The organism is Marinovum sp. J2-8, from assembly GCF_055808435.1.
In genome coordinates, this window is sequence record NZ_JBVVRZ010000010.1 from 1 (window position 1) to 57,671 (window position 57,671).

47 protein-coding genes and 2 pseudogenes (1 of these 49 running past the window's edge) are annotated in these 57,671 nt (G+C 60.8%); 15 read left to right on the forward strand and 34 right to left on the reverse strand.

The genetic code is table 11. The features are described 5' to 3' along the window. Positions 1–260: 260 nt before the first annotated feature. The 4 genes from AC0L4F_RS20680 to AC0L4F_RS20695 all read right to left on the reverse strand — a co-directional run bounded on the left by AC0L4F_RS20680 (position 261) and on the right by AC0L4F_RS20695 (position 6,795). A complete protein-coding gene (locus tag AC0L4F_RS20680) occupies positions 261–2,651 on the reverse strand; it encodes an Rne/Rng family ribonuclease (protein ID WP_473446954.1) in 2,391 nt (796 codons plus the stop codon). Positions 2,652–3,190: 539 nt separating this feature from the next. Next, the gene (locus AC0L4F_RS20685; protein ID WP_244691268.1) at positions 3,191–3,892 is read right to left on the reverse strand and encodes a DarT1-associated NADAR antitoxin family protein; all 702 of its coding nucleotides are present in this window, start codon (positions 3,890–3,892) and stop codon (positions 3,191–3,193) included. Further along, on the reverse strand, positions 3,893–5,740 hold the full coding sequence (locus tag AC0L4F_RS20690) for a DarT ssDNA thymidine ADP-ribosyltransferase family protein (RefSeq protein ID WP_244691269.1): 1,848 nt from the start codon (positions 5,738–5,740) through the stop codon (positions 3,893–3,895). Positions 5,741–5,922: 182 nt separating this feature from the next. Further along, complete coding sequence (locus tag AC0L4F_RS20695; RefSeq protein ID WP_244691270.1) at positions 5,923–6,795, reverse strand: NAD(P)-dependent oxidoreductase; 873 nt, start codon at positions 6,793–6,795, stop codon at positions 5,923–5,925. A gap of 105 nt (positions 6,796–6,900) precedes the next feature. Between AC0L4F_RS20695 and AC0L4F_RS20700 the strand changes: the two are divergent. Then, positions 6,901–9,384 (forward strand): annotated as a pseudogene (locus AC0L4F_RS20700) (penicillin acylase family protein). Here AC0L4F_RS20700 and AC0L4F_RS20705 read toward each other — a convergent pair. The 4 genes from AC0L4F_RS20705 to yajC all read right to left on the reverse strand — a co-directional run bounded on the left by AC0L4F_RS20705 (position 9,381) and on the right by yajC (position 13,124). After that, positions 9,381–10,136 carry a sulfite exporter TauE/SafE family protein gene (locus AC0L4F_RS20705; protein WP_244691271.1) on the reverse strand — a complete coding sequence of 252 codons (756 nt, stop codon included), beginning with the start codon at positions 10,134–10,136 and terminating at the stop codon, positions 9,381–9,383. The pseudogene AC0L4F_RS20700 and the gene AC0L4F_RS20705 overlap by 4 nt on opposite strands. After that, the gene (gene secF / locus AC0L4F_RS20710) at positions 10,129–11,100 is read right to left on the reverse strand and encodes a protein translocase subunit SecF (RefSeq protein WP_244691272.1); all 972 of its coding nucleotides are present in this window, start codon (positions 11,098–11,100) and stop codon (positions 10,129–10,131) included. The genes AC0L4F_RS20705 and secF overlap by 8 nt, the downstream gene beginning before the upstream one ends. A 4-nt stretch (positions 11,101–11,104) precedes the next feature. Further along, the gene (gene secD, locus AC0L4F_RS20715; RefSeq protein WP_244691273.1) at positions 11,105–12,766 is read right to left on the reverse strand and encodes a protein translocase subunit SecD; all 1,662 of its coding nucleotides are present in this window, start codon (positions 12,764–12,766) and stop codon (positions 11,105–11,107) included. Positions 12,767–12,836: 70 nt separating this feature from the next. Further along, positions 12,837–13,124 carry a preprotein translocase subunit YajC gene (gene yajC, locus AC0L4F_RS20720; RefSeq protein ID WP_244691274.1) on the reverse strand — a complete coding sequence of 96 codons (288 nt, stop codon included), beginning with the start codon at positions 13,122–13,124 and terminating at the stop codon, positions 12,837–12,839. Positions 13,125–13,322: 198 nt separating this feature from the next. Between yajC and AC0L4F_RS20725 the strand changes: the two genes are divergently transcribed. After that, positions 13,323–15,296 (forward strand): pentapeptide repeat-containing protein, encoded by a 1,974-nt coding sequence (locus tag AC0L4F_RS20725; RefSeq protein WP_244691275.1) that lies wholly within the window; start codon positions 13,323–13,325, stop codon positions 15,294–15,296. Positions 15,297–15,371: 75 nt separating this feature from the next. After that, positions 15,372–16,664: a serine--tRNA ligase gene (gene serS / locus AC0L4F_RS20730; protein WP_244691276.1), complete on the forward strand. Its 1,293-nt coding sequence runs from the start codon at positions 15,372–15,374 to the stop codon at positions 16,662–16,664. Positions 16,665–16,808: 144 nt separating this feature from the next. Here the strand turns inward: serS and AC0L4F_RS20735 are convergent, their stop codons facing one another. From AC0L4F_RS20735 to AC0L4F_RS20750, 4 genes are all read right to left on the reverse strand, one after another. Next, on the reverse strand, positions 16,809–17,045 hold the full coding sequence (locus AC0L4F_RS20735) for an EF-hand domain-containing protein (protein WP_244691277.1): 237 nt from the start codon (positions 17,043–17,045) through the stop codon (positions 16,809–16,811). Between the two features lie 594 nt (positions 17,046–17,639). Continuing rightward, the gene (gene der, locus AC0L4F_RS20740) at positions 17,640–19,106 is read right to left on the reverse strand and encodes a ribosome biogenesis GTPase Der (protein ID WP_244691278.1); all 1,467 of its coding nucleotides are present in this window, start codon (positions 19,104–19,106) and stop codon (positions 17,640–17,642) included. Positions 19,107–19,147: 41 nt separating this feature from the next. Beyond that, the gene (locus tag AC0L4F_RS20745) at positions 19,148–20,470 is read right to left on the reverse strand and encodes a PQQ-like beta-propeller repeat protein (RefSeq protein ID WP_244691279.1); all 1,323 of its coding nucleotides are present in this window, start codon (positions 20,468–20,470) and stop codon (positions 19,148–19,150) included. A 219-nt stretch (positions 20,471–20,689) separates the two neighbouring features. Next, on the reverse strand, positions 20,690–21,346 hold the full coding sequence (locus AC0L4F_RS20750; RefSeq protein WP_244691280.1) for a hypothetical protein: 657 nt from the start codon (positions 21,344–21,346) through the stop codon (positions 20,690–20,692). 300 nt (positions 21,347–21,646) lie between these two features. On the opposite strand from AC0L4F_RS20750, the gene AC0L4F_RS20755 reads away from it, so the two are divergent. The 4 genes from AC0L4F_RS20755 (at position 21,647) to rarD (ending at position 29,969) form a co-directional block, all read left to right on the forward strand. Beyond that, the gene (locus tag AC0L4F_RS20755; protein WP_244691281.1) at positions 21,647–22,978 is read left to right on the forward strand and encodes an efflux RND transporter periplasmic adaptor subunit; all 1,332 of its coding nucleotides are present in this window, start codon (positions 21,647–21,649) and stop codon (positions 22,976–22,978) included. Then, positions 22,975–26,721 (forward strand): efflux RND transporter permease subunit, encoded by a 3,747-nt coding sequence (locus tag AC0L4F_RS20760; RefSeq protein WP_244691282.1) that lies wholly within the window; start codon positions 22,975–22,977, stop codon positions 26,719–26,721. Before AC0L4F_RS20755 ends, AC0L4F_RS20760 begins: the two co-directional genes overlap by 4 nt. A 145-nt stretch (positions 26,722–26,866) precedes the next feature. Further along, positions 26,867–28,702: an ABCB family ABC transporter ATP-binding protein/permease gene (locus tag AC0L4F_RS20765; protein ID WP_244691283.1), complete on the forward strand. Its 1,836-nt coding sequence runs from the start codon at positions 26,867–26,869 to the stop codon at positions 28,700–28,702. Between the two features lie 196 nt (positions 28,703–28,898). Further along, positions 28,899–29,969: an EamA family transporter RarD gene (gene rarD / locus AC0L4F_RS20770; protein WP_244691284.1), complete on the forward strand. Its 1,071-nt coding sequence runs from the start codon at positions 28,899–28,901 to the stop codon at positions 29,967–29,969. On the opposite strand, the gene AC0L4F_RS20775 is transcribed toward rarD, so the two are convergent. Next, positions 29,876–30,427, reverse strand: a complete 552-nt coding sequence (locus AC0L4F_RS20775; RefSeq protein ID WP_244691285.1) for an LOG family protein — start codon at positions 30,425–30,427, stop codon at positions 29,876–29,878. The two genes, rarD and AC0L4F_RS20775, sit on opposite strands and share 94 nt — an antisense overlap. 294 nt (positions 30,428–30,721) lie before the next feature. Here AC0L4F_RS20775 and AC0L4F_RS20780 point away from each other — a divergent pair, with 294 nt between their 5' ends. Beyond that, positions 30,722–32,575, forward strand: coding sequence for a LysM peptidoglycan-binding domain-containing protein (locus tag AC0L4F_RS20780; RefSeq protein WP_244691286.1), 1,854 nt, complete (start codon positions 30,722–30,724; stop codon positions 32,573–32,575). A 19-nt stretch (positions 32,576–32,594) separates the two neighbouring features. Here the strand turns inward: AC0L4F_RS20780 and AC0L4F_RS20785 are convergent, their stop codons facing one another. The 8 genes from AC0L4F_RS20785 to AC0L4F_RS20820 form a co-directional block, all read right to left on the reverse strand. Continuing rightward, on the reverse strand, positions 32,595–33,083 hold the full coding sequence (locus AC0L4F_RS20785; RefSeq protein ID WP_244691287.1) for a lysozyme inhibitor LprI family protein: 489 nt from the start codon (positions 33,081–33,083) through the stop codon (positions 32,595–32,597). A 182-nt stretch (positions 33,084–33,265) separates the two neighbouring features. Beyond that, positions 33,266–33,709 carry an ester cyclase gene (locus AC0L4F_RS20790; RefSeq protein ID WP_244691288.1) on the reverse strand — a complete coding sequence of 148 codons (444 nt, stop codon included), beginning with the start codon at positions 33,707–33,709 and terminating at the stop codon, positions 33,266–33,268. A 186-nt stretch (positions 33,710–33,895) separates the two neighbouring features. Then, complete coding sequence (locus AC0L4F_RS20795) at positions 33,896–34,504, reverse strand: superoxide dismutase (RefSeq protein ID WP_244691289.1); 609 nt, start codon at positions 34,502–34,504, stop codon at positions 33,896–33,898. Between the two features lie 469 nt (positions 34,505–34,973). After that, positions 34,974–35,558: a sarcosine oxidase subunit gamma gene (locus tag AC0L4F_RS20800; protein WP_244691290.1), complete on the reverse strand. Its 585-nt coding sequence runs from the start codon at positions 35,556–35,558 to the stop codon at positions 34,974–34,976. Continuing rightward, on the reverse strand, positions 35,551–38,568 hold the full coding sequence (locus tag AC0L4F_RS20805; RefSeq protein ID WP_244691291.1) for a sarcosine oxidase subunit alpha family protein: 3,018 nt from the start codon (positions 38,566–38,568) through the stop codon (positions 35,551–35,553). The genes AC0L4F_RS20800 and AC0L4F_RS20805 overlap by 8 nt, the downstream gene beginning before the upstream one ends. 61 nt (positions 38,569–38,629) lie before the next feature. Next, positions 38,630–38,935 (reverse strand): sarcosine oxidase subunit delta, encoded by a 306-nt coding sequence (locus AC0L4F_RS20810; RefSeq protein ID WP_244691292.1) that lies wholly within the window; start codon positions 38,933–38,935, stop codon positions 38,630–38,632. Beyond that, positions 38,929–39,363: a hypothetical protein gene (locus AC0L4F_RS20815; protein ID WP_244691293.1), complete on the reverse strand. Its 435-nt coding sequence runs from the start codon at positions 39,361–39,363 to the stop codon at positions 38,929–38,931. Before AC0L4F_RS20815 ends, AC0L4F_RS20810 begins: the two co-directional genes overlap by 7 nt. After that, on the reverse strand, positions 39,363–40,607 hold the full coding sequence (locus tag AC0L4F_RS20820; protein WP_244691294.1) for a sarcosine oxidase subunit beta family protein: 1,245 nt from the start codon (positions 40,605–40,607) through the stop codon (positions 39,363–39,365). Before AC0L4F_RS20820 ends, AC0L4F_RS20815 begins: the two co-directional genes overlap by 1 nt. A gap of 149 nt (positions 40,608–40,756) precedes the next feature. Between AC0L4F_RS20820 and ruvX the strand changes: the two genes are divergently transcribed. Both ruvX and AC0L4F_RS20830 read left to right on the forward strand, forming a co-directional pair. Beyond that, positions 40,757–41,230 carry a Holliday junction resolvase RuvX gene (gene ruvX / locus AC0L4F_RS20825; protein ID WP_244691295.1) on the forward strand — a complete coding sequence of 158 codons (474 nt, stop codon included), beginning with the start codon at positions 40,757–40,759 and terminating at the stop codon, positions 41,228–41,230. 50 nt (positions 41,231–41,280) lie between these two features. Then, positions 41,281–41,520, forward strand: a complete 240-nt coding sequence (locus tag AC0L4F_RS20830; RefSeq protein WP_244691296.1) for a DUF1289 domain-containing protein — start codon at positions 41,281–41,283, stop codon at positions 41,518–41,520. Between the two features lie 447 nt (positions 41,521–41,967). Here AC0L4F_RS20830 and AC0L4F_RS20835 read toward each other — a convergent pair whose 3' ends face one another. The 4 genes and pseudogenes from AC0L4F_RS20835 to AC0L4F_RS20850 all read right to left on the reverse strand — a co-directional run bounded on the left by AC0L4F_RS20835 (position 41,968) and on the right by AC0L4F_RS20850 (position 46,093). After that, positions 41,968–42,576 (reverse strand): hypothetical protein, encoded by a 609-nt coding sequence (locus AC0L4F_RS20835; protein WP_244691297.1) that lies wholly within the window; start codon positions 42,574–42,576, stop codon positions 41,968–41,970. A 223-nt stretch (positions 42,577–42,799) separates the two neighbouring features. Further along, positions 42,800–43,623: pseudogene (locus tag AC0L4F_RS20840) on the reverse strand (sulfite exporter TauE/SafE family protein). A 77-nt stretch (positions 43,624–43,700) separates the two neighbouring features. Further along, entirely contained in the window at positions 43,701–44,711 is a 1,011-nt protein-coding gene (gene dusA / locus AC0L4F_RS20845; RefSeq protein WP_244691298.1) for a tRNA dihydrouridine(20/20a) synthase DusA, read from the reverse strand. A gap of 458 nt (positions 44,712–45,169) precedes the next feature. Further along, on the reverse strand, positions 45,170–46,093 hold the full coding sequence (locus AC0L4F_RS20850; RefSeq protein WP_244691299.1) for a LysR substrate-binding domain-containing protein: 924 nt from the start codon (positions 46,091–46,093) through the stop codon (positions 45,170–45,172). A 111-nt stretch (positions 46,094–46,204) separates the two neighbouring features. On the opposite strand from AC0L4F_RS20850, the gene AC0L4F_RS20855 reads away from it, so the two are divergent. The 4 genes from AC0L4F_RS20855 (at position 46,205) to AC0L4F_RS20870 (ending at position 49,353) form a co-directional block, all read left to right on the forward strand. Further along, positions 46,205–47,071 (forward strand): pirin family protein, encoded by an 867-nt coding sequence (locus AC0L4F_RS20855; RefSeq protein WP_244691300.1) that lies wholly within the window; start codon positions 46,205–46,207, stop codon positions 47,069–47,071. A gap of 37 nt (positions 47,072–47,108) precedes the next feature. Beyond that, entirely contained in the window at positions 47,109–47,723 is a 615-nt protein-coding gene (locus AC0L4F_RS20860; RefSeq protein WP_244691301.1) for an isochorismatase family protein, read from the forward strand. A 226-nt stretch (positions 47,724–47,949) separates the two neighbouring features. Continuing rightward, positions 47,950–48,777, forward strand: coding sequence for a Rossmann-fold NAD(P)-binding domain-containing protein (locus AC0L4F_RS20865; RefSeq protein WP_244691302.1), 828 nt, complete (start codon positions 47,950–47,952; stop codon positions 48,775–48,777). Between the two features lie 66 nt (positions 48,778–48,843). Further along, on the forward strand, positions 48,844–49,353 hold the full coding sequence (locus tag AC0L4F_RS20870; protein WP_244691303.1) for an anthrone oxygenase family protein: 510 nt from the start codon (positions 48,844–48,846) through the stop codon (positions 49,351–49,353). Between the two features lie 68 nt (positions 49,354–49,421). Here the strand turns inward: AC0L4F_RS20870 and AC0L4F_RS20875 are convergent, their stop codons facing one another. Genes AC0L4F_RS20875 through AC0L4F_RS20890 form a run of 4 tightly spaced genes read right to left on the reverse strand, consistent with a single transcriptional unit; the run spans position 49,422 to position 53,083 of the window. Beyond that, positions 49,422–50,918 (reverse strand): tripartite tricarboxylate transporter permease, encoded by a 1,497-nt coding sequence (locus AC0L4F_RS20875; protein ID WP_244691304.1) that lies wholly within the window; start codon positions 50,916–50,918, stop codon positions 49,422–49,424. Position 50,919: 1 nt separating this feature from the next. Further along, the gene (locus AC0L4F_RS20880) at positions 50,920–51,369 is read right to left on the reverse strand and encodes a tripartite tricarboxylate transporter TctB family protein (protein WP_244691305.1); all 450 of its coding nucleotides are present in this window, start codon (positions 51,367–51,369) and stop codon (positions 50,920–50,922) included. A gap of 3 nt (positions 51,370–51,372) precedes the next feature. Beyond that, a complete protein-coding gene (locus AC0L4F_RS20885) occupies positions 51,373–52,323 on the reverse strand; it encodes a tripartite tricarboxylate transporter substrate binding protein (protein WP_244691306.1) in 951 nt (316 codons plus the stop codon). 28 nt (positions 52,324–52,351) lie between these two features. Further along, complete coding sequence (locus AC0L4F_RS20890) at positions 52,352–53,083, reverse strand: GntR family transcriptional regulator (RefSeq protein WP_244691307.1); 732 nt, start codon at positions 53,081–53,083, stop codon at positions 52,352–52,354. Positions 53,084–53,167: 84 nt separating this feature from the next. Between AC0L4F_RS20890 and AC0L4F_RS20895 the strand changes: the two genes are divergently transcribed. Beyond that, positions 53,168–53,941 carry an amidohydrolase family protein gene (locus AC0L4F_RS20895; protein WP_244691308.1) on the forward strand — a complete coding sequence of 258 codons (774 nt, stop codon included), beginning with the start codon at positions 53,168–53,170 and terminating at the stop codon, positions 53,939–53,941. A 102-nt stretch (positions 53,942–54,043) separates the two neighbouring features. On the opposite strand, the gene purU is transcribed toward AC0L4F_RS20895, so the two are convergent. The 5 genes from purU to AC0L4F_RS20920 form a co-directional block, all read right to left on the reverse strand. Further along, a complete protein-coding gene (purU, locus tag AC0L4F_RS20900; protein ID WP_244691309.1) occupies positions 54,044–54,928 on the reverse strand; it encodes a formyltetrahydrofolate deformylase in 885 nt (294 codons plus the stop codon). Between the two features lie 181 nt (positions 54,929–55,109). After that, positions 55,110–56,225: an ABC transporter ATP-binding protein gene (locus AC0L4F_RS20905; RefSeq protein ID WP_244691310.1), complete on the reverse strand. Its 1,116-nt coding sequence runs from the start codon at positions 56,223–56,225 to the stop codon at positions 55,110–55,112. Next, positions 56,225–56,719 carry a carbohydrate ABC transporter permease gene (locus AC0L4F_RS20910; protein WP_244691381.1) on the reverse strand — a complete coding sequence of 165 codons (495 nt, stop codon included), beginning with the start codon at positions 56,717–56,719 and terminating at the stop codon, positions 56,225–56,227. The genes AC0L4F_RS20905 and AC0L4F_RS20910 overlap by 1 nt, the downstream gene beginning before the upstream one ends. 2 nt (positions 56,720–56,721) lie before the next feature. Beyond that, entirely contained in the window at positions 56,722–57,285 is a 564-nt protein-coding gene (locus tag AC0L4F_RS20915; RefSeq protein WP_244691311.1) for an ABC transporter permease family protein, read from the reverse strand. Next, on the reverse strand, positions 57,278–57,671 hold the 3' portion of the coding sequence (locus tag AC0L4F_RS20920; protein WP_244691312.1) for a carbohydrate ABC transporter permease. The gene runs 575 nt beyond the window's last position; 394 of the gene's 969 nt are visible here — the last part of the coding sequence; its start codon lies beyond the right edge, outside the window — the gene reads right to left on this strand; its stop codon occupies positions 57,278–57,280. Before AC0L4F_RS20920 ends, AC0L4F_RS20915 begins: the two co-directional genes overlap by 8 nt.

Genomic DNA, 57,671 nt, shown 5'->3' on the forward strand with positions numbered 1-57,671 from the left:
CCGCAGCTGCTGCGGGCGCTTCAGCGTCAACCTTGTCGTCAACCTTGTCGTCAGATTTGGCTTTTGACGATTTCCGGCGGCTGCTCGACGTGCTGCGGGTGCGCTTCGGCTTTGGCTTTTCTTCGGTGGCCTCCGGGGTCACATCCGCTGCATCCGTTGCGGCCACGACGGGCTCTGCCTTGTCGGTGTCGGAACCTGCGGGCGCGTCATCATCGTCATCATCGAACTCGCTGCTGCGGTCCTGATCCTGATCACCGTTTTCACCGGTCTTCGACTTGCGGCGACGCCGACGCCGACGGCGTTTCTTCGGCTTGGGTGTCTCTTCCTCGCCAGTGGTTTCGACCGCTTCGCTGACCTCGGTTTCGACCTCTGCCTCGTCCGGCACATCCTTCGACCGGATCGTCAACCATATCCATGATTGTGGTGTCGGCGGACACAACCGGCGCGGCGACCTCGGCCACCTTGCGTGTCGCGGTTTTCAACTTCTCGATGTTGAAATCCGGGCTGACCAACGTCGGGTCGCCCTCGACCCGCACGGCCACACCGTAACGCGCCTCGATCTGGGCGATATGTTCGCGCTTGGCGTTCATCAGATAGTTGGCAATGGACACCGGGCAACGCACCAGAAGCTCTTTGCAGCGGCGGCGTGTGCCCTCTTCCTCGATCTGGCGCAGCACTTGCAGGGCAAGGTTGTCGTCCGAACGGATCAAACCGGTGCCATGGCAATGCGGGCAAGGCGCGGTTGTCGCCTCGATCATGCCGGGGCGCAGACGCTGACGCGACATTTCCATCAGGCCAAAACCGGAAATCCGGCCAACCTGAATGCGCGCACGGTCGCTTTTCAGCTTGTCCTTGATGCGCTTTTCGACGGCGGTGTTGTTCTTGCGCTCGTCCATGTCGATGAAATCGATCACGATCAGACCGGCAAGGTCACGCAGACGCAGTTGGCGCGCCACCTCTTCGGCGGCCTCAAGGTTGGTCTTGAGCGCGGTTTCCTCGATCGAGCCTTCCTTGGTGGCCCGGCCAGAGTTGACGTCGATCGCCACCAGCGCCTCGGTCACGCCGATCACGATGTAGCCACCGGATTTCAGCTGGACCGTGGGATTGAACATCGCCCCCAGATAGCTTTCGACCTGATAGCGCGCGAACAACGGCAGAGATTCTGCGTAATGTTTCACGTTCTTGGCGTGGGACGGCATGATCATCTTCATGAAGTCCTTGGCGATGCGGTAGCCGCGTTCGCCTTCGACCAGAACCTCGTCTATGTCGCGGCTGTAGAGGTCGCGGATCGAGCGTTTGATCAGGTCGCCTTCTTCATAGATCTTCACCGGCACGATGGATTTCAGCGTCAGTTCGCGGATCTGCTCCCAAAGGCGTTGCAGGTATTCGTAATCGCGCTTGATCTCGGACTTGGTGCGCTTGGCGCCCGCGGTCCGGATGATCAGGCCCGCGCCCTGGGGCACGTCGATCTCGGCTGCGATTTCCTTGAGCTTCTTGCGATCGGGGGCGTTGGTGATTTTGCGGCTGATGCCACCGCCACGTGCGGTGTTGGGCATGAGGACGCAGTAACGACCGGCCAGCGACAGATATGTGGTCAGCGCAGCGCCTTTGTTGCCGCGTTCTTCCTTGACCACCTGCACAAGCAGGATCTGGCGAACTTTGACCACTTCCTGAATTTTATAGCGACGCGGGCGTGGTTTGCGCGGTGGGCGAATGTCGGCTTCGTCGTCTTCTTCGGCGACGGATTCGATATCGCTGTCTTTGGCGGCGGCGTCAGATTTATCTGTCGGCTCGTCGCTGTCATCCTCTGCGGCGTCATCCGCTTCGGTTTCGGCGCTGTCCTGCGCGGCATCTTCGTCTGCGACCGGGGCAGCCTCGGCCACAGGTGCGTCTGCGGCTTCGTCTGTGTCTGCTGCTTCGGCAGTGTCTGCAACCACCTCTGCGGCGGCTTCAACCGACGCAGGTTCCGGGGTTTCGCCGGTTTCTGCTGCGCCTTCATTCGGTGTCGCCTCGCCCGCGTCTGATGCGGTGGCGTCAACCGGATCGGCAGCAACGTCTTGCGCCGCAACCGTATCATCGCCCTGGGTCGCCTCAGCGACCGGAGCCTCGGAAACAGGGGTTTCTGCCACTGGCGTTTCGGCCACGGTCACCATGGGCGACAGACCTTCCAGCGTATCCTCGGGCCCATCCAGGTCGATGGTCTCCATGCCGGAAGCCTCAGCCGAGGTGTCAACCTTGACCTCGCGGCTTTCGACCGCATCCTTGCTGGTGGTTTTTGCCGCTTTCGACGTCGAAGACGACCGCCGCCGCTTCTTCGAGCGGGACGCCTCTGCCTCTTCGTCGCGCGCCTTCATTGCCTCGGCATAGGCGCGCTCTTCCTCCATCAGCGCCTGACGGTCGGCGACGGGGATTTGATAATAATCCGGGTGAATTTCCGAAAACGCCAGGAACCCGTGACGGTTTCCACCATAGTCGACAAAAGCCGCCTGCAGCGAGGGTTCGACCCGTGTTACCTTGGCGAGATAGATGTTGCCAGCAAGCTGGCGTTTGTTTTCGGATTCAAAGTCAAATTCCTCAACCTTGTTTCCGTCCACCACCACAACGCGGGTTTCTTCCGCGTGGGTGGCATCGATAAGCATTTTCTTGGCCATGTTACTTTCGTGCTTTCCGGCATCGACCGGTCCGCCGGGATTGACCCGGGCGGAGCAGCGGTTTGCAGGAAATATCCGATTAAGGCGGTGATTGGCGCGGTCAGAATAGCCATGGTTTCAGGGCCGTGAGCGGCGCCTGTTCCTGCCTTCTGTTGTCTCGCGCGTTGCATCGCGTTTCTTCTCCGACGGTTTGGCAAATTTGCCATCCGCCCATTTACGACCCGCCGCTTGCGCGGTTCGGGCTGGTCTTCTTGATCACCGCCACGTCATTGGCGCAGCCTGGCAATCAGATCGGTCTGCCTTGAAAGGGGTCGGACGTTCCTGCCCGCGCGACTTCAAAAACAGCGAAACTCTTTGGCCTTGTGATTTTCCAGGGCCTTCGATCAACATAAGGCTCCAATGACAGGAAATACAATGCTCAAATTTCAATATGTCACGACGACGGCGGTCAATTCGATGGTTTGTGGCCCAGATGTCGGGCGTTTTCACCAAAGGGGCCATCGGCGCGTTTTGTCGGCGGCACGCCCAAGGTCGGATAGCTAGAGATCAAAACTGGCCTGACGCGGTTGTGCGACCCGACCGCCATTTTGCATCAACGCCAGAAACCCGGCCTGATCCGACCACTCTGCCGCAGTGTGACCAACGCACGTCAGCGCGACATACAACGCCGCCGCCCGCGCCTGACAATTCAGGGATTTGGCTGGATTGAACTCGATATCGGTGAACCCGTCATAGGCGAGACAGGCCTCTGCCAGTGCCGGATTTTCCGCCAGGGTTGTGAGATACAACCAATCGTAAAACGCGGTCACCGGCGTCAGCGGCCAGTCGACACCGGCAAAATGAAAACCGTGCAATGGCCCCGAATTCCGCAGGCGCGGATCGCGTTTGGCCTCTAGCGGTCCCGCGCGAAAGAGATCGGTATATGGGCCGCCACCCCGAAACACCTTGCTGCCCTGAAACGCGCATTCCAGTGGTGCGGGCGCGCGCCCCACATCGCGACGCATCAGGTTAAAGGCGCTCAGCGCCACACCGCTGGCATCGGGCGATTTACTGGATATTTCCAGAAACCGCAGTGCGGCACCGTTTGTGGCACAATGGCGGGCCCCGGCATCATGCAGATCCTGGATCGACCGTTGCTTCTGCGCCAGAGAGAACCCAGCATGCCATTGAAATTCAACCGTTTCCACCCGAACCCAGCCTGCGGCGGTTGGGTCGGCCATAAAAATCGGACGTTGTGCCACCTAGCTGGCCCTCATCTTGGCAAAACTGCTGCCGCGTTTGGCAAAATAGCCCTGCCCCGCGCTATGCACCGCGCAGGGAATATCACCGATATCGCGGGGGAAATAGCCAAAATGCTTTGGATCGCGGGCGACAATCCGGGTGATGTGGCGCGGGTCGATCCGGTCAAAGACCAGAACCTCGGCCTGGACATCGGTTGGCGCGTCCAGACCCAACCCCTGGGCGCTGCGCGAGGCCAGCCCATCAATTTCATCAAACATGGATGTAAATGCTCGAAACTCGCGACGGCGCGCCAGCGGCATGTCCCGCACCCGATGGTCCGCCGCATTGCGGCAGCAAAAGGCACAGTCGTTTTGCCAAAGCACGGCGGGATCAAGCTCTAGCACCACAAAATCCCCACCGCTGGTCAGCTGGCTTTTGAACAGAAAGCGGTCATTGGGATGGCTGATCGACAGCGACACCGCGCCGGTTGCCTGATCCAGTCGCATTTGATCATTGATCAGCGGTGCCAAATCGAATGCCTGAAGCGCATCGCGCGACATCAGCCCGTTTTGCAGGATCGACGGCAGGTTCTCGATCCGGGTGAAATGCACCAGCCGCGTGATGCCGCGTGCCGCGACCTCTTTTTGCAGGGCATTGGCCCGCGCGGTTTCGGCGGAAATCCGCGTGATGGCACTGTCCGGTTGCAATCCTGCGGGCAGAATTGCGGGTGCGGTCGCTGTATCCCGGCCCGGTTCGGTGGCGCGTTGATTTTGGGGCGGGACCATCCGCGCAAGGATCGCGGCATAGCCGAATTCATGCATTACATTGTGAAAAATCCCCGGCAGGCCGGGTTCATTTGCCAATGTGTCATGTACCTCGCGCAGATCCGCGTCCAATTCGCCAAGGATGCGGTCAAATTCCTGCTGCTCTCCGGCGTGGGCGTCAGGTGCCGGCACGGGGCGGGCATCCTGCCAGATATGGGCCGGATCGGTTGGGGTTTGCGCACGCGACACATCGGCCAGAATACGGTCGAAATCCGCCCGGCTGCCCTGACCGTCTGCATCCATTTGCCGCTGCATCTCCAGCGCCCAAACCGCATGTCGGTGCAGCGCAGTCACAATTTTGCGCACCTCTTCGTCATAGGCCCAGAGATCCGTCAGGATTTCCGGCCGCAGGGCTTGGGGCTTTGGCGGCTCTGATTGCGCGGTGACGAGGCGCGGCGCCTGCACTGGCGCTTCGGCGGCAGGCAGCGGTTGGCGGGTTTCACCGTTGGGCAATGGGCGGTTGGGCTGGAGGCCATTGGATTTCGCACTGTCGGGAATTGGACTGTCAGGCTTTGCACTGGCGGGCTTTGCACTGCGGCGCTTGGTCAATGCGCCAAGGGCACGCCCGGTTTTATACAGCAACCCTTTTTCGGATTTCGGTTTGCGCGCCGGTTGTACCTTGGGCTGTGGGCCGGTGTCCGCCGGGTTTGCGCCCTGCTGCGCGTTGGCCTGCTTCTGTTTTTCCAATTCCTTCTGCGCCAGTTCGATCTGGCTCAGATGATTTTTCAACTTCGCGTTCTGGGCCTTTTGTTTTTTTGCACTGGCCGCAAGGAACTTTGCCTTCTCACGTTTGTTCATCCCAACCGGGGCACGCGGGTCGCCCGGCGCGCCGACGCGGGCCTTTTCCGTATCAGCCCCACGGTCAAGAATCGCATGTGTGGTCCAGACCACCGCCAATTGCAGGACAATCAGCCAAGGCGTGAACAGGTTGACCACGGTCAATGCGCTCCAGATCATGCAAAAGATCATCAATGCATTGCGCCCGAAACAGCGCGCGATCACCAAGGTGATAACGATAAAGCCTTGGTAATATAGAATAGCCATTTGAAGTCCGCAGTTCCGTTTAAAATATTACCCCAGCGTTAAGCATGAAATATGTTGAAACTTTGGCATGTGGCGATGGAATTCCCGCGCCATGCCGCCGGCAAGAGGTCAATCTGTTGAAAAATCGGCCGCTCACATCCTTGTGACCGGCCGATCAAAGATAATGTAGCCCGGGAAAATGGTTACCCGGCGTTGTTCAGCCGCTTGATCAGGCTGGAGGTGTCCCAACGCCCGCCGCCGGCCTTTTGCACATCTTTATAGAATTGATCGACCAGCGCCGTGACCGGCAGGCTGGCGCCAACCTCATCGGCGGTGGCAAGGCAGATCGCCAGATCCTTGCGCATCCAATCGACGGCAAAGCCATGTTCAAACGCATCGTCCAGCATGGTTTCATAGCGGTTGACCATCTGCCAGGAACCAGCCGCGCCGCCGCCGATCACATCGACCACCGCGCGCCCGTCCAAACCGGCCTTTTGCGCGAAATGCAGCCCCTCGCTCAGCCCCTGCACCAATCCGGCAATACAGATCTGATTGACCATCTTCGTCAGCTGGCCTGCGCCGCTTTCGCCCAAGCGGCTGCATCGTTTGGCATAGGCGTCGATCATTGCTGCCGCACGATCATAGGCCGGTTGATCACCGCCGCACATCACCACCAATTGCCCGTTTTCCGCACCGGCCTGACCGCCCGACACCGGGGCATCGACGAAATCAATGCCCTTGTCCCTGGCCACGGCATAGAGTTCCGCTGTGACCGCCGCCGACACGGTGGTGTGGTCGACAAATGTGCTGCCCGCTGCCATCCCGGCAAAGGCCCCATCCTCGCCCAGACAGACCGAACGCAGGTCGTCGTCATTGCCAACGCAGGACATGACAAACTCTGCGCCCTTGGCCGCCTCTGCCGGGGTCGGCGCAAATCCGCCACCAAATTCCGCCACCCATTTTTCCGCCTTTGCCGCAGTGCGGTTATAAACCGTCACCTCATGGCCTGCGCGGGCCAGATAACCCGCCATTGGGTAGCCCATGACACCCAATCCCAAAAATGCCAGCTTCGCCATGTCGCACCCTCCTGCTTTTGTCTTGCATATGTTTCGTTTAAGGGGTTCTCACCCGTTGGCCGGGATTACACAACCCGTTGGCAAAAGAGGCAAGGCAAACCACGCATGGCAAGTGTTTTCAAATGGCTGTTCCGGTTGGCGACCACCCTGGTGATTTTGGTGACGCTGGCGGTGGTTGTGGTGTACTATCTCGCGTCCCGGTCTTTGCCGGACTACGACAAGACGGTGAGCGTGCGCGGCACGGCGGGCGCGGTCGAGATTGTGCGCAATAACGCCAATGTCCCGCATATCTTTGCCGACACCGACCCGGATGTGTTCTTTGGCCTTGGTTATGCCCATGCCCAGGACCGGCTGTGGCAAATGGTTGTGTTGCGCCGCACCGCCCAGGGGCGGCTGTCCGAGGTGTTTGGCCGCAGGACGCTCAACACCGATACGCTGTTGCGGCGGCTGGATCTTTATCCTTTGGCGGTGAAATCGCTGGCGGCACAGGACGCGCGCACATTGACGGCGTTGCAATCCTATTCTGCCGGGGTGAATGCCCGTCTGGCGGAGGTGAATGAAAATGCGCTGGGCCGGGGCGCGCCGGAATTCTTTGTCTTCAACGCACCGATTGCGCCCTGGCAGCCTGCGGATTCGATTGCATTGGTAAAACTTCTGGCGGTGCAATTGTCCGGCCATCTGCCCGAAGAAGTTCTGCGCGCCCGCACATCGCTTTTGGTGCGTGACGAGGCGCGGTTGGCCGACATCCTGCCCGACGCCCCCGGAACCGGTGTGGCCGCATTGCCGGAATATGCCAGCCTGGTGCCGGAAATCACCCAAAGCGCACCGCGCTACGCCCAAAGCAACACCCCCACCCCATCGCGTGATCTGCTATCGCCATTTGCGCCACGCGGTCTGGCCGGGGCATCGAACGCCTGGGCGGCGGCGCCCAATCGCTCGGCCAGTGGGGGGACGTTGTTGGCAAATGACCCGCATCTGGGGTTCAGCGCACCGTCAATCTGGTATCTCGCCCGCATGGATCTGGCCAGCGGCGGCGTCATCGGTGGCACCATTCCCGGCGTGCCGCTGGTTCTGGCGGGCAAAAGCCCGAACATCGGTTGGGGCATCACCTCGTCCTATCTGGATGATCAGGACCTGTTCATCGAACAGCTGAACCCCGACAACCCCCAGCAATACCGGACCCCCGGCGGGTTCAAGGATTTCGAAACCCGCCGCTCTATCGTGCAGATCAAGGACGAAGCGCCGGTCACCCTGACCCTGCGCTGGACCGACAATGGCCCCGTGCTGCCGGGATCGCATTACAACCTCGGCGAAGTCACCCCGGCCTGGCCATGTGGCCGCGCTTAGCTGGACCGCGCTGGCCGACCGGGACACTACCCTGTCTGCGGGTGTGGCGCTGATGTATGCCCAGACACTGGAAGATGCGCGCGCCGCGGGCGAAGCCTATGTCGCCCCAAGCCAGATGCTGACCCTGGCCGACAGCGATGGCATTGCGATGCAATTGATTGGCCATATGCCGCGCCGGTCGGAACGCCATGAAAGCAAGGGGCGGATGCCCACCCGTGGCTGGATCGTCGACAACCGTTGGCAGGGCGTTCTGCCCTACGAAGACAACCCCTCGTTCCTGCGGCCAGAGGGGGGCATCGTCGGCAACACCAACAACAAGATGATCGACCGCCCCTTCCCCGAACATGTGTCCTATAGCTGGGGCGACAGCCAGCGTATCCAACGCTGGCAACGGCTGATGCAGGGCCGCGAGGTACATACCCGCGACAGTTTCACCGAGGCACAGCTGGACACCGTCAGCATCACCGCCCGGTCGCTGTTGCCCTTGATCGGGGCGGACCTTTGGTTCACCGGCGAGGCCGCGCCAGAGGGCACCATCGCCCGCCAACGCGAAACCGCTTTGGCCCTGCTGGCCAATTGGACCGGCGAGATGAACGAACATCTGCCAGAGCCGCTGATCTATGCCGCATGGCTGCGCGCCTTGCAGGATCGGTTGATCCGCGACGACATTGGCCCGCTGGCCGACGAATTCGACCATGTCGAGCCGCTGTTCATCGAACGGGTGTACCGCGATGTCGACGGTGCCAGCGCCTGGTGCGACATTCTGCAATCCTCGCCCACGGAAACCTGTGTCGATATTGCCCGGCTTGCGCTCGAAGACGCGATCGTCTGGCTGGAAGAGAATTTTGGCCGCGATCTTTCGGCGCTGCGCTGGGGCGACGCGCATCAGGCGACACATGACCACCCGGTCCTCGGCGAAGTGCCGGTGCTGCGCTATTTCGTCAACATCCGCCAATCCACATCCGGCGGCGATCATACCTTGCTGCGCGGGCGGACCTCGGGGCGCGGGCCAAACCCCTATCAGAACGTGCATGGCGCGGCGATCGCGGGGTTTATGACTTTGCCGACCCGGATTCATCGGTCTTTGTGACATCGACCGGCCAATCGGGACATTTCCTGTCGCGCCATTATGACGATCTGGGAAGCCTCTGGCGGCGCGGGGAATACATCCCGATGTCCCTGGACGAAGAGCTGGCCCGGGCGGCGGCAACCGGCATTACCCGGCTGGTGCCAAGGCCCTAGGCATCAAACAGCGGCACACCGCTGATCACAGCCAGGGCAATCGCGCCATAAGCCAGCCAGCGATAGGCGTTTTCGTGTTTGGGATCGAAGATATGTTGGCCAATCAACGTGGTGATCAGATAAGGCACGCCGAGGATCATCACGACACCGATCATCACCGGATTGGACAGCCCCTTTAGCAGCAGGTTGACCACAATCAATGCATCCAACAGCGCGAGGTAAAGGATCGTGTTGGCCCGCACCACCGATGCGCTCTTGACCCCGGCGAGATAGAACAAGATCACCACCGGCCCGGACAAGCCGGTCATCCCGCCCATCAAACCAGCCGCTAACCCGATCCCCCCCAATCCAACACGCCCCACCGCACCACGGTAGCGCCAGCCAGTGATCAAGGCGGCCAAGGTGACAGCGGCCACCACGGTCACCCCCCAGCGGATGCTTTCGCCCGGCAGGATCTGCATCAGGTAAATGCCGATGGGCACGGTCACAACACCGCAAACCGCCATCAATCCGACCTCTGCCTTGTCGGCCTTGGCCCAGGCGCGCGGCAACAGGGCAGCGGTCGAAATGATCCCGGTCAGGGTGATGATCAGGACCACATCCGCCGCCGGCAGGAACTGCCCGGCGACCGGTACAAAAATCAACGCTGTGCCAAAACCGGTAAAGCCGCGGACAATGCCCGCGGCCGTGATTGTAAAGACCATCCACCACAGCCCCGGCACCGCCAGCGCCGCGACAAGAAAGTCAGGCATCTATGTTGCCGAACTGATTGCCGGTGGTGTCGTTGTTGGTCTTGCTCCAATCGCGCTTGACCCCCAACAGAAGCAACACGGTCGAGGCCACAAAGATCGAGGAATAGGTGCCGACGACGACACCCCAGATCATGGCAAAGACAAAGCCCCGGATCACATCCCCGCCCAGCACAAACAGGGCAATCAACGCCAGAAGCGTGGTGACCGAGGTCATGAATGTCCGGCTGAGCGTTTCGTTGATCGACACGTTCAGCACTTCGCGCAGCGGCTTCTTCTTGAATTTCATCAGGTTCTCGCGCACGCGGTCGAACACCACCACCGTATCGTTCAATGAATAGCCCACGATGGTCAGCAGCGCCGCAATGATCGCGAGGTCAAATCTGATCTGAAGCTCGGAAAACACCCCGATGGTCAGGATCACGTCATGGACCAGGGCAACAACCGCGCCCAGGGCAAATTGCCATTCGAACCGCAACCAGATGTAGATCAGAACCGCCCCGATCGCCAGCACCACGGCAATCGCCGCCGTCTGGATCAGTTCGCCGGAAACCTTGGGACCAACCGATTCCACCGACACGAACTTGATATCCGGGGCGACGGTTTTCAGCGCCGCCTCAACCTCGGCGATCAATTCGGCGGTGACGCTTTCCTGACCGTCCTGGGCCTGAATACGCACCATGGCGACATTCTGATCGGCGTCGAAAGACGGATCAAAAACCTCAGAGATCACGACATCGCCAAGGCCCAGTGCCGCCAGCGCATCCCGATACGTCCCGACATCCACCGCTTCGGTGCTTTCGGTGCGGATCGTGGTGCCGCCGCGAAAGTCGATGCCATAGTTCAGCCCACGCAGCATGAATGACCCAAAGGCCATGACAATCAGGATCACGGAAATCCCCAGCCACAGCTTGGGGCGGGAAAAGAAATCCCAATTGGTATTCTCGGGAACAAGTCTCAGACGCATGTGCCTATACCTCGATTGTCTTGGGACGGCGGCGTTCAAACCACATCACGATGATCAACCGCGTCACAAAGATCGCGGTGAACACCGACGTCAGAATGCCCAGACCCAGCGTGATGGCAAAGCCCCGCACCGGCCCCGATCCCATGACAAACAGGATCACAGCAGTGATGAAAGTGGTGATATTGGCGTCGATAATGGCAGAGAGCGCCTTTTCATACCCCAACTCGATCGCCCGGGCAGGCCCGCGCGCGGTCTTCAACTCTTCGCGAATACGTTCAAAGATCAGCACATTGGCGTCCACCGCCATACCCACCGTCAACACGATACCGGCAATACCGGGAAGTGTCAGCGTCGCGCCAATCAGGCTGAGAAGGCCAAAAATCAGCCCAATGTTGATGATCAATGCGATATTGGCAAAGATCCCGAACAGACCATAGCTGAGCGCCATGAACACCAGCACCGCCGTAAAGGCCACGATGGTCGCGATCTTGCCGGCCTCAATGCTGTCGGCCCCAAGTTCCGGGCCGATGGTGCGCTCTTCCAGGAAATCCAGCCCCGCAGGCAAGGCACCGGCGCGCAGCAACACCGCAAGATTGGTCAATTCCTCGACCGAGAAATTGCCGGTGATGATGCCCGAACCGCCGGGAATGTGGCTCTGGATGACCGGGGCGCTGATCACCTCGGCGTCGAGCACGATGGCAAAGGGGTTGCCGATGTTTTCCGCAGTATAGTCGCCGAATTTGCGCGCGCCCGAAGGGTTGAACCGGAAGTTCACCGCAGGACGGCCGTTCTGGTCAAACGCGGGCTGGGCATCGGTGAGTTCCTCACCGGTCACAACCGGGTTTTCCTCCAGGATATAGAACACGCCGCTTTCATCAAGCGATGGCAGGATCTCGTTGCCGATCCCCGGCTCTGCGGTGGCATCGCTGGTGCGGCTGACCACCGGCTGAAACGTCAGCTGGGCGGTGGTGCCAATGATGTCTTTCAATTCCTGGGCCGAGCCGAGGCCCGGCACCTGAATCAGGATACGGTCGCTGCCCTGACGCTGGATTGTCGGCTCACGTGTGCCGACCTCGTCAATCCGGCGACGGATGATTTCCAAACTCTGCTGCACGGTCCGTTCGTCGGTGGCAAGACGTTCGGCATCCGACAGGGTCATGATCAGCACATCGCCTTCGCCACGTGCCACCAGATCCATCTCGCCCGCGGCGGTGATCGACACCACCGGCTGGGCCAGCGCACGCACGGCGGTCAAAGCCGCGGCCATGCCATCGGGGTTGGAAATCTTGACATGCAATTCATCACCAACCGAGGGCTGGCGGCGGATTGTGCCGATCTCATCGCGCAAGGGGCGCAGGGTATCGCGCACCTCGGGCCAGAGCGACGTGATCCGGCTTTCATAGACATCGGCGACCCGAACCTCGGCCAGCAGATGCGCCCCGCCCCGCAAATCAAGCCCCAGATTGACCAAGGCCGATGGCAGGAACGAGGGCCACCCCGCCGCCGCATCAGCCAGTTCCGGGGTTTCCCCCTGAACCTCGATCGCGGCAACGGCGTCATTGGCGGTTTCTACGCGGGAATAAAACCCGTTCGGCATGGCCAGCAACAGCCCCACCGCACAGAGTGTCCAGATGAACACCCGTTTCCAGAGATCAATCTGCAGCATGCGCCGCTCCTCGGACTGGGACTTGACAGGAACTCAACAGAAGCGGGGCCGTGGCCCTCAATCCCCTTGATCAGGAATTTGCAGGCTCGGTCTTGTTCAGAACCTGCGCGATGGTGGATTGCACCACACGCACCTTGACGCCTTCGGACAGCTCGACTTCGATCTCGTTGTCTTCCTTGACTTTCACGACCTTGCCGATCAATCCGCCCTGGGTCACAACCTGGTCGCCACGACGCAGCGCCTTGACCATATTGGTATGCGCTTTCATCTTCTTTTGCTGCGGACGGATCAGCAGGAAATACATGATCGCGAAGATCAGGATCAGGGGTACGAATTGCGCGATTGCACTGCCATCCATTGAAGGCTTCCTTTCAAGGTTGCTTTGCGAAGGGAACCCCCCGCCGAATTTTGCCGGAACCTATGCGCGGCACCGCCGGTTTGCAAGGCGCGCCGGGGGCTATTCCACGCGGCACCGGATATATTCCCTATGGGAAAGTGGGGCGGGCTTGCCTAGGGTGATGCGGCAGAGCGTCAGTATTTTGAAAGAGGCGTCATTTTGGAAAGCTATTTGTTCATCGTGACCCACCCGCTTTTGTGGGGTTTTCTGGGTCTGACACTGGTCTTTTACCTCATTCAATCTCTCGTCGCGCGCCAACCCGACGACGACAGGAAAAAACGCCCCTACCTGGACACAATCAAGAACCCCGCCCTGCGCGCTTTGGCGCTCTTTGCGCTGGTTTTGTCGCCGGTTTGGGTATTGTTGTTGCTTGCCGTGCTCTGGTCGCTTCTCGGCATTGTGGTCACACTGCCCGCCTTCGAAGCCTCCAAGGACACAGAATTGCGCTGGCATGTTCTTGCCATGGTCGGCCTGATCACCGCATTCGGCGGCATTATCGGCGCGCCTTTGGCGCTGATCCGGGTGTTCACCACCGAACGCCAGACCAAGACCAGCGAAGAGGGGCTGATTACCGACCGCATCAACAAAGCGGTCGAAGGCTTGGGATCAGAGAAGGTTTCGAACCGAATTGGACGGCCGGTGACGATCTATACCGGCGAGAAAAGTGGTGTGACCGTCATCGGCAAGAAACGGGCCGATATTGAAGTCCCTGAACTCAGTCTGGCTGGAAAAGAATATTGGCAAGACCACCTGGATGATGAAACCGGGGAAATTTCGGCGGAACGCCATGTCTCGGTCTCAACATGGTCAGAGGCGCGCACCGAAATCGAATGGCAAGGCCACGCTCTCACGATTGCGGAGGGAGAGGCCATCGGGGAAGAAGGAAAATGGCAGGTCTTTACCGAAACCCTGCCCAACCTCGAAGTCCGCATCGGCGCGATCTATGCGTTGGAGCGCATCGCCAAGGACAGCGGCAGCGACCATGTGCAAATCATGGAAATCCTCTGCGCCTATATCCGTCACAACGCCCCAGCGTCAGAGGCCATGCCATGGCCGGAACTGAAGATGAAGGAAGGCGAGGACGAGGGCCCGCTCGAAGACGATTGGCAAGAGCGCATGAATGCCTTCAACAAAGCGCAAGAGGAGGCGAAGAAATCCCTGACGATCCGAGAGGATATTCAAGTGGCGCTGACCGTGATTGGCCGCCGCAGTGCCCAACAGCGGGGATTGGAGGCGAAAGCCAACGACAATGACACCGGCTTTGTCTTTGACATCCCCTGCCCCGAACCGAATCTGCCAGACGACGATTATGACGTGGCTGCGCTTGAAGCCTATTCCGTGAAGCTCCGTGCATGGCTGAAACAGCTTCGTGCGTATCGGGGTTACCGGCTCGACCTGCGCAAATGCAATCTGCGTGGTGCTGATCTGTCCGGTCTCCAGCTGAACGGTGCCCGATTAGACGAATCTGAACTCCAAGGCCCGGGCTTAGCAGAGGCGCAGTTACAGGGGGCAGATCTCAAGGCGGCGCGGTTGCAGGGAGCAATGCTCTTATTCGCGAGGTTGCAGGGGGCAAACCTTATGAACGCGCGATTGCAAACGGCGGACCTTAGGAGAACACGGTTGCAAGGAGCAAAACTCACGGAGGCCCTATTGCAAGGAGCGGACCTTGTGGAAGCACGGATGCAGGGGGCGAACCTCTTGCGAACCCAGTTGCAGGGCGCGCATCTGACTTGGGCGAAATTGCACGGGGCGGATCTCGCGTCGGCGCAATTGCAAAAGGCCAGCCCAATAAACGCTAAATTGCAGGGGGCGAACCTCTGGGAGACGAAATTACAAGGCGCAAATCTCGAGGCGAGCCGACTGCAAGGGGCGTATCTCATGCGGGTTCGGGTCGACGCTTCAACATCTCTGAAGACCGCTGAACTTCGAGGTGCGGCCATAAAAATTGTCGATTGTACCAATTACCCACAACTCGTCAAAAGCGCCGACCAGATGTTTGGCGATGGCGACGTCACGTTGCCCGGCGATCACTGGCCTGCACACTGGCCGCGCGAACGCCTCAACTTCACAGAATTTCACCAAGCCTGGCACGACTGGCGGGCCATCCTGCCCAATGCGCCGCAGGACGATTGACACCACCCTACCCAACACCCGCGACATGTTGCATAACGCCCGCGCGACTCAGATCCAAAACCAGAGGACATGGATATGCATGACATCCGCGCCATCCGCGAAAACCCGGCCGCTTTTGATGCGGCGCTTTCTCGTCGTGGGATCGAAAATGCATCTTCGTCCCTGTTGGAACTCGACGAGGCCCGCCGCGCCGCAATTCATGCCGCGGAAACCGCCCAATCCGATCAAAAGGCCGCCGCCAAAGAGGTCGGTGCCGCCAAGGCCAAGGGCGACGAGGCGGAATTCGAACGCCTGCGCGCATTGGTTGGCGAGAAGAAGGCCGAAGTGGCCGACATGCAGACCCGCGCCAAGGAGCTGGATCAACAGCTGACCGATGCGCTGATGTCGATCCCCAACCTGCCCTATGACGACACCCCCGAAGGCGCGGACGAGGCCGACAATGTCGAAATCCGCCGCTGGGGCACGCCGAAATCTTTCGATTTCAAACCGAAAGAGCACTATGAACTGGCCGGTGTGGTGGACGGGATGGACTTTGAAACCGCTGCCAAACTCTCGGGCAGCCGTTTTGTCGTGCTGTCGGGCGCCGTGGCGCGCATCCACCGCGCGCTGGCGCAATTCATGCTCGACACCCACACCGAAGAAAACGGCCTGACCGAGACCTGGACCCCGGTTCTGGTCAAGGAAGAGATGATGCTGGGCACCGGGCAATTGCCCAAATTCGGCGAGGACAGCTATCAGACCACCAATGGCTGGTGGTTGATCCCCACGGCCGAGGTGACGCTGACCAATATCGTGAACGGGCTGACGGTGGCCGAAAGCTATCTGCCCCGCCGCTATGTCGCGCATTCGCAATGTTTCCGGTCCGAAGCGGGCAGCGCCGGTCGCGATACCGCCGGCATGTTGCGCCAGCACCAGTTTGAAAAGGTCGAGATGGTCTCAGTCACCCACCCGGACAAAAGCCGGGAAGAGCTGGACCGGATGACCGACTGCGCCCAGGGCATTCTGGAGCGGCTTGGCCTGCCCTATCGCACCGTGGTGCTTTGCACCGGCGACATGGGGTTCGGCGCACGCCGCACCCATGATATCGAGGTCTGGTTGCCCGGTCAGGACAGCTATCGCGAGATTTCTTCGGTTTCGGTCTGCGGCGATTTTCAGGCGCGCCGGATGAATGCCCGCATGAAACCCAGCGATGGCGGCAAGCCGGAATTCCTGCATACGCTGAACGGTTCGGGGCTTGCGATTGGTCGGGCGTTGATTGCGGTGTTGGAAAATGGCCAACAAGCAGACGGGTCCGTCACCCTGCCAGAGGTGCTGCACCCCTATCTGCGCGGCAAAACGCATCTGACGGCGCAGGGTGTCCTGGCCTGACACCACCGTCGGGCGGTAAAAATTTGGGGCGACGCCATGGTGAGGCATGGCGTCGCCCCTTCGGTTTCAATGGCAGTGCATCACGTTACGCCGCAGTGTGCGCAGCCGCGACAGACACGGATCGCCAGAAAACCGATTGGCACGTTATTCCGCCAACAAGCCGGCCGCCTGGGCCGCTGTCAGCTCATCTGCGCTGACTTCGCCGTTCTGATCCACGTCGATTTCGGCGAAACCTTCGACGGTCAGGTCGGGATAGGCCGCGACCAGTTCTTCCATCGAATATCCGCCGCTTTGGTCGGTATCTTCCACCATGGTCTGAGCCAGAGCCGAGCTTGCTGCGAAACCGATAAGGGCTGCGAAGGTAATGGCTTTGGATGTCATGGAGTGTCTCCTTTTCGTGTTACAGATTGACGGTTTTCATCGCCGTCGAAAGGAACATGTCCGCTTGAGGAGAGGCCCGCAACCCCATGAAATCGACCAAAAAAGGTAAGTGACGTGACTGGCGGCGTTGCGCCGACCCCCGGCAGGAACCAGCCGAAATCCTGTGCCGGATTTCGCCGATGCGCTGCAGGGAGAGGTGGCAAAGGCAGGTCTTTGCCAAGGGTTTCGGCGCCGAATTGCGCAGCCAAGCGCCGATCTGTGGCTGGCATGGAAATGCGCGGATACCGGCTCGTGAAAACTGGCGGGTCGTTTCGCGGAATCAATGAAGACTTAAAAGGGTCGATTGAGCGGCCAAGCGTTTCGCGCGAGGCTTTCGCGCAGGTGCGAGGGGGCAGCGGGCCGGGAACAGCAGGCTCCGGGGGGCGCAAGCCCCTGGAGCGCAGGAATGCTGGAGGGCCAGCGCCCAGACCACAATTAAGCCGAGGGGCCAGCCGCCCAGACCGCAGTAAGGATGGGGGGCCAGCCCCCCAGACCCCCCGGGATATTTTTGGTCAGATGAAGGGGCAGAAGCGCCCCATGCCACCGCCGCGGCCATTACTTGTCGTCGGCGCGGCCCTTGCCGAGGTGTTTGCGCAGGCGCGATGGGGTCGACTTCTTCTTGCCCTTATAGGGGTTCTTGTCGCCCTGCCCGCGCAATGTCATTCGGATCGGCGTGCCGGGCATGTCGAAATCATCGCGCAGCCCATTGACCAAATACCGTGTGTAGCTGTCCGGCATCTTGTCGGGGTGCGAGCACATCACCACAAATCCCGGCGGGCGGGTTTTGACCTGGGTCATGTAGCGCAGTTTGATACGTTTGCCCTGAGGCGCCGGTGGCGGGTGCGCCGCGACCATCCCATCCAGCCAGCGGTTCAGCGCGGCGGTTGGAATGCGGCGGTTCCAGACCTCATGCGCGCGCATGATGGCGTCATGCAGCCGGTCCAGCCCTTTGCCCGTCTTGGCAGAGACCGTCACCAGCGGCGCACCACGCAGCTGTGGCAGCAATCTGGTGAAGGATTCCTTCAGGTCGCGCAGCTTCTCTTGTTTGGCCTCTTCGATGTCCCATTTGTTGACAGCGACAACCACGGCACGACCTTCGCGTTCTGCCAGGTCGGCAATCCGCAGATCCTGTTGTTCGAACGGGATGGCGGCATCCAACAGAACAACGACCACTTCGGCAAATTTCACCGCACGCAGGCCGTCGGACACCGACAGTTTTTCCAGCTTTTCCTGCACGCGCGCCTTTTTGCGCATGCCGGCGGTATCGAAGATTCGGCAGGGCGTGCCGTGCCAATCAATGCTGAGAGAGATGGCATCGCGGGTGATCCCGGCCTCAGGGCCGGTCAACAAGCGATCCTCGCCCAGGATCTGATTGATCAGGGTCGACTTGCCTGCATTGGGCCGCCCGACGACCGCCACCTGCAACGGTTTGGCGTTGGTCGGGGCGCGGTATTCCAGTTCCTCGTCATCGTCATCGGACAGCGCAACATCGGTTTCCGGCGCATCCGCCTCGGCGGTTTTTGCCAGCGCATCGGCCAAGGGTTGCAAGATCGCATAGAGGTCGGTCATGCCTTCGCCATGTTCGGCAGACAGGCGCACCGGTTCCCCAAGGCCAAGCCCCCAGGCTTCGATCACGCCGGCGTCGGCAGCACTGCCCTCGCCCTTGTTTGCCGCAAGAATCACATGTTTCGCCCGTTTGCGCAGGATTTCAGCGAACATTTCGTCGATCGGCGTCACCCCGGTGCGGGCATCAATCATGAACAGACAAATGTCGGCCATATCGACCGCGCGTTCGGTCAGACGCCGCATGCGGCCCTGAAGGCTGTCGTCGGTCGCATCCTCAAGCCCGGCGGTGTCAATCACGGTAAACCGCAGATCGGCGAGCCGCGCCGCGCCTTCGCGCAGATCACGTGTCACCCCCGGCTGGTCATCGACCAGCGCAAGACGTTTGCCCACAAGGCGGTTGAACAACGTGGATTTGCCGACATTGGGGCGGCCCACGACGGCGAGAGTGAAAGACATGGCTTATAAAGCTCCGGAAGGCATCAAGCGCCCCCGATACATCAGCCGCCGTACGCCTGCAACTGGCCCTTTTTGGTCACGATGTACATGACACCGTTCACCACCACCGGATTTGTGGTCGCGCCACCGGGAATTTCGGCGGTTTTCAGCAGCTGACCGTCGTTGGGATCATAGGCCCGCAGAAGGCCATCGCCCCCCGCCACATACAGCCCGCCGCCGGCCAGGATCGGACCATAGTTGCCAAAGATCCGGTCCCGTTTGCGCGGACGCTGGGATGTATAGCCCGGCAGTTCGGCTGACCAGACCTCGGCCCCGTCGGACACATTGACACGCTTCAGATCATTTCGGTCCGACACAAAGAACACGCCCCCCCCAGTGACCCACACCGGTTGCACCGCTGCGTCCCGCGCGGTCCACTTGCGGCTGCCGCTGCCGGTGTTCAAGGCCACCAGACGGCCGGTATGGTTGGCCACATAGACCGTGTCGCCAACCACCACCGGATCGCCGGTGATATCGCTGACGCGGTTGATGGCGAATCCATTGCGCTGTCCGGCAATGGTTGCATTCCAGAGGCTGAGCCCGCCTTTGCGGAACGCGCCTTGTACATCGCCGGAGCCATAGCCGAAGATCACGAATTTGTCGGTCAGTGCCGGGGCCGGACCGCCATGCACATTGTTGATGTCTTCCAGACCTTCCAGCTGCCAGCGGATGCGACCGGTGTCAGCCTCGATCGCCCAGGCGGTGCGATCGCCGGCCACCAGATAGACCAGCCCATCCGCATAACTTGGCGATGCCGTGCCGCTGGCTTGCAGCTTCTGGCTCCAGATTTCGGCACCGGAGGCCAGATCGAGCGCGGTGATGCTGCCATAGCCGGAGGTGACATAAAGCCGCCCGCCGCCAATCGCCAATCCGCCGCCAGACCCCTGCCCGCCGCCATCACGCGCCGGGGCCAGATCGCGGGTCCAGAGCGTCGCGCCACCGGTCGAGGTTGCGGTGACCAAAGCATCGCTGTCGAGCGTATAGATGCGGCCATCGGCAACCACGGGATCTGCGGTAATGCGGAATTTGCGGCTGTCGCCCTGGCCGATATTGGCGGACCACAGCGGGGTCAACGCCGTGCCAAAGGCCGGGTGGTTGGTGCGGGTCGCAGGCGTGCCATGACCCTGAAGCCAGGTGGCGTTGCGGGTCGCGGCCGCCAACGACAGGCTGTCGGCGGTTGTCGCGGCCTCGGCGGCCAAAGAGGCCTCGTCGGGGCGGATGGCTTCGCGCTTGCCCGGTAGAATGATTTCCCGCCGGCTTTCACAGGCCGCAAAGACCGATACCGCCGCGAGGCCCAAGATAATCCTGATCGTTGCCGTTCTCACCTGGTTCGCCCCCACATCTTCATGCGCATGCCTTCATGCCGGTACATTCATGCCTGTGTCGCCATGAACGCGTCGTCACGTCGTGTTATCATTTCACCGATGCAAAGGTCACACCGGAATTCGCGGTCCGCCCGGGCATCTTGCTATTTACGCAATTTGCCGCTGGGCGATCTTGCCAACCGACCAGACCGATCCGGCCCGAAATCGGTTCGAAATGTCTCAGGCGGCGTCAATCTCGCCACCCAGGGCGACAATCACCTGAGAGACGCGCTGGCGCAAGCCTGCGGTCACTTCGGAATCCACCAGGATGGCCTGAAATTTGGCAATCGCGCCCTCGGTGTCACCGGTTTCGACCGCGATCAGCGCCAATTGCTCTTCTGCCAGAAGCCGGATCGGACTGCCTGCCCGGGCCAGCGCCTCAAACCCGCTGCGCCGTTCGGCGGCGTCCAGGGTGTCGGACTGCGCCATCAGAAGCTTGAAGCCGGCAATATCGCGGTAAATCTGCGCCACATCGCCATTGGCGGTGATTTCACTCAGGGTTGCCACGGCATCGTCGGTCTGGTCATTCAACCCTTCTTCGGCGGCGGTCAAAAGCCCCAGAAGTGCCGCACCACCGGCGCTGTCGGGGTTCACCGCATTCAGGGCCGAAATCCGTTCGGTGCGGTCCTCGATTTCCATCGCGGCCAGGATCGAATCGCCCAGCGACTGTGCCGCTGCACGGTCCTGCGCATTGGAATATTCCCGCCAGGCCGCCCCACCGACGATCAACAGGACCGCCAGCACACCAATCCAGCCGTAGCGCCGCAATGCCAGGAAAAGCCGGTCGCGCCGGACCTCTTCGCTCACCTCTTCGATAAAACTGTCGGTCTCGCTCAACTCACTGCCTCACTGATCGGGCACCCCACAAGGGGCTGCATTGGTCCGCCCCTCTTAACCCGGCCCGCGACAAGTGCCAAGAGCCAGGCACCGGGCCAGATGGCGAAGCCACGCCGGGACTGCGTGAAATTGTTGCCAAATTCACCCGCAACTTGCGCTGCACCGCGGAAAAGTCTAATCTGAACTGGTCAGTTCAGACAAAAATACCTATATACCCCGCGTGATGTGCCAGGCGCGTTCCTCCGGCCGAAGATTTCCGTCGGCTGCCTGGTATGATTTTATGAGAAAAGAAGGCATCTTATGCGACTTATTCCGGTTCTGACGGCAATTGCCGTTTCGGCGTTTCTGGTTTTCGCGGTTTTGCAACGCGAGGCGCTCTTGGAATTTGCCCGCAACAGCCATTTCGGCCAGATGTTTGGCACATCCGACGACACGGTAGATCCAGAAGAAACAACGGCAGAGGCCGAAACGGTCGAAGCCCCCGCCGAAACAGACACGCAACCCAGCGGCATTCGCGTTGTGGCGCGCCATTCAACCGCCCAGGTTGTCGACAGCGCCGTGATCCTGCGTGGCCAGACCGAGGCCGCCCGTCAGGTCGATGTCAAAGCGGAAATCAGCGGATTGGTGGTCTCTGACCCGCTGCGCAAGGGGGCTTTTGTCGAACAGGGCCAGCTGCTGTGTGAACTGGAGCCGGGCACCCGTGGCGCCACATTGGACGAGGCCCGCGCGCGGCTGGACGAAGCCCAAGCCCGCGTGCCCGGGATCGAGGCCGGCGTGCCCGAAGCCGAAGCCAGATTGCAGGAGGCCGCCGCCCGTCTGGAGGAAGCCCAGATCAATGAACGCGCCGCCAAGGCGCTGAAAGAAGACGGATTTGCCTCGGAAACCCGCGTGGCATCAACCGCCGCCTCGGTGCGCAGCGCCGAGGCCAATGTTTCCAGCGCACGGGCCGCGCTGGAGACCGCCAAATCGGGGCTGCAAAGCGCACAGGCGGCGATCCGTTCGGCTGAGGCCGGTGTTGCCTCGGCACGGAAAGAAATTGAACGTTTGAAGATCAAGGCACCTTTTGCCGGTCTGCTGGAATCCGATGCTGCTGAACTGGGCGCATTGATGCAGCCCGGCGCGCTCTGCGCTACGATCATTCAACTCGACCCAATCAAAATGGTGGCTTATGTCCCCGAAACCGAGGTCGCGCGCGTAAAATTGAACGCCGACGCCGGGGCCCGCCTGTCGGAAGGCAGCAATGTGGCGGGCAAGGTCACCTTCCTGTCCCGTTCGGCCGATCCGACAACCCGCACCTTCCGGGTGGAAATCACCGTCGCCAACAGCGATCTGGCGATCCGCGATGGTCAGACCGCCGAAATCGCCATTTCTGCCGCCGGGGTCTCTGCGCATCTCTTGCCGCAATCGACCCTGACGTTGAATGACGATGGCGAATTGGGCGTGCGGTCGGTGACCGCCGAAAATCTGGTGGCCTTCTTGCCGGTCACCCTGTTGCGGGACACCCGCGAAGGGGTTTGGGTGGCTGGCCTGCCAGAGCGGCTCGACATTATTACCCTTGGTCAGGAATACGTCGAAGATGGGGTCAAGGTCATTCCGACCTACAAAGATGCCAGCCTGGAGGTAAGTCAATGACGGGAATGGTCGACTGGGCCGCATCACGCGCCCGAATGGTCATGGCCTTTATTGCCCTCTCGCTTCTGGCGGGGGGCATTGCCTATGTGGGGCTGCCAAAAGAGGGTGAACCAGACATCGAAATCCCGGCGCTGTTCATTTCGGTGCCTTTCGCCGGGATCAGCGCGACAGATTCCGAAACGCTTCTGGTCAAGCCGATGGAAACCGAATTGTCCGATCTGGACGGGTTGAAAACCCTGTCCGGCACCGCCGCCGAAGGCTATGCCGGTGTCGCGCTGGAGTTTGAATTCGGCTGGGACAAGACCAAGGTCATGGCCGATGTCCGCGATGCGATGAAATCTGCCGAGGCCAGTTTTCCCGATGGTGCCGAGCAATACACCATCAACGAAATCAACTTTTCCGAATTCCCGATTGTCATCGTCAACCTGACCGGCGCGGTGCCCGAACGCACCATGGCGCGCGTGGCCAAGGATTTGCAGGACCGGGTAGAAGGCATTGATGCGGTGCTGGAGGCCGGGATCGCCGGCAACCGCGACGAAATGCTGGAAGTGCTGATCGACCCGCTGCGGCTCGAAGCCTATAATGTGACTGCGGGCGAGCTGATTTCCGTGGTGCAGAACAACAACCAATTGATTGCGGCCGGCGAAGTCGAAACCGCCCAGGGCACATTCGCGGTCAAGATCCCGTCGTCATTTGATGAACCCCAGGACATCTACAACCTGCCGGTCAAAACCAATGGCGACCGGGTGGTGACATTGGGCGATCTGGCCCGCATCCAGCTGACATTCGAAGACCGGGTTGGCACCGCGCGCTTCAACGGCGAAGAAACCGTGGCGTTGCAGGTGGTCAAACGCAAGGGTTTCAACCTGATCGACACGGCAACCGAAGTCAAAGAAGTGGTCGCCGAAGCAAGAAAAGACTGGCCGCCAGAGCTGAAAGCTGCGGTCGAAGTCGGCACATCGAACGACCAAAGCCGCGTTGTGGCCTCGATGGTCAGCCAGCTTGAAGGCTCGGTTCTGACGGCGATTGCCCTGGTGATGATCGTGGTGTTGGCGGCCCTCGGGACGCGGCCCGCCCTTCTGGTGGGTTTCGCCATTCCGACCTCTTTCCTGCTGTGCTTTGTGCTGTTGGGGCTGATGGGGATCACCATTTCCAACATCGTGATGTTCGGCCTGATCCTGGCCGTTGGCATGCTGGTGGATGGCGCGATTGTGGTTGTTGAATATGCCGACAAGCGGATCAAGGACGGCTCTGGCCCGATGCATGCCTATGTCGAGGCCGCCAAGCGCATGTTCTGGCCGATTGTCAGCTCTACCGCGACAACGCTCTGTGCCTTCTTGCCAATGTTGTTCTGGCCCGGTGTGCCGGGTCAATTCATGGGCATGTTGCCGGTCACATTGATCTTTGTTCTGTCGGCGTCGCTGATCGTGGCGTTGATCTATCTGCCGGTGATGGGCGGTGTGACGGGCCGTATGAGCCGCTTGTTCGGGCGGTGTTCCGAATGGTTGGAAAACCGGTTCCCCTGGATCATCCGCGCGCTTTTGGTGCCGGTCTCGCTTCTGGTGATTTTCGTGGGCGCGATGCAGCTGCTGAACCCGAACTACCTGTTCGACAACGCCGCGCCGGGCCTTTTTGCCATCGTGCCGGGGGCAATGATTTTCCTTGCCGGGGCTTTCATGGCTTCGGTCACCTTGGGCGCGGTTGAATTTCACTGGAAACGCAAACGCGTGCGTGCGGGGCGTCGCCGCACCCTGTTTGGCTGGGTGATCAAACTGATCGCCGGAAATCCGATCATGCCGCTGGTGACCGCCGCAACGGTGATTGCCTTTGTCATGGCGGTGTTCGGCTATTTTGGCGAAAACAGCAAAGGCGTCGAATTCTTTGTCGAAAGCGAACCGGAACAGGGCATCGTCTATGTGCTGGCACGCGGCAACCTTTCGCTGGAAGAAAAAGACGCCCTGGTGCGTCAGGCCGAGGACATCGTGCTGGCCCATCCCGGCATCGACAACGCCTTTGCCTTTGCGGGCAACGGCGGGTTGAATTCGAATACCGGCGGGGCACAGCCCCCCAAGGACACGGTCGGCCAGGTTCAGTTCGAAACCATCCCATGGGAAGACCGCATGGATCGGCCTGATCTGGACGGCAATGTCGTGCTCGAGGAATTGCAGGCGGAATTGGAACAGATCCCCGGCGTGCGGATCGAAATTCTGGCCCAGGCCATGGGCCCCGCCAGCGCCAAGCCGGTGCATTTGCGCCTGAAAGGGGACAACTGGCAGGAGCTGATTGCCGCGACCGAAGCCGTGCACACCCAGTTTCAGAACACCGCTGGCCTGCATCTGATCGAAGATACCCTGCCCCTGCCCGGCATCGACTGGCAGATTGATGTCGATGTCGAAAAAGCCGGACGTTTCGGCGCAGATGTCGCCACCGTGGGCGCGATGGTGCAATTGGTGACACGCGGTATCCTGCTCGACACCATGCGGGTCGACAGTTCCGATGAGGAAATCGAAATCCGCGTCCGCCTGCCGGAACAGGACCGGGTCTTGTCCACGCTGGACACGCTCAAGGTGCGCACCGCAGACGGGCTTGTCCCGCTGTCGAATTTCGTCACCCGAAAACCGGTGGCGAAATTGGCCGAAATCTCGCGGGTTGACCAGAAACGCTATTTCGATGTCAAGGCAGCGGTGCGCCCCGGCATCACCACATTTGTCAGCGGCGACGGCGACACAGCCAAACTGCTGGCCTATGGCCGTGAAGCCACCGAAGGCGATGCAAAACCGGGTGCGACACTGACCATTGGCGCAACCAACTATGTGGTGGATACCTTTGAACCCGGTGAGGACCGCGCCAGCCTGGAGGCCGCGCTAAGCGCCGAAGACCTGCGCGCCGTTCCAATGACCGCAAACGAACGGATCGCGGCGCTCAACACCTGGTTGGAAACCTCGCCCCTGGGCGTCGGGATTTCCACGGAATGGACCGGCGATCAGGAAGATCAGGAAGAATCGCAACAATTTCTGATGACCGCCTTTGCCGGGGCGCTGGGGTTGATGTTCATCATCCTGCTGGCGCAGTTCAACAGCGTCTATAACTCGATTCTGGTTCTCCTGGCGGTGGTTCTGTCCACCACCGGCGTCCTGATCGGCATGTTGGTGATGGATCAGACCTTTTCGATCATCATGACCGGCACCGGCATCGTCGCCTTGGCCGGGATTGTGGTGAACAACAATATCGTGCTGATCGACACCTATATGGAATATTCCACATACATGCCCCGGATCGAGGCGATTGTGCGCACCGCCGAAGACCGGATTCGCCCGGTGCTTCTGACCACGATCACCACCATGGCCGGGCTTGCGCCGATGATGGTGGGTCTTAGCCTGGATTTCTGGAACGGCGGCTATTCCATCGACAGCCCCACCGCGCTCTGGTGGAAACAACTGGCGACTGCGGTGGTCTTTGGTCTTGGCGTGGCGACGGTGCTGACGCTAGTGTTCACCCCGGCGATGCTGGCGATGCGGGTCTGGTTCTGGACCTATGTGTTCTGGTTCGCGCGGTTGCTGGCACGTCTGGGTCAAGGCCGGTCAAGCCGGGCGGCGCGCGATTGGGCGCTGTCGCGCAAGGCGCGCCGGGTGCGCAACCCAGAGATCATCTGGGAAGATGCCCCGACCCCACCGACATCGACGACCACAGCGGTTTTCGTCGATCCGGCCCAGCCCGAATTGCCACTGCGCGCCGCAGAGTAGACAAATCCATAATGCGGGGCGTCCTGTCCCTGTGTGGGGCGCCCTGTCCGGGGCGGCCTGCGCCCCGCACCATACGATCGCAGGGCATGATCCCCTGTCGGGACGTGGCATTGATCGCCCCCCCCGACCACAAAGAAAGACTGATATGACAGCCACCGACGCGCAATCCGCCGAGGCCGCCGAAAACGCCCGCATCGCCGAACAGGAACGCCGATCCGGCTGGCGCACCATTCGCCGCGTCGCGCCGTATCTTTGGCCCGACGCGCACCAATGGGTGAAATATCGTGTTGTCGCGGCCATGTCGGTGCTGGTGCTGGCCAAGTTGATCGCCGTCGGCACGCCCATGCTGTACAAAGCCGCAGTCGATGCGCTGGACGGCGACGTTTCGGACCTTGCGCTTGGCGCGGTTGGCCTGACCGTCGCCTATGGGTTGGCGCGTCTGATGACCAACGGATTTCAGCAATTGCGCGATGCGCTGTTCGCGGCGGTTGGCCAACGTGCCCTGCGCCAGCTTGCGCTGGAAACCTTTACCCATATCCACCGTCTTTCGATGCGCTATCATATCACGCGCAAGACCGGCGGGCTGTCGCGGATCATCGAACGCGGGGTCAAGGGTGTCGAGTTCCTGTTGCGGTTTCTGCTGTTCTCGATTGGACCTCTGGTGCTGGAACTGCTGCTGATCGCGGTTGTGCTCTTCTTTCTGTTTGATGTCTGGTATCTGGCGATCGTGGCGCTGACCATTGCGCTTTATGTCTGGTTCACCTTCAAGGTCACGGAATGGCGCGTCAAACTGCGCCGCGAGATGAACGATCAGGACACCGATGCCAACCAAAAGGCCATCGACAGCCTGTTGAACTTTGAAACTGTCAAATATTTTGGCGCCGAAGCACGCGAAGCCGCCCGTTATGACGTGGCCATGGCCGGATATGAACGCGCGGCGCTCAAGACGTCCTACTCACTGGCGTTCCTGAACTTTGGTCAGTCGCTTTTGATCACAAGCGGTCTGGTTGGCATCATGGTGATGGCGGCGGTGGGCGTGCAGAACGGCGATCTGACGGTCGGCGATTTTGTCATGGTCAACGCCTATATGATTCAGATTACCATGCCACTGAACTTCCTTGGCACCGTGTATCGCGAGATCCGTCAAAGCCTTGTTGATATGGGCGAGATGTTTCACCTTTTGGAGCAACCCGCAGAAGTGTCCGACAAACCGGATGCAAAGCCGCTGAAAATTTCCGGCGGCGAGGTGACACTGAAAAATGTGCATTTCGGATATGACCCCGCGCGGCCGATCCTCAAGGGCGTGACCGTCACCGCCGGTGCCGGTCAGAATATCGCCATTGTCGGCCCCTCCGGCTCGGGCAAATCCACCATCGGGCGGCTGTTGTTCCGGTTTTATGATGTCACCGACGGCGCGTTGACCATCGACGGTCAGGACGTGCGCGACATCACCCAGACCAGCCTGCATGACGCCATCGGCGTGGTGCCGCAGGACACGGTGCTGTTCAACGACACCATCCGCTATAACATCGAATATGGTCGCGAAGGCGCAACCGAGGCCGAAGTGATCGAAGCCGCCAAGGCCGCACAGATCCACGATTTCATCACCTCGCTGCCCGATGGATATGACACCACGGTCGGCGAACGCGGGCTCAAGCTCTCGGGCGGGGAAAAGCAACGTGTCGGCATTGCGCGCACCCTGCTCAAAAACCCGCCGATCCTGTTGCTGGACGAGGCGACCTCGGCGTTGGACAGCGAGACCGAACAGGAAATTCAGGGCGCGCTGGCCCGCGCCGCTGAGGGACGCACCGTGCTGACCATCGCACACCGGCTTTCCACTGTGGCGGATGCTGACCAGATCGTGGTGTTGCAGGACGGCGAAATCGCCGAAAGCGGCACCCATGGTGAATTGCTGCTGAAAGATGGCCGCTACGCCAGCCTCTGGCGGCGGCAGCAATCCGAAGACGAAGACGCGGCGTGATGAACGCCGGGGTCTCCTGAACGCCGGGGACTGATATGTAGGGGCGGCGGCGCCAGACACTGACCGAGGGGGGGACCGGGGCAGCTGGCGCCGGGCCAAGCGGCCCCCGGCCCCATCGGCCGCTTTGGTCATTGCATCCCCGGCCCAGTCTGACATGGTCGCGGCGCGCCGTTGGCGCGTCATTCAGGCCGGACACATGCCCCAAACCACATCAGATCAAATGCGCCTCGGCATTCTGTCGTTGATCGCGGCCTGCGCCATCTGGGGCGTGTCCGGGCTCTATTTCAAGCTGCTGTCGCACCTCCCCCCGATCGAGGTTCTGGCGCATCGCACATTCTGGTCTGCGGTGTTTTTTGTCGGCGTCGTGGCCTATCAGGGGCGATTGCCGGTGCTGCGCACGGTGATGGCCAGCCGCCAGATCCTGATCCTTGCCGGCGCGGCGGTGGTCATCTCTTGCAATTGGTTCTGGTTCATCTGGGCCATCGGTCAGGGCCGCGCCACCGAGGCCAGCTTGGGCTATTTCATTTTTCCGCTGGTGGCGGTGCTTTTGGGCCGAATCTTCTTTGGTGAACGGCTGGGCGCCTTGCAATGGACCGCCGTTGGGTTGGCGGTCGGCGCGGTCGCATTGCTGACCTGGGGGCTGGGCGTCGCCCCCTGGATTTCTCTGTTGCTGGCCGTGACCTTTGGCGCTTACAGCGCGATCAAGAAACGCCTGTCTGCCGGTCCGGTGATCTCTGTCACGGGCGAGGTGCTGTTGATTGCCCCGCTGTCGCTGGTGATGATCCTCGGGTTTGGCGCGGCGGATGGTGCCGGGATCGACCGTATTCTGGCGGTCGGACAGCCCGGCGGACTGCGCTGGAGCGAAATCCTGTTGTTGATCGCCTCTGGCCCGATTACGGCGCTGCCGCTGATCCTGTTTTCAAATGCCACCCGCAAGGTGCCCTTGTCCACGGTTGGGCTGGTCCAATATCTGAACCCGACCCTGCAATTCCTTGTGGCAACGTTGATCTTTGCCGAACCGATAAGCCGATGGCACGCCATTGCCTTTCCTCTGATCTGGCTGGCACTGGCGATCTATACCATTGCCACCCTGCGCCGGGGCAAGGGTGACAAACAGACCGGGATCAATACGGACAGGTTTGATCAGGACAGGTCCGATCAGGGCGAGCCTGATCAGGAAAGTGCGGCGCGCAGGCTGGCGACACATTCCTCGACCGAGGCGGTGCTGCCCCAGAACTCACGCAGTGAAGGCTCGGCAAAGCCCTGATCAATCACATGATCCAGCAGCACCAACAGCGGATCCCAATAACCCGCGACATTCATCAGGATCACCGGCTTGGTATGCAGCCCCAGTTGCGCCCAGGTCAGCACCTCGAAGAATTCATCCAGTGACCCCGCCCCGCCGGGCAAAAGCACAACGGCATCGGCGTTCATCAGCATGACTTTCTTGCGTTCATGCATGGTCTCGGTGATGACAAAGGTCGACAAATCGCGTTTGCCGACCTCGTGATCCAACAAATGCGTCGGGATGACGCCAAAGGTCTGGCCGCCGCTTTCCTGGGCCGACCGCGCCACGCGCCCCATCAACCCGATGTCCCCGGCACCATAGACCAGACGCCATTTGTTCAGGGCAAGCGCCCGGCCCAGATCTTCGGCGGCCGCAGCATAGGCCGGATTGGCCCCATCCCGCGACCCGCAATACACACAAACCGAGATGTCGGTCATTGTCACTCGCTCCTCAAACTGGGGTCCTGTAATCTGGCGCCATACTGCCCGCGTGCCGGGGGAAGTCAACGGATGCCGCACCGCGGAAACGACAGCGGACCATGTGCGGCGCAATTCAAAGGCGAAAATGTCGCCGGGAATCCACATTTTGACCGGGAAACCCTTTGGCGATAGAGTTTTTTTCGCTTTTTCAAGTGGGCTGCATGGTCATTTGTGCAATTGTGTTGCGATTATTGCCGCAGGCGCGCAAACAGGCTGCCACGTGCGCAACCGGGCGTGCGGAAGGGACCGACGATGACGAAATGGATTGGATTGCTGGGGGGCGGGGCTGCTGGGGTGGCTGTGGCGGCGGCTGGCTATGTTGGCCTGACGGTGAGCGGGGTTTTGAAACCCGATGCGCCGGACCCCGCGGCGCTGATCGTGCCCGATCCGCTGCCCGCCTCTGATGATACAGATGTACCGGACGCGGATGGTGGCGCGGCTGAGGTCACACAAGACCCAGCGGACGAGATCGCGGCAGAGCCCACAACAGAGCCGCCTACGGATGTGCCGACAGATGCGCCGGCAGATGCGCCGGAACCAACCCCAGAGGATCCGGCCCAGATTGCCGCCCTGCCCGACGCGCAAGCGCCGGAGCCTGACACAGACCCGGAGGCTACCGCGCCATTGGCGCCGCCGGTGTTCGATCTGGTGCGGGTCGAACCCGATGGTTCGGCTCTGGTCGCAGGCAAAGGTGTGCCACGGTCCCAGGTTGTGATCCTGCTCGACAATGCGGAAATCGCCGAAACCCTGGCCGGGCGGGACGGCAAATTTGTCAGCCTGATGACCCTGTCGCCCAGCCCGCAACCCCGGTTGATGACATTGGCGATGCGGCACAACGGAACCGAGGTTTTCTCGGAAACCGACATCATCGTCGCGCCCTTTGGCCCCAAGCCCACCCCCGTGGCCGAACCAGAGCTAGAGACGCAACCCGATCTGGTGGCCGAAGCGGCCGAACCAGAGGTCGACACGCCGACCACAGCGGACGTCGCGCCAGTTGAGCCGGAGGTCACGGAACCGGTCATCACCGAGGTTGTGCCAGCCGAGCCTGAAGTCACGGAACCGGTCGTCACTGAGGTCGCGCCAGCCGAGCCTGAGGTCACAGAACCTGTCGTCGCTGAGGTCGCGCCAGCAGAACCGGAGGTCACAGAACCTGTCGTCGCTGAGGTCGCGCCAGCCGAACCTGAAGTCACGGAACCTGTCGTCGCAGAGGTTGCGCCAGCAGAACCGGAGGTCACAGAACCTGTCGTCGCTGAGGTCGCGCCAGCCGAACCTGAAGTCACGGAACCTGTCGTCGCAGAGGTTGCGCCAGCAGAACCGGAGGTCACGGAACCGGTCGTCGCCGAAGTTGCGCCTGCCGAGCCAGAAGTCCCGGAACCTGTCGTAGCCGAAGTTGCGCCTGCCGAGCCAGAAGTCCCGGAACCGGTCGTCACTGAGGTTGTACCAGCCGAACCTGAAGTCACGGAACCTGTCGTCACTGAGGTCACACCCGCCGAGCCTGAGACCACAGAACCTGTCGTCGCCGAGGGCGAGCCGGACACGGAAACGCCGCCGACGCTTCTTGCCTCGGACGAAGAAGGTGTGCGGGTTCTGGCCGGGCCAGAGGTGCTGGACCGGGTTGCGATCGATTCAATCAGTTATGACGATGCCGGCGACGTCGCATTGGCGGGTCGTGGGACCGGTCGTGGGGCCGGCACCGAGGGTGGCGGATTTGTCCGCGTCTACCTCGACAATACGCCAATCACCACGTCCCGCATCCGCGAAGACGGCTCTTGGCGGGTGCGCCTGCCCGAGGTCGACAAAGGCGTCTATGTCCTGCGGGTGGATGAGGTGGATGAAGATGGCGACGTCAAATCACGCGCCGAAACCCCGTTCCAACGCGAAGACCGCGAAACATTGGAACGCGCCTCGGACGGTGACAACAGCCCAATCAAGGTCTTGACCGTGCAACCGGGCAATACGCTGTGGCAGATCGCGCGCGAACGGTATGGCGAGGGATTGCTCTATGTTCGGGTGTTCGATGCAAACCGTAACCAAATCCGTGACCCGGATCTGATTTATCCCGGCCAGGTGTTTGATTTGCCCGACGACACGGCCCCGGCGGACTAAGACCTTTGGGCCAGCGCCCCTACCCCTCGGGCAAAAGCGGCGTGCCAATCTGGACGCTGCCATAAGGGGACAGGCGACAGCCAAAACCCGGCGGCAGCGCGTCTTTCGGCGTCAGATCAATGATCCGCTGCTCGTACCGCCGCCGCAGACAGGACACCGCCGCACCACAGGTGTCGCGCCAGTGCAGCCAAAGCCGTTGATCATTTTGCAGGGACATCCGCCGATCCTGCCCGGCGCCCTGACGGTGACGCCGATAGATTTCTGCCATCACCCGGTCCAGATCCGCCAAAACCGCGTTGTCGCATATGGCGTGTTCGGGCGCGGTCATCCGCGGCAGACATCTGAAACTGGGGCCAGTAAATCCGGGACTGGTGAAACCGGGGTCGGCGCGGTCCGAACTGACCGGGATTTCGACGCGGGCCGAACCTTGCGGATCCGCGACCGCACCCTGCGCCGCGGTCAAATGCACCAATAGCGCCACAACGGTCATGCGTATTCTGTGTGTCATAAACCCCTCGCCCGCCGCAGTCTTGCATCAAAAACAGGCTAGCACGTGGTGGGCGCGGCGACCTACCCCCCCTCGCGCAGAGTTGAAATCCAGCTTTATCGGACCCAAAGGAGCGTTTCCCATATACAGCGATCATCAGATCCAGGCCCGCGCCGGATCAGGCGCGCACGCGCCCGCAATCGTCAAAGCTTGCGCTGCACCTCAAGCTTCGTGCCCAGCAGACAAAGGTCCAACGTGCGCGGCGGCAGACGGCCAATAGCCTCGAATATCGGGATCAGGCTCAGCTGGTTATGAGCTTCGACAATCTTGTCGCCGTCATGGCGCATCATGATCTGGCTTCGGGTGGCAACCTTGGTGCCATCTTTGCGGTAAACCGCTGTGATATCACATAAAATCGCCAACCACGGCCCGTCTTCGACCGCAAGCAGGATCGTATGGCGAATGTCGGAAAATTGCGCGGTCATCATCCGGTGAAAGGCCCTGAATTCATCGGGTCCGATTTGATCGACCTCTTCCAGACCCTGGATGCTGGCCGCGCCGGAAAACATTTCATAGATCGCCGAAACATCTTCGTGTCGCCAGACGCGATCCAGAAATTCCTGCGCAATGTCGCGTTTCTGTGCCACGGCTCTTTCCGGATAAGTCCATACAATTGGATGACTAGTATATCACAAAACTAAACTGAGACTAACCTCAGCCCCGGGATCAACCAAGAGATAAATTGACATTCCCGCAGACGCCATTGCCAGCGCCCGGACGAAAAAGGCCCGCCGAAACAATTCAGCGGGCCCTCTCAAACTTGGTCAGATCGATCAGGCCGCGGAGAGACGCTCCGCGACATTTTCCCAATTCACCAGGTTTTCCAGGAAGTTATCCAGGTAAGCCGGGCGTTTGTTGCGGAAATCAATGTAATAGGAATGTTCCCAGACGTCACAGCCCAGAAGCGCCGTTTGACCAAAGCACAGCGGGTTGACGCCATTTTCGGTCTTGGTCACCTTCAGCGTGCCATCGGTGTCCACCACCAGCCAGGCCCAGCCAGAGCCGAACTGACCCGCGCCTGCGGCTGCGAATTGCTTTTTGAATTCATCGGTAGAGCCGAAAGCATCCTTGATGCGGCTTTCCAGTTCGCCCGGCATGTCCTTGCCGCCCGGCCCCATCATGTCCCAGAACTGGGCATGGTTCCAATGCTGCGAGGCATTGTTGAAGATGCCGGATTGCGCCACGGCAGCGGAATCATAGGTGCCTTTGACGATCTCTTCGAGAGATTTGCCGTCCCATTCGGTGCCGGCAATCAGCTTGTTGCCGTTGTCGACATAGGCCTTGTGGTGAATGTCGTGGTGGTATTCCAACGTTTCCTGGCTCATGCCGAGACCGGCCAGAGCGTCATGTGCATAGGGAAGATCGGGAAGTTCGAAAGCCATGGGTAACACCCCCTTATTTGTGATCAGGTTCCACGGTCATAAGTGAGCGCCTGCGCCGGTGAGGTCAACCCCTGGTCCTGTTGACGGGCGGGGTGCAACCGTTGGAATTTTGGGCTTTCTGTAAATTGCGCCAAGGTGATGCGCCCCGGACTGCGGCGGCGTCGGGTTTATATGTGGTATGTTGGATGGGCGGTTGGGTCAAATTGCGGGGCAATTGTTGGGGGGAGCGCCCAAGATCACAGGGGAAATGCAGAGGGGCAGCCGCCAAACCGCAGAGTAGATGGCGGGCTACCCCCCAAAACCGCAGGATAAATGGGGGGCCAGCCCCCCAAACCGCAGGATAAATGGGGGGCCAGCCCCCCAAACCACAGGACAGATGGGGGGCCAGCCCCCCAAACCCCCTGGGATATTTCCACCAGGAGAAAGCCCGAACCGGCGATCCTATTGCGGCAATGGGGTGTCGGTTGCCTCAGCGATCAAAGAAGGCGACAGCAGATCCCGGTTGTGCCGCGGTTTTCAGCAGATCAAAAACATATTGCGCGACCGAGCGGAAACAGATGATCTGCGCCGAAGTTTCGCTTTTCAACCAGAAGGCCGCAGGTGTTTGTGCCAGGCGAGAGCGGCGCAATTCGCCAACAGGAAGGCCCGTACGCGACATATCCGCCGGGGTCAGTTTTGCCAGCACGTCCCGCAGACCGGCGCCGCGCAAATCAAAGCTGCTGCGTGCGTCCGACATATCGGTGACCAACGCATGGCGGCCGTCCAGGCACCCGGCCATGCCAGCCAGCGCGCTGTCGGCTTCGTCATAGGGGCACAGGATCAGCAATTCATCCGGCGACATCCACAAGATCGCCCGGTCCCCAACCCAATTGGCGCCCCGTGGTCCGGGCATATCAAGACCGGTGACGCCGGTGGCCGCATTCTTGACTTCGATGCTGGCCAAATCACCGCGCAGGGCAATCATTGCCTGTGGCGCGGCTTCGCGGATCGAGATCAAGCCATTAAACGCCGCACCGCCCAGCGCCATTGCCGGGGTCGCCTGTGTTTCAGACATTCTGTTTCTCCCCGTCTTTGTCATAGAAGACCGGATCGACGATCCGCGCCTCGATTGTGGTCACACCGTCGGATTTGGCGAAGTGGATCACCTCGCCCAGGCGGTCGGGGCCATTTTGCACCAAGCCCATGGCAATCCCGCGCCCGAGGGTCGGGGAATAATAGGTCGAGGTGACACGGCCAAACACCTTGCGCTGGCCGTTAGCGTTGCGGCCTTCGGCCACGGCATAGGCCCCGTCCGGCAGGACCGCACCATCGCATGTTTCCAGTCCCACCAGTTTCCAGCGGTCCGGGCGTGCCATATCCGGTCGGGCCTGCGCCCGTTTGCCGAGGTAATCGGTCTTTTTCTTGGAAATCGCCCAGTCCATCCCCAGATCCTGTGGGATCACTGTGCCGTCGGTTTCGTCACCGATCATGATGAAGCCCTTTTCCGCCCGCATGACATGCAGCGCCTCGGTGCCATATGGCATGACGCCGAAGTCGCGGCAGGCGCTTAGCAGGTGATCCCAGAGATGCCGGGCGTAACCGGCCTTGACCGGGATTTCAAAGCTGAGTTCGCCGGAGAAGGAAATGCGGAAGATCCGCACCGGAATGCCGCCCAGCGCGCCCTCGACCCAGCCCATGAACGGCAGGGTTTCGCGGCTGACATCCAGACCCCCGACGGCCTCCAGCAGCTTGCGGGCGTTGGGGCCGACCACGGCAATCTGGCCGTATTGCTCGGTCACATTGGCAACATAGACCTGCCAATCCCACCATTCGCATTGCAGCCAATCTTCCATATGGGCATGGATGTGATCTGCGCCGCCGGAGGTGGTGTGGCAGAGGTAGGTGTCCGCGTCCAACCGCGCAACAACGCCGTCATCCATCAGAAACCCGTTTTCATTGCACATCAGCCCATAGCGGCAGCGCCCCGGTTTCAGGGTCGACATCATGTTGGTGTAGAGCATGTCGAGGAACCGGCCCGCATCCGGGCCTTTGACGATCAGCTTGCCCAGGGTCGAGGCATCCAGAAGCCCGACATTTTTCCGGGTGTTGGTGACTTCGCGCGTGACCGCGTCATGGGTCGTTTCGCCGGGGCGTTTCAGGCAATAGGGGCGGCGCCATTGGCCGACCGGCTCCCATTCGGCACCATTGGCCGCCAACCAATCATGGATCGGCGTGCGGCGGATTGGTTGAAAGGTGTCGCCGCGCCCCGGCCCCGCGATGGCCCCCATCGAGATCGGGGTATATGGCGGGCGAAAGGTGGTGGTGCCGACATCCGGGATATCTGCGCCCAGCGCGCCGGACAGGATGGCCAGACCGTTGATATTGCTTAACTTTCCTTGATCCGTTGCCATGCCGAGCGTGGTATAGCGTTTGGCGTGTTCGACGCTTTCAAACCCTTCGCGCGCGGCCAGCTGGACGTCGGACACTTTGACATCGTTCTGGAAATCCAGCCAGGCTTTGGCCCTGTGGTGCACGCCCGCACCCTGGGGCATCATCCAGACGGGGGCGAGTGGTGCCTCTTCCTGCGCTTGCGCCTGCGGCGCGGCGCTGGTCATCGGAGGGGTCTTGGTGATCTGTGCCGCTGTGGCCACCGCGTCGTCCAGCACCTCTTGCAGGGTGAACATCCCATTGGCCGCGCCGGTTGTGGTCACAAAAGCCTGGCCCTTATCGCCCGTGGGCGGGCGGTTGTGGTCTGGGCGGAACATGGCACGGGTCTCGTCCCAGCAAAGCTTGCCGCCACAATGGGACCAGAGGTGCACCACCGGCGACCAGCCGCCCGACATCGCAACCGCATCGCAGGCGATTTCATCAATCACGGCCCCCCCGGCCCCTGCATGCGCACAAAGGGCCACGCCGGTCACCCGCTTTTGCCCTATCACATGGTCGATTGCATGGCCTTGCAGAATGCGAATGCCCAGGGCGCGGGCCTCTGCCATCAGGGGGCTGTCCTGGGGCAGGACACGGGCATCAACAATCGCAGGCACGGCCAGCCCCGCACGGCGCAAGATCAGCGCGCTGCGATAGGCGTCATCATTGTTGGTGACGATCACCGTGCGGTCACCGGGGCTGACGCCCCAATTCACCACATAATCGCGCAGCGCACTGGCCAGCATGACACCGGGCAGATCGTTGCCCGCAAAAGCCAGCGGGCGTTCAAGGGCGCCTGTGGCGGTGATGATCTGCGCCGCACGAATACGCCAGAGCCGGTGGCGCGGCCCTTTGGCCGCCGGGGTGTGATCGGTAAGACGTTCATAAGCCAGCGCATAGCCGTGGTCATAGACCCCTGCCCCCATGCACCGGGTGCGCAGGCTGACATTGTCCATTGCATTCAGAGAGGCCAGGAGACCGCCGATGTAATCCTCGGGGGGTTGATCGCCAATCTCGCCGCCATCCACCGGGGCGCGCCCGCCCCAATCGACGTCTTGTTCAATCAGCAGCACCCGGACGCCGGTTTCGCCAATGCGTTTCGCGGTCTCCATCCCGGCGATGCCGCCGCCGATGATCAGCACATCGACATGGGCATGGAAATGTTCGTAGCTGTCAGGATCGCGGGCCTCTGGATCGGGGGCGCGGCCGAGCCCGGCGGATTTGCGAATGATCGGTTCGTACAGGTGTTTCCAGAAGCTGCGAGGCCAGGTGAAGGTCTTGTAATAAAACCCCGCAGGCAGGAAGGACGCAAAGCGTGCGTTGATTGCGCCGATGTCGAAATTCAGACTGGGCCAGTGGTTCTGGCTTGTGGCCTCGAGCCCGTCGAACACTTCGGTGGTGGTGGCGCGTTGGTTGGGTTCGAACCGATCGCCGCGGCCAAGGCCGACCAATGCATTGGGTTCCTCTGCGCCGCTGGCGACAATGCCGCGCGGGCGGTGGTATTTGAAGCTGCGGCCAACCAACATCTGATCATTTGCCAACAAGGCAGAGGCGAGCGTGTCACCCGCATAGCCGGTCAGGCGTTTGCCGTTGAAGGTGAAATGTCGCGGTGTCGTGCGGTCGATCAGGCGGCCACCGGTGGCGAGGCGTGTGCTCATGTCTTTGGCCCTTTTGCGCGCGGCAGGCAGTGGATTTGCGTATTTTCAAAGAGAAGAAGGATCAGTTTTGGCTTTGGTTGATGGCGTCGCGGATATGTTGCGGCGGTTCCAGGACCTGGGCGGGATAGGTGCCAAAGACCTGCAACGTTTGGGTGTCGCGGGCGGCGAGGAACCATTTGCCGCAGCCAAAGGCATGGCGCCAACGTTCGAAATGCACGCCGCGCCGGTTCTGGCGGGCGAAGAGGTAGTCGTGGAAGTCCCCGTCGCTGGAGCCGGGGCCGTGGCGGGTGAGATGGGCTTCGCCGCCGGGGCTGAGTTCGGTTTCGTCGGCCTGGATGCCGCAGTAGGGGCATTTGAGGGTTAGCATGTCCAGTCTCCGCAAAATAGCATTCTGTTGGCCAGAAGGTCGCCGAAGCCCCATTGGATTGTTCCAATCAACAAAATCCACGCTTCCGTCAAAATCAAATTCTTTTGTCGCGCAAACGCGCCCGCTTTGTTCATTTCGTCGGCGAAACGATTGCTGGCACGATTAAAAGCCGATGTGTCGATTGCCCGGCTCAACCTGTAATCGAATTCGTCCTTTTCGGCGCGCAGTAGCCCAAAGGATTTCCGGGAAAGAAGCAGAAACACCAATCCAAAGGCGATGATGACCGCACCGAAACGAGCGGCCCACGTCGCGTCGCCCGAAGCTTTTGCGGCCCAGAACCCGCAAATCACCAAAACTGCGGCCATGGCGATTGCGAGCCCCATTCGCGCTGGCAAATCGAAGACCGGCGGCTTGGGCTCGACCCGCATCAATGCGCCACCCCCGCTGCCACGCTTTCGTCCACAAATCGCCCCTCGCGGAACCGGTCCAGCCCGAATGCCTCGGTCAATGGCGAATGCCCCTTGGCCATCAGTTCCGCCATGCCCCAACCGGAGCCGGGGATCGCCTTGAAACCACCGGTGCCCCAGCCGCAGTTGATGAAACAGCCGTCCAAAGGCGTCTTCGAAAGGATCGGTGAGCGGTCGCCGGTCATGTCGACGATCCCGCCCCATTGGCGCAGCATTTTCAGCCGCGAGATCATTGGAAAAGTCTCGATCAGGGCGCGCACCGTTTCCTCGATATGGTGGAAGCTGCCGCGCTGGGTATAGTTGTTGAAGCCATCCGCGCCGCCGCCGATCACCATTTCGCCCTTGTCGGATTGGCTCATGTAGCCATGCACCGTGTTAGCCATCACGACCACGTCCATGATTGGTTTAATCGGCTCGCTGACCAGCGCCTGAAGCGCGACGGATTCCAATGGCAGCCGGAAACCGGCCATATCCGCCAGCACACCGGAGTGGCCTGCGACCACCAGCCCCAATTTATTACAGGAAATCGCGCCCTTGGCGGTGTCCACACCGGTGACATGGCCGTCTGATTGCCGGATGCCGGTGACTTCGCATTGCTGGATGATATGCATCCCCATGGCCGAGCAGGCCCGCGCATAGCCCCAAGCCACGGCATCGTGACGCGCCGTGCCGCCGCGCGCCTGCCAGAGCGCGCCAAGCACCGGATAGCGCGGGCCGTCGAGGCGGATGATCGGCAGCAGCTCCTTCACCCGTTGCGGTGAAATCCATTCGGTTGCGACCCCTTGCAGGGCGTTGGCATGGGCGGTGCGCTGATAGCCGCGCACCTCATGCTGGGTCTGAGCCAGCATCATCACCCCACGGGGCGAAAACATGACGTTGTAGTTAAGGTCCTGCGACATCGTCTCGTAAAGACTGCGCGCCTTTTCATAGATCGCGGCCGAAGCATCCTGAAGATAATTCGAGCGGATGATCGTGGTGTTGCGCCCGGTGTTGCCACCGCCCAGCCAGCCCTTTTCGATCACCGCCACATTGGTGATGCCAAAGTTGCGCCCCAGATAATAGGCGGTCGCCAACCCATGCCCCCCGGCACCGACAATCACCACATCGTAATGCGATTTCGGCTCTGGCGAGGCCCAGGCCCGTTCCCACCCCAGATGATGGCGCGCGGCCTCTCTTGCGATGGCGAAGGCGGAATAACGTTTCATGAATGGCGAATCCCGGTCTGCTGCGTCTGATCTTTCTAGAAGCTTAGCGGGGCTTTTGCGTCTTTCAAATCCGCCACAATCCACGTCAATCGCGACATGGGCGGCGCTTGGGGATTTCCCCCACCCCCACCGCGCGCTAGATGGGGGGTATGATCATCGAAGATATTTCCGAATTCGCCGCCAAAGTGCCCCCGATGACCGCCCTGATCGGGCTGGATCTGGGGGACAAGACCATTGGCGTCGCCGTATCCGACGGATTGCGCACGGTGGCGACACCGCTGGAAACGGTGCGCCGCAAGAAATTCGGGCTGGATGCCGCGCGCCTGCAAGAGATCATTGCCGCGCGCGCCATTGGCGGGCTGGTGCTGGGATTGCCGCGCAATATGGACGGATCGGAAGGGCCCAGATGCCAATCCACCCGCGCCTTTGCCCGCAATTTCGAACGGCTGTGGGATGGGCCGATCACGTTTTGGGATAAGCGCCTGTCCACGGTGGCCGCCGAACGCGCATTGTTGGAGGCCGATACATCGCGAAAACGCAGGGCCGAGGTGATCGACCATGTTGCGGCGTCTTATATTCTGCAGGGGGTATTGGACCGGCTGGGCCATTTGGGCCGGGCATGACATCGGAAAAGGCGTCTGGCGCGAAATCAGGCATGAGAGGGTCTCTATCGGTGAAAGATGATATCTGGCAGCGGGACGAAATCGAAAGCCCCTGTGTCAAACTCTGTGTGGTACATCCAGAGGCACGGATTTGTGCCGGCTGTTTGCGGTCGATTGACGAAATCACACGTTGGTCAAAAATGACGCAGCAGGAACGTGCGCGGATCATGGCGGAGTTGCCCAACCGTCGTGGCCATTTGAAAAAGCGGCGTGGCGGTCGCGCGGCCCGGCTGGGACGCGAAGCGACGTGATGAGAGGTGAGAGGTGTCATTGTCCGGTTGATCAGGTGGCCTCAGACACCTGGCCCTTCCAATCTGGCCCCAAAAATCCAGCCTGAGTGAATAGACCGAAATATATGGGCCCAATTGATCGGCCTGCGTGAATGGACCTGAACAGATAGACCTGAGCGTTTTTGCCCGGGTGACCTACCCCGGCAAGCTGGCATTCGTGAGTGAATTTACCCGAGTGGAGACGCCCGAGTAATCTGCCAGCATGGCTTGGCCAGAATGAACTAATGAAAAAAGATACGACCTGGGGAAACTGGCCCGGGGCAAACTGAGCCCAAGGTAATCTGCTTCTTCGGGTCTGGTTCTGAATGATGTGACCCGAATGATTTGATCAGAGACATGTGCCGGGGCATTCCGCCGCGCCGACCCACATGACAACTGGTATCGCGCCTCGCGATTTATCGGAATGATTTATACTTCACGCTCCAGCTTGATGTCGCGCGGTTTCAGAGCACCATAAGCCCCGACCACCACCGCCGCCAACAGAACGCCGGTTGCATCGTCCAGCATGATCGCGGCATCGGCGCCGTCTTCGCCCATCGGTTCGATCCACATATCCGCATCGCTGTCGATGCTTTCTGGCAAGTGGAGGACAAATGTGTCCTGCCCCGGCAAGAAATCTTCAAACACCGGCACATCCGGGAAATCCGTGCTGATCGCGGTTGGGCCAATGGCGGTTGGGCCGATGGCGGCGTCGGACAGAATTGCCGGCGTGATCCAGTCGGCGCTGTCCTCTGCGCTGTCGGCCTCGGCCACATGCGCCTCTGTCACATCCGCGACGTCAGTGCCGGAAAATTGCGCAGTGGCTGCCAGATCTGCGTCCATCTCGGCGCGGATCAATCCAACCTGGGTCATAAGATCGTTGGCCCCGCCGTCCGCGGTCACCAGATCCATTTCCGAGCTTTCCATTTCATTGGCTGCGGTTTCACTGTCGTCGGCCTGATCCGCATCCAGGCCGGTCAACCCGACAACGCCGGCAGTGGTCATACCAAGCCCCAATAACATTAATACTTCAAACATCTCACGCTCCTGCTGCTTCCTTAACAACAAGTTAAACGTGCAATTAGGGCCGATTTTGACCGAAATAAGATAGTTTCTGATTTGGAAAAGGCCAAAATGCGTCAAAGCGCACCGGCGAACTGTCAACTAATTTCGATAACTCACTGTTTTTAAAGTATAGTTTTTTTAAAACCAGAAAAACCGCCCCACAGATCAAAATACCGATAGCGGAAACAGTCCTGCCTTAGACCAGGAATACTTTGCGCAGCATGTTCAATGCGACCAGGATCAGAAACAATGCGAACACGCGCTTCAGCGGCTTTGGGTTCATGTTGTGGGCGATCTTTACCCCCAACGGGGCGGTCATCATGGTCATTGCGATCACAATGCCAAAGGCCACAAGGTTGACCGCGCCCAAGGTGAACGGTGGGCGCTGGGCCGGATCAATCTGCAAGAACAGGAAGCCGACAACCGACGGCACCGCAATCAACACACCAAAGCCGGCAGCCGTGGCAACCGCACGGTGAATGGGCGTGTTGTACAGGCTATCAGCGGCACCCCGAAGCTGCCACCGCCAATCCCCATAAGAACCGACAAAAACCCGACAACCGGCGACAACATCGCCCGCGTGATCCCGCCGGGCATCTTGCTGCCAAGCCGCCATGTCGCCCGACCAAACCCAAGGTAAAGACCAATGACAACACCCAGACATCCAAACAGGATCTGCAAGGTCTCGGACCGCAGGGACGCCGCGACAAAGACGCCAACAATGGCGCCCAGGGCAATCCCCGGTGCCCAGGTTTTCAGGATGGTCCAATCGACCGCGCCCTTGCGGTTATGGCTCAACACCGAACGCAGGGATGTGACAATGATTGTCGCAAGCGAGGTCGCAAGACACATCTGCATCAATTGCGGCCCGCCATAGCCCAGGGTCTGGAAGGCATAGAAAAAGGCGGGCACCAGAACAATTCCGCCGCCGACCCCCAAAAGCCCGGCCAAGACGCAGGCAAAGCCGCCAATCACAATCAGCAAGACCAACATCTGCAACAATAACATGGTGTCCGGCATCGTGGTCTCCCTGATGAACCGGGCCGCAATACACGCCCCGGGCGGAAAGGAAAAGCCGCACCGCCCAGTTTCGGGCCTCAGACCACCACAGGGTCCACCGCTGCCAGTGCACGCAGCACCAGCTCTGGCCCGGCGCCTTTTTTTGAGGCACCTTCTGACAGGATGCGCCGCCATTGCCGCGCCCCCGGCTGGCCCGCAAACAGGCCCAGCATATGGCGGCTGATCTGATGCAACCGGCCCTGTGCCATCAAATGCCGCTCGATATAGGGAAGCATGTCGCGCACCGCATCTTGCGGGGTGGCCATGGGATCGGCGGCTGCGAAAACCGCCGTATCCGCCCGCCCCAGCACATCCCACGGCTGATGATAGGCCGCGCGCCCGATCATCACGCCATCCAGCCCCTGATCCAGAAAGCCCCGCGCCTGTTCCAATGTGGTGATGCCGCCATTGACCGAGATGTGCAGATCGGGAAAGGCGGATTTCATCGCCACCACCAGCGGATAATCCAGTGGCGGCACGTCGCGGTTTTCCTTGGGGGACAACCCTTGCAACCACGCCTTGCGCGCATGAATGGCAACCCGCGACACCCCTGCCGCAGCAATTCTGTCAAGAAAGGCCGGAAGCACATCGCGCGGCTCCTGGTCATCCACCCCGATCCGGCATTTCACCGTGACCTCGACATCCACCGCCGCACGCATCGCCGCACAGCAGTCCGCCACCAGATCCGGCTGTTTCATCAACACCGCACCAAAAGTGCCCGATTGCACCCGGTCCGAGGGACAGCCGACATTCAGATTGATCTCGTCATATCCCGCATCCGCCCCCAGTCGGGCCGCCGCCGCAAGCTCCGCAGGATCCGACCCGCCAAGCTGCAGCGCCACAGGATGCTCCGCCGCATCATGCTCCAGCAAATGCACCGCCCCACCCCGCACCAAGGCGGGCGCCGTGACCATTTCCGTATACAACAATGCCCGCCGCGACAAAAGCCGATGCAAATAGCGGCAATGACGATCCGTCCAATCCATCATCGGGGCGACGGATAGGCGAGCAGCCCTTGAAACTTTTGCTTGTGTCGGGTCTTCCGTCATTTCCGTGTCTTACCGTTTTTGCTCATTTTGGCCCTTGTACCCCCGTTTGGTCACACGAAATGCAGCGGCGCATATGCGATGGCGAACATCAGCGAGTTCACTCTCGGGGATGGGTCGAAGGCATACCTTGTTCAGAACACCCGACGCAAGGCGGGGGGCAGTGAAACCCGGCCATTCGACAAGCGAAAGATGCGCAAATGGTCTGCGCGACAATGGGTTTCATGAGCACGTCCAAACAGCGAACCCGTCGGCCGACCCCGGCGAGCCGAACCGCCGGATGGAACATCTCGAACGCGCCACGCTGATGAACAATCGCACAATGCCAATGCACATTCTGATCGCCTTTGCGGTCTTCTCGACCCGTCGTCAGGCAGAAATGGCCCGGATCACATGGCACGGCGATGTTGCTGACGCCCAGCGCGCCATGGTCCGGCGCATTCCGAAACCGCGCCGGCGGGCTATCCGCTGGTGCCCTCAGGATCGCCCGCAAGAACGACCGGCATTTCCTGTTTCAAATAGGCAAGGAATGCTTCAAACGCCGGCAGCAACCCCCTGCGCGATGGCATCAACAGGCTGATCTGTGGCCGCCCCGCGGTCCAGCCCGGCAAGACACGCACAAGCGATCCGGCCGCCACCTCTGGTCGGCACACGTAACATGGCAGCGCAACAATCCCCAAGGAAAGCGCCGCAGCGTTTTTGAGCGTTGTCATATCGTCACTGGCAAACCGCACGTGGCACGGGACCGAGGCCGTTTGCCCATCACCGCCCGTCAGCAACCATTGGTGTGTTGCCCCGGGGCGACCAAGGACAAGGGCCGGGTGATTGGCCAGCATGGCCGGATCCCCCGCCAGATCCAAAGTGTCACGATAGTCAGGCGAACAAAACAGATGCCAGTCCACCCGCGCCAGTCGCACCTGCACCAAGCTGGAGTCCGGCAGCCTGTCCATATGCCCCCGGATGGCAATGTCGATGCCGCCCTTGATCAGATCCTCCATCTGGTTTGACGCCCGCTGCACCACGGTCACGCCGGGATTGTCCTGCAGAAAACGCGGCAGGATCTGATCAAGGCCAAACTGCGCCATCCCGACGGAACAGGACACTGTGACATTCCCCTCTATGGTGTTGGTTTTGCGCCGGACCGCGGTTTCGGCGATCTCGAATCGTGCCAACGCGTCGCGGGCGTGGCGATAATATTCCTCGCCAATCCGGGTCGAGGTGACGACACGCGATGTGCGCTGCAAAAGACGCACGCCGAGGTCATCCTCCAACTGCCGCACGCGGCGGCTCAGCCGCGATTTCGGAATGTTCAACGACCGCGCGGCGGCGGAAAACCCGCCCTTTTCAACAACCTGAACAAAGTAGAACGCGTCGTTGAGGTCCATGCCAATCCCCGCCTTATTGTCCCATTTATGGAACGATAGGTTCCGATATTGACCGATTTTCGATCAATTGTCTCGCCCATATTATCAATTCAGCAAAAGCGAGAATTTGACATGAACACCCAACGTATCGACAAACTTGCAGGCGTTCCTTGCGAACCCCATGCACAAAGCGACGGTCGCAAGATCAAGATCAGCGACGGTTTTGAGGCCCGAAGCTATCAGCACGCAGAATTTCAGGGGCTGATGGATCCGCTGATCATGGTGGATCACTTCGTCATGACCCAGCCCACCTTCGGGACACATCCCCATGCCGGGCTTTCGGCGGTGACGGTGGTGTTTGAGGACAGCACAGGCGCGTTTCGCAACCGTGACTCGCTTGGCAATGATCTCGATCTGGCGCCCGGTGATCTCTATTGGTTCAAGGCCGCGCGCGGTGCCATTCACAACGAAGCCCCCCGCCCCGGTGCCAGGACCCATGCCTTGCAGGTTTTCGTCAACCTGCCCGCCCGGAACCGGCATGACGCCCCGTCGGCCTTTCACCTTGCGGCCAGCGACATTCCAAAGCTGCCGGGCAAAGACGCCACTGCGCGGCTTGTCCTTGGTGAAAGCAACGGTGTCGCGGGGGCAACCGCGCCGGACATCGCGTTGACCTTGCTCGACATAGAGATGCAGGCCGGGGGACGGTTCACGCATCACGGCGACGGCGGCCATCACGCCTGGGTGCTTGCCATCAAAGGCACATCCACCGTGACGTGGAACGCCCGCTCTGCCGAACTGCCCGCCGGCAAAGCCGTCGCATTTACCGGTGCCACCGACATTTCGGTGTCCTCGGACACAGGCGCACATGCCGTCCTGTTCCGGGCGCCCCCGCTGCGCCAGACCTTTGTCCAACGCGGCCCGTTTGCAATGGGCACCACAGCAGAGCTTGACGCGGTCGAGGCGGATTATCGCGCCGGTCGCCTTGGATCAATTGACTGACCACCCCCCTGAAGACCAACCTTGAAAGGAGAAGACAATGACCAACCTGAATAATCCAGGGCCCCTGACCCGTGACAATGCCGCTGTCGTATTTATCGACAATCAGGTCGGCCTGATGACCGGCATCCGCGATTATTCGATCGCGGATCTCAAACACAATATCGTCGGTCTGGCCAAGGCGGCAAAGGCCCTCGGCCTGCCGATCGTCACCACCACGACCTCGTCACAGACATTGTGGGGGCCCGCCATTCCAGAGCTGCAAGAGGCGCTGCCAGAGCACACATTCATCGACCGGACAACGGTGAACGCATGGGACGATCCCCGGGTGGAAGCGGCCATTCGCGCCACCGGGCGGAGCAAGCTGATCTTTGCTGGTCTGTCGCTCGAAGTCTGCGCCGCATTTCCCGCGATGCGGGCCGTGCGCGAGGGGTTTGAGGCCTATATCGCGGTGGATGCCAGCGGCACGTTCAACATGACAAAGCGTGAAACCGCAATGATGCGTTTGACGCAGGCCGGTGTCGTGGTAGCGGATGGCGCAAGCCTGATGATCGAAATCCTCGCAGACAATGCAAGCGATCAGGCCGGTGATGTCTACAGTGCCCTGGGCATGGATTGGTCAATCCTGGTCGGTCAGGTCCGCGAAAGCGCCTAGCCGATCTGCGCGATCCCCCTGCCCGGGCCTGACACCGCAGTGCGCGCGACATCACGGTCGGGGATCGCGGGACCAGCCCCATCAAATTCAACTGTCCGAACGACTTTGCCTGACCGCGCTGGGCTGGGCCGCCACTTGGCTTGCTTGACCACGGATTGCCCGGCGCAGGGCGATCTTTCCCGCCAACACACCAAAAAATGCCTTCTGCTCAACATTGGAGATTACCATGACCAACCAACCCATTCTTGTCATCGGCGCGACCGGCAAAACAGGATCGCGCGTCGCCGCGAAACTCGAAGCGAAAGGTCTGGCGGTTCGGCGTGGCGCGCGCCGCTCGGACACCCCGTTCGACTGGGAAGACCGGGCGACATGGGCGCCGATCCTGGACGGCGTGGCCAAAGCCTATGTCACCTATTTCCCGGATCTGGCCTTCCCCGGTGCCATCGAAAAGCTGGAGGCTTTTGCCGAAGTCGCCTTGGGCGCTGGTTTGCAGCACATCGTGTTGCTGTCAGGTCGGGGCGAGCATTTCGCCAGCTTGGGAGAGGATGTGATCCGCAATTCCGGTCTTGGGTTTACCATCGTTCGCGCCGCCTGGTTTGCGCAGAATTTCTCCGAAGGTTATCTGCGCGATCCGATCCTTGGTGGCGTATTGCCCATGCCGGGCGGGGACATCGCAGAGCCGATCATCGACATTGACGATATCGCCGATGTGGTCGTCGCCGCCCTGACCGAAGACGGACATCTGGGCGAACGGTACGAGGTGACAGGCCCGCGTCTGATGAGCTTTGCCGACATGGCCGCGGCCCTGACCGCCACCCTGGGCCGCCCGATCCAGCATGTTCCCATCAGCTTTGAGGACTTCCACGCCAATGTCGCAGCCGCTGGCGACAGCTTCGTCGCAGACGTTTTCACCACAATCGCACGGGAAACCCTGGACGGGCGCAACGCCTATATCGCCGACGGGGTCGAGCGTGCCCTGGGGCGCAAACCAAGGGACTTCGCCGCCTTCGCACAGACCGCAATGACCGCCGGCGCCTGGCCAACAGCGGCCTGAACCATCCGCACAACCGGGCGGGTGACAAATGTCACCTGCCCAAACCGCCATAAAGGAGCGCTTTCGATGTCCGCCGTTTTCTTCCTTCTGATCCAGTTCGCCGTTCTCGCCTATGCCTTCGTCGGCGGCGTTTTCCTGGCCTTTTCCGATTTCATCATGCGCGCGCTGGCGATGGCCGGGGGCCACAGTGGTGTTGAGGCGATGCAAGCCATCAACCGAGAGGTCTTTCGCTGGGTGTTCATGGCGCTGTTTCTGGGCATGACCGGGGTGTCCCTGGTCATTGCGGCCTACGGCGCTTTTGCCCTGACCGGTGCGGCAGGCACGCTGATCATGCTTGCCGGTCTGTGCTATCTGATGGGCTGTTTCGGCGTCACTGTTGTCTTCAACGTGCCGATGAACACCGCATTGGCCGGGATGGAAATGACCGACGCGACAACACGGGATTATTGGCGTCAAACCTATGTCCCGCGCTGGACCTTCTGGAATTCGGTCCGCACCACGGCCTGTGCTGTGTCAGCCGCATTGCTGCTGATCGGGCTTGTCATGTTGACCGGGGACCAAGCGCAGGCTTTCTGATACCGCTAGACGCATTCCCAACGGCGCTGCGACCATCGGTGAGCAAGGCCGCAAACGCGCACCTTGGCTCACGCTTTTCCGGCGTCACGCCGGCGGCGCATGGCCTTGGCGATGGGCCAGATGATCACAAGCACGGTCGCAATCGCCAGTGCCGCAGAGATCGGCCGCGTCAGCAATTCGGTGGCGTCGCCGCGACTGATCAACAGGGCGCGGCGCACGCTTTGTTCCGCCATCGGGCCAAGGATCATGCCAAGGATGACCGGTGCCAGCGGCACATTCACCTTTTCCAGGAAATACCCGGCAAGACCGGCGGCCAGCATCACCCAGAGATCAACAGGACGGCCGTTGATGACGTAAACGCCGACACACATGAGGATCAGAATCGAAGGCACCAGAAGCACCCCCGGCAGGCGCTGAAACTGGGCAAAGACGCGGGTCGCCACGGCACCGCCAAGCGCAAAGATCAAGACCGACGTCAGGAGCATTTCCATCATGAAACCACCGACCAGCACCGGGTTCTGGTGGAACAATTGCGGGCCGGGTTGCAGCCCGTGAATGGTCAGCGCGCTGAGCACCAGCGCCGCAACAACGTTGCCCGGAATGCCAAGCGCCAGCGCCGGGATCATCGAGGCGGCATTGTCGGCGTTGTTGCCGCATTCCGCCGCCGCCACGCCCTGCGGGTTGCCCTTGCCAAAGCTCGCCGGGTCGTCCGAGGCGTTCTTGGCGGCGTTGTAGCTGAGGAAAGCCGCGATATTGCCGCCCGCACCGGGCAGGATGCCAACACCGATGCCAATGCCCGAAGCCCGCAGCCAGGTCGGGATCAACGCCCGACGCTCACCGGGTTTGAAGGGCACATCGTTCAACCTGAGCTGCGCGGCTGACAGGCCTTTGAGATCGGCTTTTTCAGCCAATTGCAGCACCGGCGGCAGGGCATAAAGCCCCACCAGCACCACGATCAGGTCGAGCCCACCCAGCAGCCAGGTCTGGTCAAACGTAAACCGCGCCTGCCCCGAGAGGTTGTCGATCCCCATCGTGCCAATCAACAGGCCCAGCACAGCGGCCATGATGCCCTTGACCGGGTCAGAGCCGACCATGACACCAACCGAAGCCATGCCAAAAATCGCAATCCAGAAATATTCGGCAGGGCCAAAAAACAGCGTCACCCGTGCCAGCAACGGCCCGACGGTCATCAGCGCGATGGCGCTGGCGATGCCGCCCACGGCCGACGACCAGCAGGCGATTTTCAGCGCCTTGGCGGCCTCGCCCTTGTCGGCCATCGGGAAGCCGTCGAATGTGGTGGCGATAGAGGCCGGCGTGCCGGGAATGCGCAGCAGGATCGCCGGGATCGCGCCGCCATACATCGACCCGTTGTAGATGCCCGCCACCATGGCCAGCGCCACCAGCGGATCCATCGAATAGGTCAACGGCAACAGAAGCGCGATGGCCATCACCGGGTTCAACCCCGGCAGCGCGCCGATAAAGACGCCCAGCAGGGTGGCACCGATCATTGCCGTCAGCGGTCCAAACGACAGAACCTGAACAAAGGCGTTGGTGTAAAATTCCATGTCAGGCTCCGGACGCGAAGAAGGACAGAAGGGCCTCGCGCGGCAGCGGCTTTTCCAGCAGCACCGAAAAAACGAGGTAGATCAAGACCATGAACACCAGCGCCACAACCAGCGCATAGACGGCCTGACGAAAGCCCAGCGCCATCGGCAGCGCCAGCATCAAAAGGAAGGAGGCGGTGTAAAACCCCAGCGGCACCACCAGCCCGACATAGAGCGTTGCGATCACCGCCGTGGTGATCATCTTCGCGGGTGCCTCGATCAGCGCCCGCGCCTCTGACCGGCCAGAACGCACAGCCCTGACCGTGACGGCCCCGCCAAGAAGCGCCAGGATCAGACCAAGCACCATCGGGTAATTCCCGCTGGCCCCGGTGTACTCGGTCGCCATCCAGGCCGCGGCAATGCCAAGGCCGGCAAACAGCAGCCCGAGCACGATATCCTGACGCTTCTCCATGGTTCAGAGACCGAGGTTCTTGGAAACTTCGGCCAGCGCGTCGTATTCCGTCTGCAACCGCGCGCCCAGATCTTCGCCCTTCACCACGTTGGGCACTTCGCCCTTGGTGGCCAGGAATTCGACGTAGCTGGGATCATTGACCGCCGCGTCGATCACCTCGGCCAGCTTGTCGACGATGGCCTGATCCAGCCCCTTTGGCCCGAGGATAGCCCGCCACAGCAGGGTTTCCTTGTCGCCCAGCCCCAGCGCCGCAAGCCCCGAGGCCCCCGACAGGGCCGGCACATCAGCGGCAGAGGTCACCAGCGGGCACTTGGCCTCGCCGTTTTCGACATAGGGCAGAACGGTCGAGATCGAGCCACCGTAGATGTCCACATGGCCGCCGAGGAAGTTCTGCAATGTCTCGCCTGCACCGCCGAAGGGAATGGCGATGGCGTCAATGCCCTTGGCCTGAAAGATCCGTTCCGCCGCCAGCTGCATGGTGCCGCCGATACCGTCATTGCCATAGGTGTATTTGCCTGGGTTGGCCGCAAGTTCCGCGAGGAATTCCGCACCCGTGGTGGCCGGGAAATCGGTCTTGACGCAGAGCGTATAGGCGGTTTCCGAGGTCGAGGCGATGGGCGTGAAACTGTCGAGCGCATAGGCCACATTCTGGACCTGCGGCACAGTGGTCAGCGGGCTGTTCCAGGTGGCGAAGAGCGCATAACCGTCCGGTTTGGCCTGCATGAACTGCGACGCCCCGACCGAACCGCCACCGCCGCCGACATTCAGGATCGCGATCGAGGTGCCCAGCTTTTCCTCCAGCAGGATCGCCAGTTTGCGGGCGCTGGTGTCGGTGCCACCGCCGGCGCAGGCCGGGATGGTCAGCTCGATTGCACGCTCGGGATATTCGGCCAATGCCGGGGCGGCCAGCGCCGTGACGGCGGTCAGGCCAAGCAGGATTGTCTTGATTTTCATGGTCTCTCTCCCTTTGGAATTGTGGGTGTCAGCTGATTTCGCTGCGATAGCGGAAGCCCTCGGCGCTGCCGCTGGCGATGCGCCATTCGACGGGCTTGTCTTCGACATCAAAGGCGGTGCGGCAGATCACCGCCAGCGGATCACCCGCCGCGATGCGCAATTGTTGCGCCACCGTGACCGAGGCACGCCCAAACGACACCTCGTCGGTCGCGCGTTTTACCAGCACGCCGAAATGTTCAAAATAAGTGGGGTAAAGCAGCGGCCCAAAGGCGGTGTCCGGCAGGGTTTCGAACCCGACAAACCGCGTGCGCGGAATATAGATTTCCTCGAACAGCACCGGCTGATCGGACAGGCTGCGCAGGCGGACAATCTTGATCACCTCGCCGGTGCCAAGTGCCGCAGCCGCTTCGGTCGGGGCCTCGGCCGGGGTGCGCAGGATCATCTGGCTCTGCGGGATCGAAAGCGGCGCGCCTTCGCTGCCGCGCATCGGGAAGAAGCGAAACAGCGTGGCATTAAAGGATGGCGCCCGCATGTAGGTGCCCGATCCTTGCCGCCGCTCCAAAAGCCCCTCGCCCACCAGCCCGTCAACCGCCTTGCGCACCGTTCCGACGGAAACGTCGAATTCGCGTGCCAATCGTGCCTCGGAAGGGATCGGTTGATCCGGTGTCCAGTCGCCCGCAGCAATGCGGGCCGTCAACGTGTCGCGCAGCCGGACATAGGCCGGCAACCGTTCGTCTGTTGTCGCGAATCCAGTGCTCATCATCGTCCTCCCGGGAAAGCTTGTAAACGATGTTGACCCATACAGTCAACTAGTCATATATATGAATTGTCTTGGGAGGGCCTCATGATCCAGTTCGACTGTCACGCGCATGTCTATGAAACCGTCACCGCAATCGACGGCGCGAGGTATATTCCCGCCCGACCGGCGCCGCTGGCCGACTGGCTGAGTTATCAACACGCAAACGGGCTAAAGGGCGGTGTGATCGTACAGGTCAGTTTCCTTGGCACCGACAATTCCGAGATGTGTGCAGCGCTTGCCGGTCTGGACCGCGCGCGTTTCGCTGGCGTGGGCGTGGTGCCGCTGGAGGTGGGGGACGCGGAATTGGACCGGCTGATGCGCGCCGGCATGCGCGGGGTGCGCTGGAACCTTGTGCGCGGTGCAGATTTGCCCGATCTGAGCGCGACGCTGACCAGACAATTTCTGACAAAACTGCGTGCCCGCGGCCTGCATCTGGAATTGCACCTCGAAGGTCCGCGCCTTGCGCCGGTCTTACCGGCGCTTGTCGATCAGGGGGTGAATCTGGTGATTGACCACTTCGGCCTGCCCTCCGAACCGGACCCCCGCAATGATCCGATGATCCGGACGGTTGCCGACCTGCCCGACCGCAGCGCATTGCATTTCAAATTCGCCGCGCATTACCGCACGGGCTTTGACCTTGTGCCGCATGCAACAGAGCTGTTGTCCCAGCTGTCGAGCGATCACATCGTCTGGGGCAGTGACTGGCCCCATACCCAACATGAAAGCCGCGTCGATTATGCCGAGGTTTGCAGGCGCTTCGGGGATTGGGGCGACCTGTCGGACGGGATCGCCGCAAAACGATTGTATGGCATCGGCTGACCGTGGGGCTTGCGAAATCTCCGACCCGCGGGCGAATGGCGCGGCCCATGGACCGACCGGGGGACTTATGCCCCCCTTCGATGCAGTAGCGACAGGATCGGGTCAGCCCATCCGTTCAGAGGCATAAGACCCCGGTGACGCCGGGAAAACCACGGTCTTGTCCCCGTTCAGGAACACCCTGCCATGCACATGGGCGTGGATGGCGCGCGACAGAACCTGTGCTTCGACATCCCGGCCCAGCGACACGTAATCTTCGGCGGATTGCGCATGGGTCACACGGGTGGTGTCCTGTTCGATGATCGGACCTTCGTCCAGATCCGCCGTCACATAATGCGACGTCGCCCCGATCAGCTTCACCCCGCGTTCAAACGCCTGTTTATAGGGATTGGCCCCCTTGAACGACGGCAGGAACGAATGGTGGATATTGATGATCCGGCCTGACATCTTCTGGCACATCTGATCCGACAGGATCTGCATGTAACGCGCCAATACGATCAGCTCTGCGCCGGTGTCTTCGACCACCTGCATGATGCGGGCCTCGGCCTCTGGTTTGTTTTCCTTGGTCACCTTGATGCAGTGAAACGGAATGTCGGCGTTTACCACGACCTTTTGGTAATCCATGTGATTGGACACCACGGCGACGATATCAATCGGCAAGGCCCCGATGCGCGACCGGTAAAGCAAATCGTTCAGGCAATGACCAAAGCGCGACACCATGATCACCACTTTCTGCTTCACCGCCTCGTCAAAGAAATCCGCCTGCATGCCAAAAGGTTCTGCCACTGCGACAAAGGCCTCTTGCAGTTGCGCAAGCGTCCGGCCCTCTTCCGAATGAAAGCTGATGCGCATGAAAAAATTGCCGGTGCCCGCATCGTCGAATTGGGCGCTGTCGATGATGTTGCAACCCTGTTCCGCCAGATAGGCGGAAATGGCGGCAACGATCCCACGCCGCGAGGGGCATTGAACACGAAGGGCAAAGCTGGTCATGACATCATTCTTCTCGCTTGGGTCCGGTGGGCGTTGCCGCAGACCGGCAGGTTGGTCGATGGTTCCGGACCTAGGCCTGTTGGTCGGGCCTGACAACCACGCAGGCGCGCGATTGATGCCACGCGCGCAGGAAACGCGTGGCATTTGCGCAAGTTGTGACCGCGATCGGCCCGCCTGTTTCCTATAGAGGCACCTGGCCCGGTTCGCGCAGGGTCAAGGTGCTTTCGGTGTCAAACAGATGCACCGCCTCGGCCGCAAAGTTGAGCGCCACCTTGTCCCCCTGCCGCACGCGGGTCTGACCGGGGTTGTGGACGGTCAACCGGGTGCCATCCGCCAAGGCCCCATAGAGATAACTGTCCGACCCAAGCTGTTCGACGGCCCGCACCTCGAAATGGATCGCGCCCTCATCCGCGGGCTGAAGATCATTGGGCCGCAGGCCCAGTGTCACCCCCTGCCCCGCGCGTTGCGCGAACCCCTTCTGTGGCAAGCGCACAGTCTCGCCCGTGGCGAGCGTCAGCAAGGTCCGGTCGCTGGCATCCACATGACCGGTCAGGAAATTCATCTTTGGCGACCCGATGAAACCGGCGACAAACAGATTGTGCGGATCGTTGAACAGATCCAGCGGCGCGCCGAATTGCTCCAACTCGCCCAGGCGCAGCACCGCGATCTTGTCGGCCATGGTCATCGCTTCGACCTGATCATGGGTGACATAGATCATCGTGTTGCCCAGCCGTTTGTGCAGCGCCGAAATCTCGCCCCGCATGTCGACGCGCAATTCGGCATCAAGGTTGGACAGTGGTTCGTCAAACAGGAACACCCGCGGTTCGCGCACCACGGCGCGACCAATGGCCACCCGCTGGCGCTGACCGCCCGAAAGATCCTTTGGACGGCGATCCAGAAGCTGATCAATCTGCAACATCGCGGATACCGCACCCACCTTTTCGGCAATCTCTGCCTTGGCGGTATTGATGTTTTCCAACCCGAAGCTGAGATTCTGGCGCACGGTCATATGCGGGTAAAGCGCATAGGATTGGAACACCATGGCAAGACCCCGGTCGGCGGCGGGAATGTCATTCACCACCTCGCCGCCAATCACGATGTCACCGCCGGAAATCGGCTCCAGCCCGGAAATCATCCGCAGCAATGTGGATTTGCCACAGCCCGACGGGCCGACAAAAACACAGAAATCGCCATGCGGAATATCCAGGTCGATGCCTTTGATCACCTCGACCGGACCATAGGATTTGCGCACGTTGCGCAATTGAATGCCGGCTTGTTGTACTGTCGTGCCGTCCATTATTTGCCTCCTGTCGACGCGATGCCGGTCGCAATGTATTTCTGCAAGAACATGAAGACCGCCGCGATCGGCAGCAATGTCAAAACCGTCATCGCCAGAAGCGACGCCCAGTCGGTCTGCAATTCACCCTGGAACGAGTTCAGCGCAAGCTGGAGGGTGAAGTTTTCGGTGCGTGTCAAAACGATCAACGGCCAGAGGAAATCGTTCCAGCGCCACATGATCGCAAGGATCGCCAGCACCGCAATCGCCGGCGCGCTGAGCGGCACGATGATACGCCAGAAGATCTTCCATTCCGATGCCTTGTCCATGCGCGCGGCATCCAGAATCTCGTCCGGGATGGTGATCATGTATTGCCTGAGCAGAAACACCCCCGTCGGCGTCGCCGCGCCGGGAATGATCACCCCCCAGAGCGAGTTGAACATGCCCAGTTCCGTCACGATCAGGAACAACGGCACCAGCACAACGGTCTGCGGGATCATCAGCGTGCCAATCACGATCAACAACACCGACGTCCGCCCCGGAACCGATACTTCGACAGGGCAAAGGCGGCCATGGAATTGACCAGCAACATCAACAATGTCGCCGTGACGGTGATGAAGGTCGAGTTCCAGAAAAAGCGCAGGAAATTGAAACGTTCGAACAGTTGGGTGTAATTTTCGGTGGCGAATTTCACGGATTCAATCGCCACCAGATCCTGCGCCGGCAGGCGAATGCGGGTGCCGGGATCGCTTGGGCGGATCACCTCGGACCGGCAGGCGGCGCGCCGGGTCTGGGCAACGGTTTCACCGGCCACATCCAACTCGGATTCCTCGGACACCATGAACAGGATCAGCGGCTTGTCAAAACCATCGACCATCACGGTTTCCTGCGCATAGGGCAGGAACCGGGGCGGAAAGCGGTCCAGCTCATTGGCGGTCTTGAAGCTGGACATGACCAGCCAGAGCACCGGGCCAAACATCAACAGGATGCCAAGGAAGAGATAGCCATAGGACACCCAATCGGTCCAATGCAGCCGCCCCTTGCCGCGTGTGGCGGTGAGGAATGAGATTATGTTAGCCATCCACATTTCTCCTGTTGGCCCAAAGCTGCACCAGCGTCAGCACGATCAGCACCAGCGCCACCAGAAGCGAGGCAGCAGACGCCAGACCAAACAGACGCGGCGCGCCGGCAAAGCCCTCTTCGTAGATGTACTGAATGATGAATGTCGTCGCCGTGCCCGGACCACCGCCGGTAAAGGCATAAATCTCGTCGAATGTCTGGACGCCCTTGATCAGCGCCAGCACCAGAACCACCAGCATTGTTGGCGACAACAGCGGCAGGGTGATGCGACGAAAGGTGCGCCATGGTGACGCCCGGTCCATGATCGCGGCGTCATAAACGTCGCGCGGAATGGCCTGCAACCCGGCCAGCAGGATCAGAGTATAAAACCCCATATGCGCCCAGACC

Excerpts from the sequence above, each read along its gene's own strand:
- AC0L4F_RS20835 (WP_244691297.1), bottom strand. The coding sequence starts at position 42,576 with ATGTTTGAAGTATTAATGTTATTGGGGCTTGGTATGACCACTGCCGGC.
- AC0L4F_RS20865 (WP_244691302.1), top strand. The coding sequence starts at position 47,950 with ATGACCAACCAACCCATTCTTGTCATCGGCGCGACCGGCAAAACAGGA.
- AC0L4F_RS20800 (WP_244691290.1), bottom strand. The coding sequence starts at position 35,558 with ATGTCTGAAACACAGGCGACCCCGGCAATGGCGCTGGGCGGTGCGGCG.
- AC0L4F_RS20735 (WP_244691277.1), bottom strand. The coding sequence starts at position 17,045 with ATGACATCCAAAGCCATTACCTTCGCAGCCCTTATCGGTTTCGCAGCA.
- rarD (WP_244691284.1), top strand. The coding sequence starts at position 28,899 with ATGCCCCAAACCACATCAGATCAAATGCGCCTCGGCATTCTGTCGTTG.
- AC0L4F_RS20695 (WP_244691270.1), bottom strand. The coding sequence starts at position 6,795 with ATGGCGAAGCTGGCATTTTTGGGATTGGGTGTCATGGGCTACCCAATG.
- AC0L4F_RS20690 (WP_244691269.1), bottom strand. The coding sequence starts at position 5,740 with ATGGCTATTCTATATTACCAAGGCTTTATCGTTATCACCTTGGTGATC.
- der (WP_244691278.1), bottom strand. The coding sequence starts at position 19,106 with ATGTCTTTCACTCTCGCCGTCGTGGGCCGCCCCAATGTCGGCAAATCC.
- AC0L4F_RS20820 (WP_244691294.1), bottom strand. The coding sequence starts at position 40,607 with ATGAAACGTTATTCCGCCTTCGCCATCGCAAGAGAGGCCGCGCGCCAT.
- AC0L4F_RS20765 (WP_244691283.1), top strand. The coding sequence starts at position 26,867 with ATGACAGCCACCGACGCGCAATCCGCCGAGGCCGCCGAAAACGCCCGC.
- AC0L4F_RS20885 (WP_244691306.1), bottom strand. The coding sequence starts at position 52,323 with ATGAAAATCAAGACAATCCTGCTTGGCCTGACCGCCGTCACGGCGCTG.
- AC0L4F_RS20850 (WP_244691299.1), bottom strand. The coding sequence starts at position 46,093 with ATGGACCTCAACGACGCGTTCTACTTTGTTCAGGTTGTTGAAAAGGGC.
- serS (WP_244691276.1), top strand. The coding sequence starts at position 15,372 with ATGCATGACATCCGCGCCATCCGCGAAAACCCGGCCGCTTTTGATGCG.
- purU (WP_244691309.1), bottom strand. The coding sequence starts at position 54,928 with ATGACCAGCTTTGCCCTTCGTGTTCAATGCCCCTCGCGGCGTGGGATC.
- AC0L4F_RS20890 (WP_244691307.1), bottom strand. The coding sequence starts at position 53,083 with ATGAGCACTGGATTCGCGACAACAGACGAACGGTTGCCGGCCTATGTC.
- AC0L4F_RS20915 (WP_244691311.1), bottom strand. The coding sequence starts at position 57,285 with ATGGCTAACATAATCTCATTCCTCACCGCCACACGCGGCAAGGGGCGG.
- AC0L4F_RS20875 (WP_244691304.1), bottom strand. The coding sequence starts at position 50,918 with ATGGAATTTTACACCAACGCCTTTGTTCAGGTTCTGTCGTTTGGACCG.
- ruvX (WP_244691295.1), top strand. The coding sequence starts at position 40,757 with ATGATCATCGAAGATATTTCCGAATTCGCCGCCAAAGTGCCCCCGATG.
- dusA (WP_244691298.1), bottom strand. The coding sequence starts at position 44,711 with ATGACGGAAGACCCGACACAAGCAAAAGTTTCAAGGGCTGCTCGCCTA.
- AC0L4F_RS20760 (WP_244691282.1), top strand. The coding sequence starts at position 22,975 with ATGACGGGAATGGTCGACTGGGCCGCATCACGCGCCCGAATGGTCATG.
- AC0L4F_RS20680 (WP_473446954.1), bottom strand. The coding sequence starts at position 2,651 with ATGGCCAAGAAAATGCTTATCGATGCCACCCACGCGGAAGAAACCCGC.
- AC0L4F_RS20775 (WP_244691285.1), bottom strand. The coding sequence starts at position 30,427 with ATGACCGACATCTCGGTTTGTGTGTATTGCGGGTCGCGGGATGGGGCC.
- yajC (WP_244691274.1), bottom strand. The coding sequence starts at position 13,124 with ATGGATGGCAGTGCAATCGCGCAATTCGTACCCCTGATCCTGATCTTC.
- AC0L4F_RS20705 (WP_244691271.1), bottom strand. The coding sequence starts at position 10,136 with ATGCCTGACTTTCTTGTCGCGGCGCTGGCGGTGCCGGGGCTGTGGTGG.
- secF (WP_244691272.1), bottom strand. The coding sequence starts at position 11,100 with ATGCGTCTGAGACTTGTTCCCGAGAATACCAATTGGGATTTCTTTTCC.
- AC0L4F_RS20785 (WP_244691287.1), bottom strand. The coding sequence starts at position 33,083 with ATGACACACAGAATACGCATGACCGTTGTGGCGCTATTGGTGCATTTG.
- AC0L4F_RS20815 (WP_244691293.1), bottom strand. The coding sequence starts at position 39,363 with ATGCGGGTCGAGCCCAAGCCGCCGGTCTTCGATTTGCCAGCGCGAATG.
- AC0L4F_RS20810 (WP_244691292.1), bottom strand. The coding sequence starts at position 38,935 with ATGCTAACCCTCAAATGCCCCTACTGCGGCATCCAGGCCGACGAAACC.
- AC0L4F_RS20795 (WP_244691289.1), bottom strand. The coding sequence starts at position 34,504 with ATGGCTTTCGAACTTCCCGATCTTCCCTATGCACATGACGCTCTGGCC.
- AC0L4F_RS20755 (WP_244691281.1), top strand. The coding sequence starts at position 21,647 with ATGCGACTTATTCCGGTTCTGACGGCAATTGCCGTTTCGGCGTTTCTG.
- AC0L4F_RS20860 (WP_244691301.1), top strand. The coding sequence starts at position 47,109 with ATGACCAACCTGAATAATCCAGGGCCCCTGACCCGTGACAATGCCGCT.
- secD (WP_244691273.1), bottom strand. The coding sequence starts at position 12,766 with ATGCTGCAGATTGATCTCTGGAAACGGGTGTTCATCTGGACACTCTGT.
- AC0L4F_RS20855 (WP_244691300.1), top strand. The coding sequence starts at position 46,205 with ATGAACACCCAACGTATCGACAAACTTGCAGGCGTTCCTTGCGAACCC.
- AC0L4F_RS20870 (WP_244691303.1), top strand. The coding sequence starts at position 48,844 with ATGTCCGCCGTTTTCTTCCTTCTGATCCAGTTCGCCGTTCTCGCCTAT.
- AC0L4F_RS20895 (WP_244691308.1), top strand. The coding sequence starts at position 53,168 with ATGATCCAGTTCGACTGTCACGCGCATGTCTATGAAACCGTCACCGCA.
- AC0L4F_RS20805 (WP_244691291.1), bottom strand. The coding sequence starts at position 38,568 with ATGAGCACACGCCTCGCCACCGGTGGCCGCCTGATCGACCGCACGACA.
- AC0L4F_RS20905 (WP_244691310.1), bottom strand. The coding sequence starts at position 56,225 with ATGGACGGCACGACAGTACAACAAGCCGGCATTCAATTGCGCAACGTG.
- AC0L4F_RS20780 (WP_244691286.1), top strand. The coding sequence starts at position 30,722 with ATGACGAAATGGATTGGATTGCTGGGGGGCGGGGCTGCTGGGGTGGCT.
- AC0L4F_RS20880 (WP_244691305.1), bottom strand. The coding sequence starts at position 51,369 with ATGGAGAAGCGTCAGGATATCGTGCTCGGGCTGCTGTTTGCCGGCCTT.